This window comes from Marinobacter sp. DUT-1, assembly GCF_050379415.1.
In the GTDB taxonomy this organism is placed as follows: Bacteria; Pseudomonadota; Gammaproteobacteria; order Pseudomonadales; family Oleiphilaceae; genus Marinobacter.
In genome coordinates this window covers 626,100-681,546 of sequence record NZ_JBNRLS010000001.1, presented here as the reverse complement: position 1 = coordinate 681,546, position 55,447 = coordinate 626,100, and the positions used below count along the sequence as shown (strand labels likewise).

Genomic DNA, 55,447 nt, shown 5'->3' with positions numbered 1-55,447 from the left:
CAGGGTCTGGCCAAGATGAAACGGCTGGCCGACCGGGGCTATGTGCAGGGCATCCTGCCGCCCCACGAACGGCCACACCTTCCGACCCTGCGGGCTATCGGGTTTACCGGCTCCGATGCGGAGATCCTGAAGAAAGCAACGGCCGAGGCGCCATCGGTCCTGGCGGCGGTTTCCTCCGCGTCGCCCATGTGGACTGCCAACGCCGCGACGGTTTCACCCAGCGCCGATACCGCCGATCACCGGGTGCACTTCACGCCGGCGAATCTGAGCGCCAAGTTCCACCGGTCCATCGAGCACGAAGTGACCGGTCGCGCCCTGAAAGCCATCTTCACGGACGAGAGCTACTTCGCCCACCACCCGACGTTGCCGTCGGTCAGCCATTTCGGGGATGAAGGCGCCGCCAACCATACCCGGCTGTGTAGCGGTTATGGCGAGCCCGGCGTGGAGCTGTTTGTGTATGGTCAGATTGCCTTCAACGAAGAGGCCCCGGCGCCTGCGAAATACCCGGCCCGGCAGACTCTGGAAGCATCACAGGCGATTGCCCGGCTGCACGGCCTGGGGGACCGGAACCTGGTGTTTGCCCAGCAGAACCCGGCCGCGATTGATGCCGGCGTGTTCCACAATGACGTCATCGCCGTCGGCAATGGCAACACCCTGTTCTACCACGAGCTGGCGTTCCTGGAAGAGGAGCGGGTCTTGGCGGATATCCGTTCCCGGCTTTCCGGAGCGGAGCTGGAGGCGGTCAGAGTCAGTAGCGCTGACGTGCCCCTGGAAGATGCGGTCGCCTCCTATCTGTTCAACAGCCAGCTGCTGAATACGCCCGACGGCATGCTGCTGGCGGTCCCGGGCGAGTGCCGGGAAATTCCCACGGTCAGCCGTTACCTGGACTCCCTGGTGGCCTCTGGCGGCCCGATCACCTCGGTGGAGGTGTTTGATGTCAAGCAGTCCATGAGGAATGGTGGTGGTCCGGCCTGCCTGAGATTGCGGGTGGTACTGACCGACGATGAGCTCAAGGCGATCAACCGGGGGGTGATCCTCACGGACCAGTTGTATGAGCGATTGACCACCTGGGTAGAAGCGCACTACCGGGATGAGCTGTCCCAGGAGGATCTGGGCGATCCCATGTTGCTGGAAGAGGTGCGCAAGGCACTGGATGAGCTTACCGGTATCCTGGGGCTCGGCTCGATCTACGACTTCCAGCTTTGAGTTTCTAGTCTTACGCGCTGATCGATGAGGTCAGCATGTCCATGGTGTGCCGGATGAGGGTGTCTGCGGCAAAATCGCTGGTGCCCTCGGCCATTTCCGCCTGGCACAGCAGGATCACCCCGTGCAGGGCACCGCGCAGGTAGAGCGCGGTCTCGAAGGGATCGCGAATCCGTTCCCGGCTCATGGTGCCATCGGCAAGCCCCTGCTCGATGGCGCCCACCATCAGCTTCATCAGCTCGTTCTTGGAGCACAGCATTTCGTGTGCCTGGATTTCGTCGGCATCGGCCATGGCGGTGGAGGCCTTGGTCAGGGCTGAGAAGTAATCCGGTTCGTCCTGATAGAACCGGTAATAAGCTTCACCCATGGCGCGGATCTGGGCCAGTCCCTTGCTCTGCGTTTTCCGTGCTTCCTCGAATCGGCTTACCAGGCTCTGGCCGGCCCGCAACATGATCCCTCGCTGAATCGCGGCTTTGTCCTTGAAGTACACGTACAGCAGGGCACGGCTCAGGCTGGCGGTGCGGGCGATGTCGTCCATCGAGGTCTTGTCATACCCCTTCTCGGAGAACACCAGTTCCGCGGCGTTCAGAATGGCGTCGTAGCGGGCCTGCTTTTCGCGTTCGCGGCGGGATTTCAGTGGTTCACTCATGGGGCTTTCCGGTTGGTTCAAACAGCCAGATCATAATACCTGAAACCCGATAAAAACCGATTATTGACAATTTGTCAAAGAATGACATGATGTCTTAAAAATGGATGCGGTAATCCACGGATGCGGTTGCCCCTATCTGAAGGCAGGGATGGAAGGATCGGTTATGAAAATGCATCGACTTGTCGCAGCGGCCGTTCCCGTTGCGCTGTTCTCATTGTTGCTGGCCGGCTGCAAGGCAGGTGAAGTTTCATCGGAAGCCAAACCCACGGTGGTTTCCGTCCGCGTAGCGGAGGTATCCGGTGGCGTCGAAGAGGGGGTGCCTCTCCGTTTCTCGGGCATCGTTCAGGCGGCGCAGCGGGCGACCCTGACCTTCCAGGTCAGCGGTACTCTCAGGGAGCGGTCCGTTGAGCTGGGTGAACGCGTGAACGCCGGGGACGTGCTGGCCCGCGTCTATAATCCGGCCCTGGAGCCGGCCACGGATTCGGCCCGTGCCCGGCTCCAGGAACTGGTGACCCAGTACGAACAGGCGGCGCGCGAGTGGGAACGTTCCAGCCGCCTGCATGAGCGGGGTGTGGTCTCGGAACAGGCGCTGGAACAGCTCGCCGCCCGGCGGGATAGTCTGAAAGCCAGTGTTGCCACGGCCGAAGCCTCCCTGGCGGAGGCAATGCAGTTGCTGGACGAGAGCACCCTGAAGGCTCCTTTCGCCGGCCGCATTGAAGCCCTTTTGGTGGAGAAAGACGAGTTTGTGGCTGCAGGTCAGCCGGTTATGCGGTTGTCCTCTCCCAGTGGCCGGGAAGTGGAAGTGCGGGTGCCAGCTTATCTGCTGGACCACGTCAGCCTCGGGCAAACGTTGCCGGTGTGGGCGGTCCATGACCGGAATCTGCCCGCGGTGACGGGATCGGTAGTTGAAATTGCCCAGGGCAGTGCGATCCGGGGTGAACTCCACCCGGTACTGGTCAGCCTGCCGGAAGCATCGCTGGAGCCCGGGCAGCCGGTGGAAATAGGGATTACCCCAACCAGTGTTCCGGCAATGACAGTGCCTTTGCTGGCCGTTCTCCGCGACCCCGAAGGGACCAGCGTATTCCGGGTTCGCGATGACCGGGCCGACCGTGTTCCGGTGCAGGTTCAGCGCATTGTCGGCGAGCAGGTGGCAGTGCGCTCCGAAGCACTGACGCCGGGTGACCAGGTGGTCTACGCTGGCATGACCCGGCTGGCGGACGGCGATACCGTGGAGATCCGCCGATGACTCGCCGGCTGCTGAACGGCCAGCGACTGCTGGGCATGGTCGTGACCATGCTGTGCCTGCTCGGGATTGCCGCCTACAGCACCATGCCCCGGCAGGAGGATCCCTCTTTTCCCTACCGGGCGGGCATGATTACAGTGAACTATCCGGGTGCCAGTGCCGGGGCGGTGGAGCGGTTGGTCCTGCAGCCCCTTGCCGATGAGCTGCGCCAGGTGGAGGAAGTGGAGTTCAGTCAGGGCACGGCGCGCACCGGGGTGGCCTTGATGAAGCTGCGCCTGGAAGATCATATCTATGACACGGATCCGGCCTGGGACCGGGTCCGTCAGGCCATGGACCGGGCGAGGCTGGATTTCCCCGATGACGTGGGGCAGATGGCCCTGGACGACCGCCTGATTGATATACCAGCCATCGTTCTGGCCGTTGGAGGCTCTCCGTCGGTGACGGAGCTCTCGACAGTCGCTGAACGGCTGAAACGCAATCTGGCGGATATCCCCGGTGTGTCCCGGATTGAACTGGAGGGCGACGCCGATGAGCAGATTACCCTGGCCCTCGATGATGCCGCGTTGTTCCGTCTGGGCATCTCACCCTCCCGGGTACTGGATACCCTGGCAAGGCGCAACCAGACCATTCCCGGTGGGTTCGTGGTGGTGGACGGCCGCCGGTTGTCGGTCCTGCCCAACAGTGAATTTGCCGATATTGACGCCATCCGCGCCACACCCATCGAATTGCCTGACGGCTCCCAGGTACCGCTGGCGGCTGCGGCCGACGTCTGGCGAGGCCCGGCCGAACCGCGCCAGCCCGAGACCTGGTACGACGGTGAGCGGGTGGTACTGGTGTCCCTCATCATGGAGGAGGGCACCACCGATGCCATCCGCTTTGGTGAGCAGGTGCGCCAACGGCTCGAACAGCTGCGCCCGGATTTCACCCCCTACGAGATCCGGGAGATGTTCTTCCAGCCCGACAAGGTGGAAGAGCGGCTGGACAATCTGGCCTGGAGCCTGGTGCTGTCCGTCCTGATTATTGTCGGCGTGGTTTTCACCGGCATGGGGTTACGCATGGGATTGCTGGTTGCCTCCATCCTGCCCATGGTGGCCATGATCAGTATCGGCCTGTACGACCTCGGCGGCGGTGTGCTGCACCAGGTGGCGGTTATCGGCATGGTGATCTCGCTGGGAATCCTGATCGACAACGCCATCGTCATCGTGGAGAACATCCAGGGCCACCTGGACCAGGGCATGCGCCGGCTCGATGCCCTGCGCAAGGCAGTGAGTGAGTTGGCCGGGCCACTGGGCGCCTCTACCGGCACCACCCTGGCTGCATTCGCGCCCCTGCTGCTGTCCAAGGGTGGCGCGGCCGACTTTACCCGTGGCGTGCCGGTGATGATCATGCTGACGCTGTCCGTCAGCTACCTGCTGGCGATCTCGGCGGTGCCGTTGTTGGCGGCCCGGTTCCTGAAACCACGGAAAAACCTGCACCGTGACCGGTTGATCGGCCTGGCCCGGTTCCTGGGCGGGTTGGTGGCGAACAACCCGAAAAGGCTGATTGCCGCCGGAGCGCTACTGGTAGCGATCAGCATCGCCCTGACGCCCTTCACGGCCCAGCAGTTCTTCCCAAATGCCGACCGCCCCCGGGTGATTGTTGAGCTTTACATGCCCGAAGGCACTGACCAGGGTCGCACCGCCGAGGCCGCCGCCCGCCTGGAACAGGCCATCCGGACCCAACCCGAAGCCCTGGAGGTTCACCGTTTCGTCGGTTTTACCGGCCCGAGTTTCTATTACAACCTCCAGCGCGCCCCCCAGGCGCCCAACCGGGCCCGCCTGGTCATTCGTACACCGACCCTGGCCGATACCACCAACATGGTGCGCTGGGTACGGGCCCATGCCAGTGAACAGATGCCCGAGCTGGACCTCACCGTGGGTGTGCTGGGGCAGGGGCCACCGCGCGCGGCGCCGGTGGAAATCCGCATCTACCATGCCAACGATGCCAAACGGACCGAAGCGGTTGAGCAGGTATTCGCGACCCTTCGAGGTGTACCGGGAACGGTGGATGTCCGCCACGACCTCGATATCGGTGTGCCCAGCATCGTCATCAACGTTGATGATGCCTCCGCCGCCCGTTATGGCCTGACCCGTGCCGACGTGGCTCAGAGCCTTTACGGGCAGAGCTTTGGCGTCGTGGCTGAACGTTACCGTCAGGAAGACGATCCCATTCCCCTGGTCCTGCGATCCCGCGAAGGCACCTCATTGCCCCTGTCCCGCCTGTTGTCGGTCAACATCTACAACAGCAATGGCGATGCCGTGCCTTTGGCGGCGGTAGCTAACGTGGAGACCCGTTGGGAGCCCGCCGTCCGATACCTCCGGGACGGTGTTCCGGTTAATACCGTCACCGCCAACCTGCTCAAGGACTACAGCTTTAGCCAGGCACTGGCTGGCCTCTATGCCGGGCTTGAAAACCACCCTCTGCCTGAGGGAACCCGGATGGAAATGGGCGGCGACGCCGAAGGCTCCGGCGATGCCAACGGCGCCCTGCTCAAAGCCGCACCCATCGGTGTGCTGTTGCTACTGTTCTTCCTGCTGCTGCAGTTCAACTCCTTCCGCCGGGTGGGCGTCATCCTGCTGACCGTGCCCCTTGCGGCCGTCGGCATCTTTCCGGGGCTGGTGCTGTCCGGCTCGCCGTTCGGTTTCCAGTCCCTGCTGGGTGTCATCGCCCTGGTGGGTATCGTGGTCAACAACGCCATCGTGTTGCTGGACGTCATGGACCGGGAACTGGAAAAGGGCAGGGCAATCCGCGATGCCGTCCGGAGCGCGGTCGAACAGCGTACCCGCCCGATCTTGCTCACCACCGCCACCACCGTCGCCGGCCTGCTGCCGCTGGCCTTCTCCAGCAGCACGCTGTGGCCGCCGATGGCCTGGGCGATTATTTCGGGGTTGCTGGCCTCCACCGTGCTCACGCTGTTGGTGGTGCCATCGGTTTGTGTGCAGGTGATTCGGGAGAAAGTGCCGGAGCCGGAGAATGCGCCGGCGTGAGGGGGGGGGTGAAAATGGGGCCAGAAGAAGGCTTTCTTCAGACCCCGGAGTCTGGGTTTGGCTTCGGGGATTGATTGAACTTGGGGTCAGAAGAAGGTTTTCTTCAGACCCCTGGGGTGGGCAGACCCTTTGGGTGGTGGCTGGCTCCAGGGTCGATCGGGGTCTGATGAAAGCTTTCATCTGACCCCATCTTCACCTTCCCTGGCCGCTAGCCCTGGCTCGGATCATCAAGCCAACCCGCTGGCCCACCGGCACCTCACGGTTAGGAAACACAATCGCCTCCGGCACCGCACCCACCCGATAACAGGTTTCCTCATCTTCCCAAATCACCGTACCGGGATCGTATTCGGTGAAATTGGCCACGTCGTCAGGAATGTGGAACCGGAAATTCTCGCCGGTGTTCAGAATCTCATGGACGACCTCGAAGATGGTGAGGTGTTCAGTATCAGACGATTGCGCAGGCGCAGTCTCCCCCCGAAACCGCCGCCGCAGCGCATCCCGGATACCGGCAAAACGGCCGAGATTATTCTGCCCGAACGGCCGCACCTTCCCGAGCTCCACCGTAAAACTCTCCGCGCCCAGTTCCGAGGAAGTGAACGACGAAAACGTAGTGCCGGCCTTGTGCTGCAGAAGCAGCGTCTCCACCTCCGCCTCCAGCAAGAAGCGACACTGGTCGGCAGGAACCTCGCGCCCCTCAACAAACGGATAGAGCGCAAATTTCTCCCGAAGGGAAGGGCGGATTGCGGTATGCAGATCGTAATGACTGAGCGCCAATCCTGAATGCTTCCGGGCAAACTCCCGACATAGCTGCTCAAGCTCCGAAGCCCGGGCGGCCTCGGGCAGCCCCCGATATTCGTCCCGGCCATGGGCTCCGGCAAACAACCGGTTCATGTTGACGTCAAGAAATCGCTCACCCGCAACCATGGCCAGTGGATTGCCCAGGATCAGCAGCAGCGGACAAGTAAGCGTCCACTCGCCGGCAAGGAGTTCGTTTACAAGCTGATTCAGCACCTCAATCGGCGCCGTCTCGTTACCGTGCACTCCGGCGGAAACAATCAGCGCTTCGTGGTTGGGATTGGAGTGAGTGGCGGCCGGAGTAAGCTCAAGGACTCCAACGGATGGCCGAACAATGTCGGTTCCATCCGGAAGCCGGGTCAGGGCTGGCGTCCGTTCGGAAGAAGCGTTGTTAAGGGTATGTGCGAGCCAATCAGAGGAAGAATCAAAGAGCATACTGAAACCTGACATAGCTGAATCCCCTTGAAGAGTCTGGGGGCAGTCGGTCTGTTTCCTTCCGGGAATGTTGAAGGCCAGGGATGGCCTGAAACAAGCGCACATGGACGTGCTCGTAGCGGTTCCCGGAAGGAAACAGACCGACTGACCTTGCACCAAAAGCCAGGCGGCCTCTCTTTCGTGGGAGGGTCAAGAGCCCACAGGCCTCTGATGCCGCAAAAGATGATTTTCAAGCTTGCGGAAAGCAAACACCAGAATAAACGTCAGCGCCATATAAAGCAGCGCCACAAAAATAAACGCATCAAACGGCGCGTAAAACCGCGAGTAAATATTCCGGGCAGCACCCGTCAGATCCACAATGGTCACCACACTCGCAATCGCACTCGAATGCAGCATGAAAATCACCTCATTCGAATACGCCTGCACCGCCCGCCGGGCCGCACTCGGCAACACAATACGCCGCATCCGCATCCACCAGTTCATGCCATAGGCCTTGGCCGCCTCAATTTCCCCGTGCGGGGTAGACACAATCGCCCCCCGGATAATCTCCGTGGTATAGGCACAGGTGTTCAAAGCGAACGCCAGCAGTGCCGGGTAGAACGGCTCCCGGAAAATCTCCCACCAGAAGGTCTCCTGGATACCGGGAATCTGGGCAATGCCGTAGTAGATGATATACAGCTGGATCAGTAGCGGCGTGCCGCGAAACAGATAGGTATAAAGCCACACCGGCCCGGACACCAGTGGGTTCTTCGAGGTGCGTAGAATCGCCAAAGGAATCGCGAACACCAGGCCGATCACCAATGACAGGAACACCAGCTGTACCGTATTCACCAGGCCATCCCAGTATTCCATGATGGTCATGGCGGTGAAAATATCGTTCTGGTTCAGCCACTGGGCAATAAAATCAGGCATGCCTTAACTCCCCTGAACCACGCCGACATTGGCCCGCTTGTTGAGCCACTTGATGAACAGCTCGGAGCCCGCTGTCAGAATCAGATAAACCGCCGCCACCGGAATGAAGAAATGGAACGGCATGCGCTCCGCCTTGGCGGCTTCCTCGGCGACCCGGACCATATCGGTGAGGCCGATGATGGACACCAGTGCCGTGGTTTTCAGCAGTACTTGCCAGTTATTACCGATGCCCGGCAGGGCGTGGCGCAGCATCTGCGGAAACATGATTCGCCGGAAAGTATGCCAGCGCGTGAATCCATAAGCCCGTGCCGCCTCAATCTGGCCGGTCTCTACCGCCAGGAAGGCGCCGCGGAAGGTCTCCGTCATGTAGGCGCCAAAAATCAACCCGATCGTAACCACTCCGGAGATGAACGGATCGAACTGGAAGAAAAAGTCGATTTCGTAGGCCTCCCAGATCCAGTCCGACAGCATGTTCACCGTCACCTGGCCGCCGTAATAGAACAGCAACATCATCACCAGATCGGGAATGCCCCGGACCACGGTGGTGTAGAAGGTTGCAATGGCTCTGGCAAGGCGATTGCCGGACAGTTTCGAGGATGCGCCAATCAGCCCCAGAGTCAGGGCCAGGGCCAGGGAGAGAAACGCCAGTTCAATGGTGACCACTGCTCCGTCGAGCAGTTCCGGGCCATAGCCTTTCAGGTCGAGCATTGGGAAATCCGGTAGAGCGGGGCGGCCACCGGGCCGCCCCGGACAGTTTAGATCTTGATGTCGTAGTTGAAGTATTTCTTCATGATGGCGTCGTAGGTGCCATCATTCTTGAGTTTCTTCAGAGCTGCGTTCACCTTGTTGGCCAGATCCTTGTCACGCTTGCGCATGGCAACGGCGACGCCCTGGCCCAGTTTGACCGGCTCGCCCACTTCCTTGAAACCTTCCTGGGAGAGAATCGTTTGCTCGCCCACCGGGTAGTCTACAAACACCACGTCCAGGCGCTGGCCTTCCAGGTCCAGAACCATGTCTTCAGCAGTGGTGTAGCGCTTGATGGTGGCAATGCCGCCGAATTCCTCGGTGGCGTAAGTGTCCATGGTGGTGCCACGCTGCACACCAATGGCCTTGCCGTCCATCTCTTCTTTGCTGGTGACGTCAGCAGAGAACCCGTCGCGGGCGAACCAGCCACCCGGAGTGATGTAGTACGGGTCAGAGAACAGAACGCGCTCTGCACGCTCTTCGGTGATGGACATGGACGAGAAAATGGCGTCGTACTTGCGCGCCAGCAGGCCGGGAATCATACCGTCCCAGGCCTGGATGACGAATTCGCATTCGGCCTTGAGTTCCTCGCACATGGCTTCGGCCAACTCGACTTCGAAGCCGGTCAGTTCGCCGTTTTCATCACGATACTCGAACGGCTCGTAAGGCACGTCGAAAGCGAGGCGGATTTCTTTCCAGTCCTTGGCCTGGACGGTGCCGGCGGCCATGGCCAGGGCACAACTTGCTGCAACGATCAGTTTTTTCATGTGTCACTTCTCCAATTTTATGCCTTGTGGGCTATTTTTTAGGTATTTTTATTCCGACACAGGTGAAGATAGCACTCAGTGTCAGAAGTTGGGAGCCAGGAACTGTTTCATGCGCTCCGAGTCAGGGTTATCGAACACTTTTTGAGGCGATCCCTGTTCCTCGATCACGCCCTGATGCAAAAACAGGACCTGAGTTGACACATCCTTTGCAAACGCCATCTCGTGGGTGACCACGATCATGGTGCGGCCTTCCTCGGCCAGGCTTTGCATGACCCTCAGCACCTCGCCCACCAGTTCCGGGTCGAGTGCCGATGTGGGTTCGTCAAACAGCATCACTTCCGGTTCCATGGCGAGTGCCCGGGCGATGGCAGCCCGTTGCTGCTGGCCTCCGGACATCTGGGCCGGGTAGTAATCCTTGCGTTCGTAAATACCGACTTTCTGGAGGTAGGCCTCAGCGCGCTCGATGGCTTCCTTTTTGGGGACCTTGAGCACGTTTACCGGTGCTTCAATGATGTTTTCCAGCACCGTCATGTGAGACCAGAGATTGAAGCTTTGAAAGACCATGGAAAGTTTGGAGCGGACCTGCTCAACCTGTTTGTTATCGGCCGGAATCCGTTCACCCTTGCGGTTCGTGGTGAATCGGATTGGATCACCGTGCACGATAATGTCGCCGGAGGTGGGAGTCTCCAGAAGGTTGATGCAGCGCAGGAAGGTACTCTTGCCGGAGCCGGAGCTGCCAATCAGGGACACCACATCGCCTTTGCGGGTCTCCAGTGACACTCCCTTGAGTACTTCAAGTTTGCCAAAGGTCTTGTGAATGTCCCTGCAGATCAAGGGAGCTTGGTCCGCCATGGGTGACTCCTGAGATTTAGTTCAAAGGCGCATGTTTTACGGACTGTGACGGCCGAAATCAATACCTGATTGGTCAGGATTGCGACCGTTCGGCATCAGTTGGGCGCGGATCACCTTGCTTCCCTGCTGTTCCATATCTTTCAGTGCGTCGCTGACAAAGCGCACGTGGGCGGATGCCACCTTCTGGGCTGCCGCCGGTTTGCAATTCATGATGGCATCATAGAGCTGTCGGTGCTGCCGCACGATGGTCTTGCGCATCTCCTCCCGGGGATTGAGGTTGGCAACCGCCGCATGGACGGTCAACAGCATCATGCTTTTCAAGCCGCTCAAAAGGTGCACCAACACCGGGTTGTGCGAGGCTTCCACGATGGCCTGATGGAAACCGTGGTCCGGCTTGGCGTTACTCAGTGGGTCGGTATCTTCGAGCGCACGGAAGGCCTTGGTGATCCGGTGCCGGTCGAGACTGGTGGCGCGTTGGGCCGCTAGAAATGCCGCCTGTCCCTCAAGCTGTTCCCGAACTTCCAGCAAGTCATAAAGAGTGCGTGGATGCCCCTCGTAAAGTTGCATCAAAGGACTTTGTTCTTCGAATTCGCCGGTCTCCGGAACCAGGCTGGCAACAAAGGATCCTTTGCCGTGCCGGGTTTCGATAACCCCCCGACCCTGAAGTTCGTGCAATGCCTCACGGATGATTGCCCGGGACACGCGGAGGCGCGCCGCAAGCTGCCGCTCGGATGGAATTTTTTGCCCCGGAGCCAGCCCGCCATCGAGGATGAGGCGCTCCAGCCGATATGAGATTTCCTGGGAAATAGCCATTGGATTGCCTGTGTGAATCGTGGTCTGACCAGTTAGTCTTGTAATTGTCCGTGATTGGTCCGTCAACCGATGTGCTCCCAAGCCCCTAAAATATGGCTTATCGAGCGGAATTCGTCCATTTACCATACAGGAAAAACTGGTCTGACCAGTAGCGTCCCCACTGGACTAAATGCGATTTGGCTACGAATATCTTTGTAATGTCGGCCTGCGCGCCGGCGTTAGACCTGACGCTGACTAAAAAAACAATGCTAACGGAGACGTCTCGATGACCTCGAACAAGCACATCCGTAATAACTGTGACACCGGTGAGACTCCACCTCGCCGCAATTTCCTCAAGACCGCCGCTGTCGGTGCCGCCTTTGCCGGTGCGATGATGATGGGTGCCGGACAGGCCCACGCCGCCACCACCTGGAAGATCCAGTCCGTCTGGGATGCCGGTACCGTGGGTTATGACCTGTTCGAAGAGTGGTGCAACAGCATCGAAGAAAAGTCCAATGGTGAACTGATCTTCAAGTGTTTCCCTGCCAAGGCGGTCGCCGCCGACAACAACGCCCTGTTCGACTCTGTTCGTAATGGCGTTCTTCAGGGCATGAACCCGTTCACCCTGTACTGGTCCGGCAAGATTCCCGCTTCGGTTTTCCTGTCATCCTATCCAGGCGGCCCCGATCAGCCGCACCAGTGGGACACCATGTTCTACTCAATGGGCATGCTGGAAAAGACCCGGGAAATCTACAAGAAGTTCGGGTTGTTCTATGTGGGTCCGATCCAGCACGACGCAAATATCATTCACTCCAAGACTCCGGTAAACAGTCTGGAAGACCTCAAGGGCCTGAAGCTCCGGGTTCCCGGTGGTATGGTCTCTGAAGTGTTTCAGGCGTTCGGTGCTTCTACCGTGAGCCTGCCGGGTTCTGACATCTTCCCGGCCCTGGAAAAGGGCACCATCGACGCAGCCGATTACGTGGGCCCGGCGGTGAACTGGGAACTGGGCTTCTCCCAGGTGACCGACTACATCATCTTCGGACCTCCCGGCGTAATGTCTATTTACCAGCCGGTGGATCTGATGGACCTGACCGTCAACATGCGTGCCTGGAATGCCCTGGATCCGAAGCTTCAGCAATTGGTTGAGGATGAAGTGCGCATCTATTCCCAGAAGCACTATCTGACGATCCAGAAGCGCAACGTTGAGGCTATGAAGAAGTTCAAGGAAGCGGGTGACACCGTGACCCGACTGAGCCAGGAGGATATGAAAGAGTGGCGTCGCAGAGCCATCCCGATCTGGTACAAGTGGGCCAACAAGGATGAGGACGCCCGTGCCATCTTCGACATGCAGATCGAGTACATGATGAACGATACCGTTGGGTATATCGATGAGTCTGATCTTGAAGGTGTACCGGGCCGGTAATGCCTTTCTGAACCAATAAAAAAAGAAACAAGGGGAAGGACAGGGACGGCTCCGATGGAGGCGTTCCGCCTTCCCCGTTTTGTGGCTGAGGATGCAATAACATGTCTGATCTTGAAGGTTTCGGATTCGTATTGCCGCACTGGTTCTACTGGGGCTGGCTTGCGGTCATGCCGCTGATCATGATGGCCTGGGACAAATGGAGTAGTGGCCATGGGGGCGAGACTGCCGAACCGGAATTGACACCGGGTGAGCTGCAGGCGGAAGAGGAAGACCCGCTGATCTATCTCCAGTTCGAGGGCAACTGGTTTACCAGGGTGGTTGACTGGATTTGCGACAAATCCGGTCTGTTCGTGTCGTTCTGGACGGTGAATGCCGTCGTGTTCTATTTCTTTGAAGTGGTCATGCGCTACATCTTCAACATGCCGACCATCTGGGTGCACGAATCCAGCTTCCTGTTGCTGGGAATGCAGTACCTGCTGGCCGGAGCGTTCGCCATGCTTCACGGCGCGCACGTACGGGTTGATGTGATGTACAACCTGCTGCCGGTACGGGGCAGGGTGGGCATGGATATCTTTACCTCCATGTTCTTCTTCATGTTTGCCCTGGTCCTGCTGATTACCTCCTGGACCTTCTTCCAGAACTCCTATTCCATGAATGAAACCACGGTTGAGACCTGGGGCATCCAGTACTGGCCGGTGAAAGGCATGATGGTACTGGGTTCATTCCTTCTCTTACTCTCAGGCATATCCAAGCTGATCAAGGATATCGTCCTGTTTGTCCGTCTTGGCCGGGAGCGCACCGCATGAGCACAAATACAACAACCGCGCCGGGCAGCAACCTCTTGGGTAAGCTGAGCACCTGGCTGATGATTGCCGCCACTGTGGCACTGGCGTTGATCATCTGTGTTGAGATGATCAACATTCTTTTCTACGACCCGTTCAGTGATGAGAAATTCCTGTTCAAGCTGTCGGGCAGTCTTTCCGACGTCAAGATAGAGCCTTTGACTTATCTGATGTTCGGTTCCCTGGCTGTGGCCCTGATGATGGGGCTGCCGCTGGCGTTCGTGACCGGTGGCCTCGGGGTCATGTTCATCTATCTGGTGGGCGACTCGCTGATGCTCAACATCGTGCCGAGCCGTATCTTCCCGATGATGACCAACTCCGACCTGGCCGCGATACCGCTGTTCATATTCATGGCCTCCATGCTGGAGCGTGCTGGCCTGATCGAGGAAATGTTCAGCGTGGTCTACAAATGGATGGGCGGCCTCAGTGGTGGTCTGGCGACAGCAACCATTCTGGCTTCGACCATCCTGGCGGCCATGGTGGGCGTTATCGGGGCCGCAGTGGTCACTATGGGCATTATCGCCCTACCGGCGATGCTCAAACGTGGCTACGACCACAAGATCGCCCTCGGCTCGATCATGGCCGGTGGTACTCTCGGGATCCTGATCCCGCCGTCGATCCTGGCCATCCTCTACGCCGTTGTGGCGCAGCAGTCCGTGGGTGAACTGTATCTTGGCTCTGTGGTTCCGGGTCTCCTGCTGTCTTCGCTCTACATTGCCTATGTGCTGATCCGTAGCTGGATCAACCCCAAGCTGGGACCGCCCGTGCCGGTGGAAGAGCGTATTTCCCTGATGGAAAAGCTGGTGCTGCTGAAAAACCTGATCGCACCGCTCATTCTGGTGTTCCTGGTGCTCGGCCTCCTGTTTGGTGGTATCGCAACACCCGTTGAAGCGGCCGGTATCGGTTCCTTCGGCGCGATCATCGTGGCCATGATGCACGGCAAGTTCTCCATCGGCGGGCTGCGTGAGGCCTCCGTGACTACCGCCAAGGCTTCCGCCATGGTGTTGTGGATCATGTTCGGTGCCTCGGTTTTTGTTGGCTTCTACATCCTGCAGGGTGGTCAGGAGTTTGTGACCAACGCCATCCTTGGTACCGGTCTGTCGGCCTACGGCATCCTGTTCCTGCTGATGGTGCTGCTGGTCGTTCTCGGCATGTTCCTTGACTGGGTAGGTATCCTGCTGCTGGCAGTCCCGATTTTCATCCCGATCGTGGAAGCGCTGGAATTTCCGGGACTGCTGGGCTTCCCGCCCGTGGCCGGTGAAGACGTGGTGCTCTGGTTCGGGGTGCTCTACCTGGTCAACATGCAGATGTCCTTCCTCAGTCCGCCGTTTGGCTATGCACTGTTCTACATTCGCGGCGTCTGCCCGCCGGAAATTTCCATGGGTACGATCTTCAAATCGTCCCTGGTGTTCCTGGCGATCCAGGCATTCGGACTGTTCATGTGTATTCTCATCCCCGGCATCGTTACCTGGCTGCCAGGGCTGGTTTACGGTTAATCAATTCAAGGAGTAACACGATATGTTGACGATCAATCGGCTGGATATTGCCGACGCACGGATCCTGATCGAAGGCGCGGCAGAAAAGGCCCGCGAGATCGGTGTCCCCATGTGCATCGCGGTGGTTGACGAGTCTGGTAACCTGGTCGCATTCGAACGCATGGACGGCGGCAAGATCACCAGTGTGACCATTGCCCAGGATAAGGCGTTCACCGCAGCGGCGGCCAAGAAGGCAACCCACGACTACAACAAGGTGAACACGCCGGGCAGTCTGGCTTTCGGTATCCACACCGAAGTCGGCGGGCGCATCAGCTCCGTCGGTGGTGGTCTGCCGGTGATCGTCAACGGTGAGGTGGTCGGCGGTATCGGTCTCAGCTCGGGCACGCCACAGCAGGACATGGACTGCGCCCAGGCCGGGATCGACTATTTCGAAACCAAACGCAAGTAAGCGCTGTCTCACCTGAACGGGCGGGCCAACAACAGGCCCGCCCACGTTATCTGCATTCGTGCGGATTCGACGATACCCAGAATCAGAGAATGTTATGAATACCAAGCCGAAAGCCAGCAAAGCGCAGCTGGCGGAGCAGTTCCGGTCATTCATTGACCCGGAATACGTCATCACCGATGACGAAACCCTGAAACCCTACGAGTGCGACGGTCTTGCGATGTATCGCGAGATGCCCATGCTCGTGGTGCTGCCGGAGACCGTGGAGCAGGTTCAGCGCGTGATGCGCATCTGCCATGAAAACGACGTACCGGTGGTTGCCCGCGGTGCCGGAACCGGCCTGTGCGCCGGTGCCATGCCGCACAAGGAGGGGGTGGTGCTCTCGCTGGCCAAGTTTAACCGGATTATCAAGATTGATCCGCTCGGTCGAACGGCCAGGCTGCAGCCGGGTGTCCGTAACCTTGCCATCAGTGAAGAGGCAGCCCAGTACGGCCTCTATTACGGCCCGGATCCCTCGTCCCAGATCGCCTGCACTATCGGCGGCAACGTGGCGGAGAACTCCGGGGGCGTTCACTGCCTCAAGTACGGCCTGACCGTTCACAACATCCTGAGTGTCGAGATGGTGACCGCCGAGGGTGACCTGATCACCATCGGCAGTGACGGTCTGGATAGCTGCGGTATGGACCTGCTGGCACTGATTACCGGTTCCGAAGGTCTGCTGGGTGTGGTCACGGAAGTGAAGGTCAAGCTGTTGCCCAAGCCGGAGGTGGCCCAGGTGATCATGGCCGGTTTCGACAGCGTGGAAAAGGGTGGCGATGCCGTTGGAGGCATCATCTCCCACGGCATCATCCCGGGTGGCCTGGAGATGATGGACAGCCACGCGATCGTCGCCGCTGACGACTTTGCCCAGGCCGGTTACCCTCGTGACGCCAAGGCGCTGCTGTTATGCGAGGTGGATGGCACCGAAGAAGAGGTGCACGAACACATCGCCGAGGCCGAGGAAGTGTTCCGCAAGCTGGGGGCAACCTCGATCCGGACTTCCCAGAGCGAAGAGGAAAGGGCCTTGTTGTGGAAGGGCCGCAAGTCTGCCTTCCCGGCGGTCGGGCGTATTTCTCCTGACTACTACTGCATGGACGGAACCATTCCGCGCCGGCATCTCGCCCGTGTCCTGCTGGAAATGGAAAAAATGTCCGACGAATACGGCCTGCGGGTAGCGAACGTGTTCCACGCTGGCGATGGCAACCTGCACCCGCTGATCCTGTTTGATGCGAACGTGCCGGGGGAATTCGAGACCACCGAGGAATTCGGTGGCCGGATCCTGAACCTGTGCGTGGAAGTGGGCGGCTGTATTACCGGTGAGCATGGTGTCGGCGTCGAGAAAATCCGACAGATGGCGGTGCAGTTCAACGACGAGGAGCTGCAGCAGTTCCACGACGTCAAAGCCGCTTTTGATCCGACCGGCATCCTGAATCCGGGCAAGGGGGTTCCCACCCTCAAGTTCTGCCAGGAATACCGCTCCATCGAACACAAGCAACACAAGCACGAACAGACGGACGCCGCCCATGGCTGATATGACCCAACAATTACAGGAACAAGTTCTCCAGGCCCGGAATAACGGGCAAAAACTCAACATCGTCGGTGGCGGCACCAAAGCATTCATGGGCCGTGCCACCGACCCCGAGGTCGGCAACCTGAGCCTGGCCGAACATACCGGTATCGTGGAATACCACCCGGTGGAACTGGTTCTGACCGTGCGCGCCGGCACGCCGATAAAGGACATCGAGGCAGCGCTGGCCGAGGAAGGGCAGTGCCTGCACTTCGAGCCGCCCCGGTTCGGTGATGCCTCCACCATCGGCGGCACCCTGGCGTGCAATCTTTCCGGTCCGGCCCGACCCTGGTCCGGTTCGGTCCGGGACCAGGTGCTGGGAATCCGCCTGCTGAACGGCAAGGGTGAACACATGCGCTTTGGCGGCCAGGTCATGAAGAACGTGGCAGGCTACGATGTCTCCCGCCTGCAGGCCGGAGCCATGGGTACCCTCGGCGCCATTACTGAAATCAGCATGAAGGTGATGCCCAAGCCGGCTGCCACCGCCACACTGGTGGAAGAAATGGCCCTGGAAGAGGTCATCGACTACATGAACCGCCGGGCCGGTGAGCCCAAGCCCATAACCGGTGCCTGCTGGGTCGATGGCAAGGTTTACCTGCGCCTCTCTGGTGCCCGGTCCGCTGTCGAGGCAACGGCCGAGAAATGGTCCGGAGAGATCATGGAAGGTGGTGATGACTTCTGGCAGCAAGTGCGCGACATGCAGCACGAATTCTTCGCTGGCAACGATGTTCCGCTCTGGCGTTTCTCCGTCGACTCCACTGCGACCAACCCCACGGTTGAAGGCAACTGGTTCATCGATTGGGCCGGCTCCCAGCGCTGGTTCCGTGGCGAGGCGACGCCGGGAGACCTGGAGCCGCTGGCCAGGGCCGCCGGCGGTCAGGTGAGCCTGTTCCGCGGTGGTGATCGCTCCGGCGAAGTCATGCACAGCCAACCCGAGGCGCTGAAAGCCATCCAGCGCCGTGTGAAGAACTCGTTCGACCCCGACGGCATCTTCAATCCCGGCCGTCTCTATAGCTGGTTGTAATTATGCAAACGAATCTGGTTCAACAATTTGCCAATACTCCCGAAGGGCAGGAGGCAGAGTCCATTCTCAGGGCCTGTGTACATTGTGGTTTCTGCACTGCCACCTGCCCGACCTACCAGGAACTGAACGACGAGCGTGACGGTCCCCGTGGCCGGATCTATCTGATGAAGATGTTCCTGGAAGGTGAGGAAATTACGGAGAAAACCCGGGATCACCTCGATCGGTGCCTGACCTGTCGCAGTTGCGAGACCACCTGTCCATCCGGCGTTCAGTATGGCCGACTGGTGGATATCAGCCGTGGTCTGATCGAAAAGGAAGTGCCCCGCGAGCCGAAGGACAAGTGGATGCGCTGGGGGCTGGCGCGGGTACTACCGAACCGGCAGCTGTTCGGCCTGCTGCTGCGCATGGGGCAGGTGTTCCGCCCGGTGCTTCCGGAGAAACTGCGCACCAAAGTGCCGCCGCGCAAGAGCGCAAGCCCGTGGCCCGCAGCCAGTCATAACCGGGTTGTACTGGCCCTGGCCGGCTGTGTTCAGCCGTCGGCAACGCCGAACACCAACGCCGCTGCCGCCCGTGTGCTGGACAAGCTGGGTATCACCATGGTCGAAGCGCCGGAAGCCGGCTGCTGCGGCGCGGTGAACTACCACCTGTCCGAGCATGAGAAAGGCCTGGAGCGGATGCGCCAGAACATCGACGCCTGGTGGCCTGCCATCGAGGCTGGCGCGGAGGCGATCATCATGACTGCCTCCGGTTGTGGGGCCATGGTGCAGGACTACGGTCACCTGCTGAAGGATGATCCCGTCTATGCCGCCAAGGCCAAGAAAGTCAGCGAATTGTGCACTGATCTGGGCGCGTTTCTGCTCAAGCAGGACCTGGAAAAGCTCAAGCTCAACCAGAGCCCGGGCAAGGTGGCGTTCCATTGCCCCTGCACCCTGCAGCACGCCATGAAGCAGAGTGGGGTGGTGGAGCAGGTGCTGGCCAAGGCCGGTGTCGAACTGGCGCAAACCAGGGACAAGCACCTGTGCTGCGGCTCCGCGGGCACCTACTCGGTGCTGCAGCCCGAGCTGAGCCAGAAGCTGCTGGACAACAAACTCAAGGCCCTGACCGTGGACAATCCGGACCGCATCGTCACCGCCAACATCGGCTGCCAGATGCACCTGGAGACCAAGTCCCCGGTGCAGGTGAATCACTGGATCGAATTGCTCGATCAGTGACTCTGAAGACGGGGTCAGATGAACAAGTTCATCAGACCCCAGGGCTCAAGCCCAAACTCCGGGGTCAGAAGAACGCTTTCTTCTGACCCCTTCTTCAAAAAACCAACTTCACAGGACGTGAACCCATGCCAAGGATCAAGGCCGCAGCCCTGCTTTGCCTGTTAGCCACCACCCCGGCCAATGCCGAAGTCTACCGCTGGACGGACGCTAACGGCGCCATCCATTTCTCCGACAAACCACCCAAACGCCTGCCACACAATGAGCTCCAGCTCAGGAATCCGGTAACGGTTCCCATGGCCGAGAACCTACGGCAATCCCGCAAAATCTCGGCCACCCGCGACCAGGTCCAGACCATGCTGTCTTCCTCGGATACACCACGGCAGTCTCGCAGCACCCGCCAGAGCGAGGATGAACAGGCGAAGACATGCGACGGCTATCGGAAAAAACTGGACCGCATCCAGTCCCAACTAAGGGCAGGTTATAAGAATGACCGCGGCAACAGCCTGCGGGAGAAACGGCGGCGTCTGAGCAAGGCCTACAGCCGCGAGTGCATCCTGCGTTAGGCCGCGCGCTTGAAACTGGCCAAGGCCATGGCGGCGGTCACGAACAGGCCGCCGAACACCCGGTTCATCTGCCGCTGCCGTTGCGGCGTGGTCATGAACCGGAACAACTGGCTGGCCAGGAGCGCATAGCCGAGCATCACCAGGCAATCCACCAGGATCAGCGTGGTGCCCATAGTGATCAGTTGGGGGCCGTGGGGCGCATCGGCGATCAGGAACTGGGGAAACAGGGCCACCAGGAATACTGTGGCCTTCGGATTGGTCAGGTTCACCAGCGCGGCATTCCAGAACTGCCGACGGTGACTGACGGCGGCTTCATCTTCGTGAACCGCTTCCACCACCGGCTCCCGCCACTTCTGGATACCCAGCCAGACCAGGTAGGCCACGCCCACCCACTTGATAACGGTCAGTGCGGTAGCGGAAGAGGCGACAATGGCGCCAAGGCCAGCGCCCACCAGGACAATCTGCGCGCCGTAGCCCAACTGGAGGCCCAGAATGGCCGGCAGTGACCGTTTCACGCCGTAGCGCAGGCCGTTGCTCATGGTGTTCACCGCGCCCGCACCGGGGGAGACGCTGATCAGGGTTGCCGCCACCAGAAAGGTCAGCCAAAGAGTGAGTGTCATTCCTTACGCTCTTGAAATATGAGGTAGTGTTATACTTTGACTTGTGTTGATTCAGTCACTGATAAGGAGTAGCGGATATGGCCAGAAAACGAGCCAAATCAACCCGCCACAGCGCTGTGCAGCGCGAACTAAGAACGCCAAAGTACCAGATGCGTGTTGTCGAGGACAAAACCAAGTACAAGCGCAGCCGGGACAAGACCGTACGAGTGGAGGGTTTTCGCAAGGCCGCGTGATCGTAGTTTTACGAAAACCTTCCACCTCTTATTCCTTGAAATACACCACCTGATGGCTGGTGGCCAGAAGCCGGCCATCGGCACTCCAGATTTCGGCGCTCTGGTCGAAGAAACCCTTGCCGAAATGCAGGCCCCGGGCATGGCCCAGCACATGGGCGGTGCCCAGCTGACGCAGCTGCTCTGCATCCGCGTGGAAGTAGGTGGTTAGCGCCACGGTGCCGATCGGTACCAGTTTGGGGCGGCGAATATAGATCCTCGGAAAGAACACGTCGCACAGGGCCGCCAGTGACAGATAGTCCATGGGCCGGGGCGGTTCATCCCTCATCCAAAGCAGGCTTTCCGAGGGATGGTTTTCGCTCGGTTGGCCGCCCAGGGCGCCTTCGATAAACCGCATGTCATAGCATCGGGTCCATATCGGAGCACCCTGGCGCATGGGTGTTTGCTCGACCTCCTCGGCGGGCGGTACCGTCGGGAAGCTGGCATCGGTAGTGCTCCAGGTGTCACGCCCCTTGGCGGTCACCGCAGTGGCAAAGGCAACCACATCTTCTCCCTGAACCAGCTCGGCGAACCAGTGCTGGCTGCTGCGGTTGGTACGGATCGGTCGGGCCCGGGCCTCGAATCCACTTTCGCCAATGGGAGCCGCAAAGTGCACGGTGAGGGATACCGGCTCTCCCAGCAGCTCGTCATGGCTGAGCACGGCATTGAGCAGGGTGGCACCAGTCACGCCGCCAAATGGGCCCACCATGTTCTGATAGGCAGGGCTGGTCTGCCCCGAGAAAACTCCAGTGCTGACGGGCCGGAGCGACACCGCTTGATCAAACACATGCGACGGCGAATTCATGGTTACCTCGTTGTTTCAGGTGTTACGTAGCTTGCGAAGCGTTCAGTGTAACAAAAGCTTCACAAAGGGCCATGGTGTGGCTGCTACCCTGTACGCTCTGGTTACACAAGGAAAGTTCGGGAGTCGGGCCTCAATGAGGATCATTGCTTTTTACAGCCCCAAGGGTGGTGTTGGCAAGACAGCGGCGGCCGTCAATATTGCCTACCTGGCGAGTCAGGACAACTGCCGCACACTGTTATGGGATCTGGATCCGCAGGGCGCCTCCAGTTTTTACCTGGCAGGCGCGGAAACGGTGAAGGGGCGCAAGTTATCCAAGCTGCTTGAGGGCAAGGCGCCCATCGCCAGGTTCATCCATGACGACGTCTATCCCGGGCTGGATTTCATCCCCGCTCATTCCAGTTTCCGCAACTTCGACATCAAGCTCGAGAAGGAATCCGGCGGCAATGTGCTGCGGGATATGCTTGCACCTCTCTCGGAAGAAACCAGCCTGGTGATCCTGGATTGTCCGCCCACGCTTTCGCGACTCACCGAGCAGGTGCTGGAAGTGGCGGACCGGGTGTATGTGCCGGTGGTGCCGACCTGGCTGGCAGTGAACAGCTGGAACCAGTTGCAGCAGTTCGTGAAGGACAAGAAGCTCGGCGCCCGCAAGCTGCGCCCCTTTTTCTCCATGGTGGATCGCCGGAAAAACCTGCACAAGGAAATCGTGGAACAGGGCAGTGAAATTCTGGCGAACAATATGGGGGTGGCCGTGCCCTATGCCAGCGTGGTGGAGCGCATGGGCGAGGAGGGGTTGCCGCTGGAACGGTTGGCTCCGCATAGCCCGGCGGCTGAGGTTTACCGGCAGATATGGGCTGGAATCCGGCAGGATCTGTGGAAGCGGAGACCCGGCTAAAGCCTGAAACATGCTCCGAAAGCGCCGTCCCTGGCGCACCCATTGGTTATGGCTGTAACGATCAGGATTCCGGGAAGGCGGTCCAGCCATCAAGCCAGCTGCCTGACGCTACCGGGCTGATAGCGCCCACGAAATCGGCGGATTCATCAAAGAACTCGCTTTGTGGCGGGCGCGTCGCTTTCATTTGCTTGAGTGGTACCCTCGGAGTGAAGTCTGGGTTGACCGATGCCTTGGCATTCGGGAACAGGGCCGATTCGACCCGGGCCACGTTGCGATTGGCCGGTTCGGCCATCCAGGCCTGCTCGTCAAAGGCGAAATCATCGTCATTCTGCTCCGGTTCAACCTGTCCCAGGTGCCCCAGATTGGCCAGGATGTTGTTGCTGAAACTCAGGTGGTCGCGGTTGGTAAGGGACAGGGCGTCATCACGGGTATCCAGGGCCTCAATGCCGTAGCTGTCAATCAACATGTTATGGAAATGGCCGCCGGAACCCTCCCGCAGCAGCATGGCGCGATGCTTCTTCTGGGTGTTGCCAGCGCCGACCATGGTGACGTTGTAGAACGACGGTTCGGAACGCGGCGTGGCCTCGTGATTGCTGCCATTGTTATCGCCCTCAAAACCGTTGTCGCCGGCATCCGGGTACTGCTGGATGACCGCGAACTGCACGTTGCCACGCCAGCCCCAGTCCCAGTCGACGCTGTCATCTCCAGCACCGGTGATCACGATGTTCTTGAGATCCACGGTACCGCCAAACATCTCGATGCCATCATCCAGTGCCCGGTGGACCTGCACATTGCGGACAATTGTATTATTGCCGCAGCCACCCAGGGTGAGGCCGTTCAGTTCGTTGTCCTTGTAGACTTCATACCCGGCGAATTCGATCCGGGTGTACTCGACGACACCACAGGAGTGACTGGCATTGGTTCCACCGAAAGAGCCGCGAGTCTCGTTCTCGGGCAGCCCCTCAATGGACGCTTGCGGTTCGTTGACGGGCGCATTGCCCAACAGAACCACGCCGCCCCAGTCGCCCCGGGCGCGCTCTCCTTCCGGTCTGGCACTGGTGAAGACCACCGGGCTGTCGGCCTTGCCCCGGGCGAAAAGCTTGGCGCTGGGTGTTACCACCAGTGCAGAGCCATCCTCCCCTTCGATGACCGCTCCCGGCTCGATCGTGAGGTGGGCGTTTTCGACATAGACAGTCTTTTCCAGGATATAGCGTTTGCCGGTTTTCCAAGTGGTGTCGAGAACGATGTCCGAATCGATACGCTCGGCACGGTTCTCAAAGGCGGTAAAACCGGCCGCAACCAAGGCCACCGCAAGCACCGGCAGGGCAAACAGAGCGTTGCGCCTGAACCATCCCTTCCCCTGTTTTTCTTCTTCCTGAGCCGAAGCCTGGCGATTGGTGTGGTCCTTCACCATCAGGGGCTGGCCATCATCATTGAGAGTGATCTCCCTGGCCAGGGCTTTGAGATCCGCGTTCCCGAACTGCTCGACCCGCCTGAGCACATCGGCGCGATAGGCTGGCTCGCGCAGCAACGTGTTCAGGTGGACGAACTCGACACCGGGACAGGCGCCTTTATCGATGCGCCGCTTCAGGCGCCAGAGTTTTTCGACCAACAGGGAGGAATCTCCGGACATGAGTACAGCTCTCCTTCGAAATGAGAGCATGAGAGTAGGAGATGTCCGTGACAGGAATGTGAAACCTGTAGTATCAGAGCGTGTCGATCAAGCTGGTGGTGCGATGCCCGGCTGTCACAAATCTGAAACGCAGTGCTGGCAGAGTAACAGTCAGAAAAGCTCTGATCTGCATCGTTGAGTTTTCTCTTATCGTGTCATTTCGTGTAACCGGGGAGTTCGGCTTCCCGGTTTTTTTATGCCTGTTTCAATCCGGGGAAGCGGTGCCCGGGCCTTCAGAAAGAAACTGTCTTGAAACCATACGGTTTATCCCGGATTGGTCTTAGAAAACTGATCGGGAGCAGTTTTTCTGTAATGCACCTGGGTTATATTAGAGCACGATTTAAATGTAACCGTTCGTAATCAGGGAGTGCCCCATATGAACGCGCGTCACCTTGAACTCTTCCCGCTCAACGATCCCCAACTAACGATCCAGCCCCACGAAACGGAAGCCGAAGCTTCCTCTGATGACAGCAAGTCCACGTTCGATCTTTGCAAGGGTGATGGCGAGGTCGTCGGTTACGTAAAGACCTGGGTCCACGATGACGGATTCGCCGGCTTTGTTCACTTCGATCCGGACGGCAATGTGGTGGACTGGCAGGTGTGCAGCAAACCGGGGCCGGACGCGTCGCTCAACTAGAGTTCAGCCTTGTCCGCCCGGCCAGGCGAATGAAGACCGATCAGAAATTGGTTATCAGAAGGTACGTGGTGTAACCCGCGAAGACCGTCACCAGGGCAGCACCCTCCAGGCGATTGATTCTGCCCGGGCCACGGAAACCATATCCGAGTACGAACAGGGCCAGGGTCAGAGCGGCCATCACTGGCAGGTCACGTACCAGCACTTCGTCGGCCACCCCGATGGGCGTGATCAGGCCAGCAATGCCAACCACCGCCAGGGTATTGAACAGGTTTGAGCCGAGAATGTTACCCAGGGCCAGATCGTGCTCACCCTTGCGGGCAGCGATGATCGAAGAAGCCAGTTCCGGCAGGGAGGTGCCCACCGCCACGATAGTCAGGCCGATGATGAGGTCACTGACGCCAAAGGCGGTGGCGAGATCCACCGCACCCCAGACCAGAATGCGGGAGCTGATGACCAGCAGCACCAGGCCAACCACAAGCCAGAACAGCGCCTTGCGAATCGGCATGGCGTGAGTTTCCAGTTCTGCGCTTACTTCTGTCGCCATCGGGTCATCCGACGTGCGCATGCCGGACCAGATACTCCAGCCGAGCACAGCGAAGAACACTACGAGCAGGGCCACGGCATCCAGCCTGCTCAGCGTGCCGTCAAACAGTTGCCAGATCGCAAACAGGGTAACCACGGTCAGAATCGGCAGTTCTTTCCGCATCACCTGGGAGTGAACAGCAATCGGGGCAATCAGTGCAGTGATGCCGAGGATCAGGGCAATGTTTGTGATGTTCGAGCCGTAGGCATTTCCCAAAGCCAGTCCGGGGTTCCCCTGGGACGCGGCGAGAGCGGAGACCACCATCTCCGGAGCGGACGTGCCAAACCCCACCACGACCATCCCGATCAACAGCGGCGGCATACCGAAATAGCCAGCTGTGGCGGCAGAGCCTTCCACAAAACGTTCCGCACTCCAGACCAGCAGGAGGAGGCCGAAAGTAATGGCGAGCAGGGCAATGAGCATGGGTACAGACTCCGGGTTTCAATCGCGCGAATTTAAAGGCATTCGCGAGTAAGCAGCAATCAGATACTTCTACCTATTATCCGATGAGCATAGACCCCCACGACCCCAAGACCAGCCAGCCCGGCCGTGATCATCAGCACCGCGTAACCCGCCAGATCGGCAATCAGGCCGCCCAGTACTCCAAACAAGCCGGCGGCGACAACCTGGATAGAAGCCTGCACGGTGAAGTCGGTACCCGCCCATTGGCTTCGGCAGACATTCATCATCATGGCGAACAGCACTACGGTGGATGCTCCATCGGCGAGTTGTTCGGCCAGGCCGACGGCGTAGACCGTTGAAACTGCCGTTGCTGGTCCCGTGGCCAGAACCCATGCCATGATCGCCAATGCCTGGGCAATGCCCGTCAGAATCAGGGCGCGATGACCTCCTATCAGGGTGTATAGCCATCCCCCCAGAGCCGCTCCGATAAGCCCCACAAGCGTAGTGATGAGGGTGAAGGTGCCGATGGCCTGCGAACTCCAGCCGGCGTCCGACAGCATCGGACGAATCATGCCCGAGCCCATGGCATCCGCCACCTTGTAGCCGATGACCATCAGCAGCCAGAAGGCCATGCCGGGCTGGCGCCATAACCCGACGAAGGCAGCCCCGAAGCTACCATTACCTGAGTCTGTTGCGACATCCAGCAAAAGAGGTTTGCGCACGCCCCTGGATCGGCCCACCACAAACAGCAGTGCCACCAGCAACAGGGCCGGCAAGAGCAGAGCGGTTTCAGGTTCCAGATAGCCGGCAACAATCAACAGCAGGCTGCCGCCAGCCAGCATGCCCACCTTGTAGCCGGCCACCTGGATGGTGTTGGCCAGCCCGCGCCAGTGTGGGGCTATCCAGCGCACCGCGAGGCCGTCGGTGACGATGTCCTGGGTGGCTATCAGCAGGTTGATGGTCATCACCAGTAACGCGGCAGCCACCAGAGCGGAAGCACTGCCGGGTACGAGGCCAAGCCATGCCAGGATGATCAGGAGCAATGCAGCGGTTAACTGCAGCCGCAGTATCCAGGAGAACGGTGTTTTGCCATTCATCAGGCTGCGGTCAATGAAAGGCGCCCAGAACGCCTTCAGTACCCACGGCAATGCGAGCAGTTTCAACGCGCCAATCCAGGTGAGGGAGACGCCGGCTTCCCGCCAGAATACGGGTAGGGCGTGGGCGAACAGGCCGGATGGCAGGCCCTGGGCCAGGTACAGGGCCAGGAGGGTTGTCAGAATTCCCTTGGGCATCTCGGTCTGGCGGACATTTGACTGGGTCATGGAGTGTGTGTGGTCCAAAGGCTCCTGAAATGGCTGGCCACAATGATACGGTCAGTTGAGTTCCGGCTGAATCACTGAAAAGGCCATCAATTGGGAAAGCATCGGCAGAATTGGCAAAAGCACAAGCGCAGAGGGGACAGCGGAAGGGTGAAAAAGGGATGGGGCCCAGAAACAACAAAGCCCGCACAAGGGCGGGCTTCGTCAGAATTCTTAATGGTGCCCGGAGGCGGAATCGAACCACCGACACGGGGATTTTCAATCCCCTGCTCTACCAACTGAGCTATCCGGGCGTGTTGCGGTACTGCTCTGCAACGGGGCGCTATTAAACCGGTTTAGGGATTATGAGTCAAGGCCGGCAGGCAAAAATTTCTGAATCTTTTCAGGGTTGCTCAGGCCTTGACCAACTGCCATTATTTCTCTGGCGGAACGTAGCCTTCGGCCTGGTCGAACGGCTCGTTGTTGAAGAAGTGCTCCATCTGCGCCTGCAGGTATTTCCGGGTGTTTGGATCCATCAGGCTCAGGTGTTTTTCGTTGATGAGCATGGTCTGCTGGGCCTGCCATTCTTCCCAGGCCTGTTTGGATACGTTATCGAAGATGTCCTGGCCCTTGGCGCCGGGCATGGGCGGGAAGTCGAGGCCTTCCATTTCTTTCTGGTACTTGCGACAGAATACGGTGCGGCTCATGTCGGCTCCTGTGTCGATGTGAAATCTGGCTGAATGATAACAGATCGTGCGGGGTGGCCGCCGCCTCAGAGCAGGGCGGCCTGTTCCGGTTCGGTTAGCAGCGAGCGGATGGGGGCGGGAAGGCCCAGGGCCAGGGCCTCGTCCCGGTGTAGCCAGCGCTGTTGCCCGGTGTCGGCAACCTTCGTGCTGCCGGAGACGGGCAGTCGGGCGGGCTGGATGTGCAGGTGGTAGTGGCTGAACGTGTGGCGGAAGCCGCTGATCAGTTCCGGGTCGCCACAGTTCATGCCCAGCTGCTGTTCGCAGGCTTCCGGAAGCTCTTCCGGGCCGTAGGCCGGGTCGAGTTCCGGCAGGCTCCAGAGGCCGCCCCAGATACCACTGGGCGGTCGCCGCTCCAGGAGGATGCGGCCGTCACGGTCTTCCAGGATGACCATCCAGGTGGTTTTTTCCGGCTTGGCTTTCTTGGGCTTCGAGCCGGGGTAAAGCGTTGTCTCGCCAAGCGCATAGGCCCGGCAGCCTGCGCTGACCGGGCAGGTTTCGCAGTCGGGCCGGGTGCGGGTGCATACTGTCGCACCCAGATCCATGATGGCCTGGGTGTAGTCTCTGACGCGTTCGTCAGGCGTATGCTCCTCGGCGCGTTCCCAGAGCCGGTTCAGCACGGCGGTCTGGCCGGGCCAGCCGGGGACGGCGTGGTAACGGGCCAGTACCCGTTTGACGTTGCCGTCAAGGATGGCGGCGCGCTTGCCGAAGGCCTGGGCGGCAATGGCGGCGGCCGTGGAGCGGCCGATGCCGGTGAGCGATTCCAGTGCTTCCGGATCCTGTGGAAACTCGCCGTCAAACTCCTCGACCACCTGCTGTGCTGCCTTGTGCAGATTGCGGGCGCGGGCGTAATAACCAAGCCCGGACCAATGGCTGAGCACATCATCCACCGGAGCATTAGCGAGGTCATGCACGGTCGGGAACCGGGCCATGAAGGCCTCGAAGTAGGGGATGACGGTAGTCACCTGGGTCTGTTGGAGCATGATCTCGGAAACCCAGACCCGGTAGGCATTGCGATCATGGTGCCACGGCAGGTCGTGCCTGCCGTGTTGGTCGTACCAGGTGAGGAGCTTGTCGGCGAAACGGTCGGTCATTACTGGAACAGGCCTTTGAGCTTGTCGCCCAGTTTCTCCTCGATCTTTTCCTTCACCTTTTCTTCGGCTTCTTCCTTGGCCTTGTCCACTTCTTTTTTCACCTTCGCCTTGGCGGCGTTCTCCGCGATGGTCTTGAGGGTGTCCCGGAAGCGGGAGCCGTCAAAAGAGCACAGGCCCGCGGGGTCTTCGGAGAAGTTGCCACGGCATTCCACCGGGATCACTACATTTTCCACGTATTCGGTCACCCGGCAGGCCGGGTCCCGGTGCACTTCGCCCACGATGCGCAGGCCCGCCTCGTAATCCATGGTGGTCTGCTTCATGTCCACGGTGCCCTGGCCTTCCAGCTTCATGCCAGCAAGCGAGGCCACCAGGTTCTTGTTGGCCAGAGTGTTGCCGTTGATGTCCAGGGTGCCGCTCATGTCGTTGAACGGTGTGGTAGTGCCCCAGTCGGTGGTGGTCAACTGTTCCTGGTTGACCAGGGCGATCCCCTGGCAGGCCATGCGGGTCATGTTCATGCGCCGGAATTCACCCTTGGCCAGGTTGAAGCTGATCTGGCCATCGGCATTCTCGCGCAGCACGGAAATGCGGTTGCCGGTGGTGGTGGCATTCAACTTCATGTTGGCGCCGCCGCCGAGCATGTCCACTTCCGCCAGGTCGGTCAGCAGGGGCAGGGTCTGGACGTTGGTCACGTTGGAAGCGATGGTCCATTTGGGGTTGTCGTTACGGGCATCGATGGTAGCGTTGGCGCCGAAGCTGCCCTCGTACATCTTGCCGCTGAACTCGTCGACCTTGAGCACGCCGTTCTTGGCGGTGGTGCTGGCCTTGATTTCATTGATGGTCAGGTTGCTGACGATCAGCTGGCCGAGACCGAAGTCCACATCCAGCAGCAGGGTGCGCAGGGTTTCCAGCGGCAGAAGGTCGGATTCCGGGGCGGAACCTGAGCCTCCCGCGGAGCCGGCCTCTGCCGTTTGCTGCTCCTCGCTGGCGGCAGCTTCCTCACCTTCGGCCTTGGGCGGCAGGTAACGGTCGGCATTGAGTTCATCACCCTGCAGATTGAAGACTATGCCGCCATCGGCCAGGGTGTAACTGCCGGAGCCGTTGAAGGTGGTGTCGTCGAGCTTGAAGGTGAGGTTCTCCAGGGCCGCCGTGCCCGGTGAGCCGCCGATGTCGGTGGAGAAGGCGACCGCTTTGAGTACGTCGGGATCGCTGGTTTCGATGGCGGACTGGCCGAGGTTGCTGAGCAGCTCTTTCAGGGAGAATTCCTGGATGGCCAGGTTGCCCTTCAGTGCCGGTTTGTCGCCGAAGCCCTGAACCTCGAGATCAGTAGTGAGGTTAAGGTTGGCCAGGCTGGCGGAGAATCCGGAGAGCGTCGCGGTCTCGTTTTCGAGGTTGGCCCTGGCTGAACCGGCCAGCTCGGCAGTAACGGATTTGCCACCGAACGGCTCGCCGCTCATGTCGAACACGGCCTTGAGTCCGGAGACGGCGAAGTCATTGAGAGCCTCGTTGGCGGTCAGCCGGGCATTGATGCTGCCATCAACCTTGAGCTGTGGTTTGGCGGTATCCACCTGGAAGCTGACTTCCAGCGGAAACTCGGAACCCAGGGTGATGTCACTGGCGTTGACGGCAAAGTTTTCGAGGGTGACCGCCTGGCCGGTGCTGTTGTCGGTGTAATTCACCTGGGCATTGCTGATCTGGACGTTTTCCACGTTGAAGTTCAGCGGCTCTCCGCCCGAAGCGGTCTGCGCTTCTTCTTGCGGCTGTTCGGCCGGCTGCTCTGCCGGTGCCTGTGTTCCATCGGCAGCCTGCGCAGGTTCACGCATGATCCGGGTCCAGTTGCCTTCGCCCTGCTCGTTGACTTCCAGGTTGGCTTCCAGGCCGTCCAGTACAAACGTGTTCACCCGGGGCGACATGGCAATCAGGGACCAGAAATCCACCTGTGCTACCAACTGGTCGAGGGCCACGAAACGCTCTTCCTCAAGGTTGGCGCTCACATTGTTGAGCTCCAGGCCGAGGGGGATGAAGGACCAGCCGATATCACCTTCCAGCTGCAGATCCAGGTTGGTCTGCTGCTCCACGGCCTTTTCGATCTGAGGCTTGTAGTCGTTCGGATCGATGACCGCCATGGCGATCGCGATGGCCACTACTGCCAGGATGATAATGGCAACAATGGCGATCAGGAGGTAACGAACAGCTTTCATGATCAGGGCTTCCTTGTTCCGGTGAGCATCGGGAGCTTGAGGGCGAATCCCCTGGCTAATAAAGTTAAGGATAACGCAGGGTTAACAAATTAACAGCGCAGGAGTATGACAATGGTGTAGTGATAGGCCAAAATACTCCCCCTGATTTTCCCCGTGAGGGGCCATTCGGCCTCCGCAGACAGTTTATAAAGACAAGAAGGAGTGGGCTGTGGCAATTACTGTGTCGATCGAGTTGAACCGCGATCTGGAGATCCCCGCCGGTTACGACGAAGTCTTTGAGTTGCTGGCCGACGTACCGCGTTCCGCCAGTCATTTCCCGAAAGTCGACAAGCTGACCGACCTGGGCGACAACAGCTATCGCTGGGAAATGGAGAAAGTCGGCGTGGACAAGCACGCCATCCAGTCCGTCTATGCCTGTAAATACTACTCGGACAAGGACGCCGGCAAGATTACCTGGGAGCCGATCAAGGGCGAGGGTAACGGCGTGGTGAGCGGTTCCTGGACCCTGACGGCCAACGGCGACGATGCCACCAAGGTGAAATTCCGCACCCGTGCGGAGCTGACCGTGCCCCTGCCCAGTCTGCTCAAACTGGCCATCAGCCCGGTGATCAAGCACGAGTTCAACAGCCTTGTGGATACCTACATGAACAACCTCAAGAAGGCGTTCTGAGCTATCAGGGTCATTGATGCGGTTGCGGGACTCCGGCGGGCATAAAAGGTATAATCCGCAAACAAATTGTTTTCGGCACCAAGCCGGTTTATGACGACGGAGTCTCCATGGCCGAACGTAAGGCTCGCGTAGAACGCAATACCCTCGAAACACAGATTACTGTCGAGATCGATCTCGACGGCACCGGCAAGTCCAGCTTTGACACCGGTGTTCCGTTCCTGGAGCACATGATGGATCAGATCGCCCGCCACGGGCTGGTCGATCTCAACATTGTCTCCAAGGGCGACCTGCACATTGACGATCACCACACAGTGGAAGACATCGGCATTACCCTGGGCCAGGCTTTCAAGCAGGCGGTGGGTGACAAGAAAGGCATTCGTCGCTACGGCCACGCCTATGTGCCGCTCGATGAAGCCTTGTCCCGTGTCGTGATCGACCTGTCCGGCCGCCCGGGCCTGTCCATGGATGTGCCCTATACCCGCTCCTCTGTAGGCGGTTTTGACGTGGACCTGTTCGAGGAATTCTTCCACGGTTTCGTCAATCACTCCATGGTGACCCTGCACATCGACAATCTGAAGGGCAAGAACACCCACCACCAGATTGAAACAGTGTTCAAGGCCTTCGGCCGTGCCCTGCGCATGGCGATTGAGATGGACGAGCGCATGGCGGGAATTACCCCGTCCACCAAGGGCTCGCTGTAACCGGTCACCAACAGGACATCGCATTTGACCATGAAAACCGTTGCCATCATCGACTACGGTATGGGGAACCTTCATTCCGCCCGCAAGGCGGTGGAGCATGTTGCCCCGGATGTCACCGTCCTGGTGACCGATAACGCCGACCAGATCCGGGAGGCGGACCATGTCATCCTGCCCGGCGTCGGAGCCATCCGTGACTGTATGGCGGAGATTCGCCGGCTGGAGGTGGATACCCTGGTCCGGGAAGTGTCCCGGGATCGTCCCTTCCTCGGTATCTGTGTCGGCATGCAGGCGCTGATGTCCCGCAGTGAAGAGAATAACGGCGTCGACTGTATTGACCTGTTCCCGTCGGAGGTTCGCTATTTCGGCGATAACCTGGTGGAAAATGGCCAGCGCCTGAAGGTACCGCACATGGGCTGGAACGAAGTCTTCCAGACCATCGATCATCCGCTCTGGCACAACATTCCCGACGGCGACCGCTTCTACTTCGTGCACAGCTATTACGCGGAGGCCGAGGGCAATGCCGACATGGCCGGCCGAACCCATTACGGTGTCGACCTGGCGGCAGCGGTTGCCCGCGATAACATCTTTGCGGTGCAGTTCCACCCGGAGAAAAGTGCCCGGGCGGGCCTGCAGCTGCTGAAAAATTTTGTGGACTGGTCCGGCAAGTAACGCCGGCCATCAGAACGAACTACACGGACATTGCTCTATGCTGATTATCCCCGCCATTGATCTCAAAGACGGCAAATGTGTACGCCTGCGCCAGGGCCGGATGGACGATTCCACCGTCTTCGGTGATGACCCGGTCGAGATGGCCACCCGCTGGGTGGACGCCGGCGCCCGTCGTTTGCACCTGGTGGACCTGAACGGTGCCTTTGCCGGTGAGCCGGTCAACGGCGAGATTGTGCAGGCCATTGCCAGGAAGTATCCGGATCTGCCGATCCAGATCGGGGGTGGCATCCGCTCTGCTGAAACCATTGAGGCCTATCTGAAGGCTGGCGTTCAGTGGGTGATCATCGGCACCAAGGCGGTGAAAGAGCCGGAGTTCGTAACCGAGATGTGCAAGCGCTTCCCTGGCCATATCATTGTCGGCCTGGATGCCAAAGACGGTCGGGTGGCCACCGATGGCTGGGCGGAAGTCTCCGAAGTCATGGCCGTGGATCTGGCCAAGCGTTTCGCCAACGACGGCGTTGAGGCCATCGTCTACACCGACATCAGCCGCGACGGCATGATGCAGGGCGTGAACGTGGAGGCCACCGCGAAGCTGGCGGAAGAGGGTGGCATTCCGGTCATCGCCTCCGGCGGCGTAACTAATATGGATGATCTCAAACGCCTGGCGGAAGTGGCGGACAAGGGCATCCTCGGCGCCATCACTGGCCGTGCCATCTACGAGGGCACCCTGGATGTGGCCGAGGCCCAGGCCTTTTGCGACAGCCTGAACGGCTGAGGGAGTTAGCATGGGACTGGCAAAACGCATCATTCCCTGCCTGGACGTGGACAAGGGCCGCGTAGTCAAGGGTGTGAACTTCGTGGATATCCGGGATGCCGGGGATCCGGTCGAGGTGGCCCGCCGATACAACGAGCAGGGTGCCGACGAAATCACCTTCCTTGATATCACGGCCAGCCATGAGAGCCGTGACACCACCTACGAGACGGTGGAGCGCATGGCTGCGGAAGTTTTTATCCCGCTGACCGTGGGTGGTGGCGTGCGTACCGTCGAGGATATCCGCAAGTTGCTCAATGCCGGCGCCGACAAGGTGTCCATCAACACTGCCGCAGTGTTCAATCCTGAGTTCGTGCGCGAAGCCGCTGAGCGGTTTGGCAGCCAGTGCATCGTCGTGGCCATCGATGCCAAGCGGGTCAGTGCCGAAGGCGAGGAACCGCGCTGGGAAATTTTCACCCACGGCGGCCGCAAGCCCACGGGCCTGGATGCGGTGGAATGGGCCAGAAAGATGGTCGAGATGGGCGCCGGTGAACTGCTACTGACCAGCATGGACCGGGACGGCACCAAGATCGGCTTCGACCTGGGCCTGACCCGCGCCATCAGCGATGCGGTGGCGGTGCCGGTGATCGCTTCAGGCGGTGTCGGAGAGCTTCAGCACCTGGCAGATGGTGTGACCAAAGGGGGCGCGGATGCGGTGTTGGCCGCCTCCATTTTCCACTTCGGGCAGCATACGATTCCCGAGGCGAAGGCGTTTATGAAGGCGCAGGGGATCGAAGTTCGGGATTAGGTAAGCCTGAAAATGGGGTCAGAAGAAGGCTTTCTTCAGACCCCAAGTTCGTCTACCCCAGGGGTCTGATGAAAGCTTTCATCTGACCCCATATTCACTGTCCTCCGGGGTCACATCCCCAAGGGTCTGATGAAAGCCTTCATCTGACCCCAGCTTAACCCTACCCGCATAAGCCGGCCGAATCGCCTGCTTCTCCCCCTCTGCAAACATCTCCCGGTTCCCGTTGCGCATGGCCCATAGCCCGCTCACGGTGGCGATAGCAATACCCTGCTCGTCCAGCAGCGGCAGATGCTTCTCCAGGTAATCCACGGTGACCTTGTGCGGATGGCCGATACCAACGGCGCTGCCATTCTCTTTGGCGCGCTTGATCAGCAGCTTGAATTGGCGATCGACAAACGCTTCGGTCTGCTCGTGGTCCAGGAACACATCCCGGGTCACGTTAGGTATCTGGTACGCGGTGGCAACATCACCGGCGACGGATGAGGCGATGGTGCGGCTGTCCACGAAGTACACCGGGTACTTGTCCAGCTCTTTCATCACCCAGTCCATTGCTTCCAGCTTTTGGGTCAACAGGCTGCCCATGTGGTTGTTGACGCCACTGACAAAGGGGATGGACTGCAGCGAGCGACGCAGGGTCTGGCTCAGGGTGTGTTCATCCATGTCTGGGGTGAGCCCGCCGGCGCCGAGGCTGAAATTCTGGGTGTTGGCCATGGGGGCATGCAGCATGATTTCCTTGTTCTGCCGGTGCGCCATTGTGGCCAGCTGTTCGGTGAAGCGCCGGTAGGGCAGGAAGGCGAGGGTCAGGGGCTGGTCCATGTTGACCAGCCGCCGACCTTCCTGAAGGTTGTGCCCCATATCATCAATAATGATGGCGATGGTGGGTGGCAGCTCCCGGGGAATCTCCTGCGCAGTTGCGCTTGTCGCGGCAAGGCTTGCAACTGCGAGGAACAGGTAACGAATCAGGCTCACTCGCCGCTTCCTTCCCCGGAGGTTTTACCCCTGCGGTTCAGAATGTTCATACCCTTCAGAAGGTTCAGCGCGGAGCGTAGCTGATAATCACGCTCGACCATGGAGACCGTGTCCGGCTCCTGCTCGCCTGAACGGTCCTGTTCCCTGGCCTTGCCTTTGTCCTCGTTCTGGCCTTCCAGGTGGCCGCTGAGGTCCGCTTCGGTAAAGAATGGCTGGCCGTCGAGTTCAGTCAGCTCCGCCGGCCGCACCACGATGTCCGGCTTGATGCCGGTGGCCTGGATGGAGCGGCCGTCCGGGGTGTAGTAGCGGGCAGTGGTCATCTTGATGGCGTGGGTTTCATCCAGGGGGATGACGGTCTGGACACTACCCTTGCCGAAGGATTGGGTGCCCATGATCACGGCCCGCTCGTGATCCTGAAGGGCGCCGGCCAGGATTTCGGACGCCGATGCGGAGCCGCCGTTGATCAGAACCACAATCGGCGTATTGGCCATGACGTCTCCGGACTTGGCGCTGAAGCGCAGCCGTGAACTCTGGATCCGGCCCTCGGTGTAGACGATAAGGCCGCCGTCGAGCAGGGCGTCGGCCGTTTCCACTGCGGCTTGCAGCACACCGCCCGGATTGTTGCGCAAGTCGATGACCAGGCCGTCGAGGTCGGCGCCGTGCTCGGTCTCGAGTTTCTTCAGGGCATCCTGGAACTGGCCGCCGGTGTCGGCCTGGAACTGGGTGATGCGAAGGTAACCGTAACCGTTATCCAGCATACGGGACTTCACGCTGGTGACCTTGATGATATCCCGGGTGACATCAATCTCGATCGGGGCGCTCTCGCCCTCGCGCATGATGGTAAGTGTCAGCACGGTGCCGGGCTTGCCACGCATCAGCTGCACCGCCTCTTCCAGGGACATGCCCTTGACCGGTTTCTCGTCCAGTTTGATGATCAGGTCACCGGCCTGAACGCCGGCTTTCTGGGCGGGGGTATCGTCGATGGGAGCGATGACTTTTACGAAGCCGTTTTCCATACCCACTTCAATGCCGAGGCCGCCGAATTCACCGGAGGTGCTTTCCTCCAGTTCTTCGTAATCCTTGGGGGCAAGGTAGGTGGAGTGCGGGTCGAGGTCGGACAGCATACCCTTGATGGCGCTTTCAAGCAGTTGCTGGTCGGAGACCTCCTCGACGTAGGCATCCTTGATGCGGCTGAACACTTCGGTGAATTTACGCAGGTCGTCCAGCGGGAGCTGTTTTTCCGGATCGGGCAGGGTGATTTCTACCTTTTCTCCATTCTGGATCCCTTCCAGCAACTCCTCGGACTGTGGATCCTGGGCAAAGGCCAGGCTCGATGCGGTCATGAAACAGGTAGCGAGCGTGAGTTTGCGTAAAACCCTTGGCGGAAGTGTACTTCTGACCCGTTTCATCAATATATCCCGTTTTGTTTCCACTAGTTGGACGTATTTCCCTGATTCACGACAGTATGGCGTCAGCTGCGCCGTTTGTCAGCCCTTGAGTGGGCGCACCGGAGCCTCAGTTTGCCAACCAGCGTTGCGGGTTATCCGGTTTGCCATTATGTCGGACTTCAAAGTACAGCGCGGGCGCGTCGGTACCGCCGGTCTGGCCCGCCACAGCAATGGTCTCGCCGGCCGCTACCCAGTCGCCCGGGCTGGTGAACAGGCTGCTGCTATGGCCGTAGAGTGTCATGTAGCCATCGCCATGATCAATGATGGTGATCAGGCCAAATCCCCGGAGCCAGTTGGCAAAAACCACCCGGCCGTAATGGATGGCCTTGACCTGCGCCTCTTCGCTGGTGCTGATGAGGAGGCCGTTGCGGCGAAGCTTGCCGTCGGCATAGCGGTCGCCATAGTTACTGATCACCTTGCCTTTGACCGGCCAGGGCAGCTTGTTCTTCAGTGACCGGAAGGGCTGGGATTCGTTGGGTGCGGGAATGCTGGCAATAGCCTGCTGGACCTCCTCGAGCAGCTTTTCCAGGCGTTTCCGGTCGGCTTCCAGTTCATCCCGTTCGCTGCGGCGGCTCTGGATTTCGGTTTTCAGTGCTGCCAGGGTCCGTTCCCGTTCCTTGCGGGAGGCCGACAGCTCTTGCTGACGCTTGCTGAGGGTGGCTTCGGTGTCGGTCAGTTCGGCCCGTGTCACGGCAACCCTGGCCTGGGTCTGCCTCAGCTCCCGGAGGCTTCTCTGGAAGGCTTCGAGCCGCTCAACCGTATTTCGGCTGAGATACTCGTAGTAGGTCATGGTCCGGGCCATCTGGTCCGGGTCGATCTCGTTGAGCAATACCTTTACGGCGGGAGCGTCCCCTTCCATCCAGGCGGAACGGATCTGTTGCTTCAGGCTTTCGCGCTGGCGCCCGAGGGTCTCCTTGAGGGAGGCTTCCTGCTGTTCCAGTTCCTGCAGCTGCCGTTGTTGCTGCTCGGCCTTCTCGCGCAGGCTCCGGCGTTCGCGGGTCAGTTCGCCGATGCGGCGCTCGGTGGCTGCCAGTTGTTGTTCCAGCTCGGAACGGTCTTCTTCGGCATCAGCCAGCCACTCGTCGATGTCCTCAATGCGTTCCTTGAGGTCCTCGATCTGTGCAGGGGTAACCTCCTGCTGTTGGGCCTGAACCGGCACTGCCCCCAGACCAAGACTGAGGGCGAGTGCCAGGGCGAGTAGCGGTTTCAAGGCCAAGGCGAGCCGGGTCAGTCCAGCTCGACCAGGCTGTGCCCGGTCATTTCCTCGGGCTTCTCCAGACCCATCAGGGTCAGCAGGGACGGAGCCACATCGCTGAGGCTGCCGTCGTCGTTGAGGTGGACTTTTCGGTGGCCGGTGTAGACCAGCGGCACCGGGCCGATGGTATGAGCCGTGTGGACCTGGCCGGAGTTCGGGTCGGTCATCTGCTCGCAATTGCCGTGGTCGGCGGTGATCAGTGCTTCGCCACCGACTTCGTCGAGCGCCTCAACGACCCGTTTGACGCACTGGTCCAGGCACTCGGCGGCCTTGATAGCGGCGTCGAGTTTGCCGGTATGGCCGACCATATCGCCATTGGCGTAGTTGCACACCACCAGGTCGTACTTGCCGCTTTTGATGGCTTCAACCAGCTTGTCGGTAACCTCAGGAGCGCTCATTTCCGGCTGGAGGTCGTAGGTGGCCACTTTCGGGGAGGGCACCAGGATGCGGTCCTCGCCCTCAAACGGAGTTTCCACGCCGCCGTTGAAGAAGAAGGTCACATGAGCGTACTTCTCGGTTTCGGCGATGCGCAGCTGGGTCTTGCCCTGCTTGGCCATGTATTCGCCCAGGCCGTTGGTCAGCTGCTCGGGGGGGTAGGCGCAGGAAGTCTTGATGTCTGCGGCGTACTCCGTAAGCATCACGAAATCAGCCAGCTCCGGGTGTTTGCGGCGCTCGAAGCCCTCGAACTCTTTGTCCACGAAGGTGCGGGTCATTTCCCGGGCGCGGTCGGCGCGGAAGTTCATGAAAAGAACCGTGTCGCCATCGTTGATGGTGCCGTCCGGTTCACCGGGAGCCTGGATATGGGTTGGCTTGACGAACTCATCATTCTCGCCCCGCTCGTAGGCCTGCGCCAGTGCTGTAACCGGATCGGTTGCGGTGAAATCGGCCTCACCCAGGGTCATGGCGTTGTAGGCCGCCTCGACACGATCCCAGCGGTTGTCCCGGTCCATGGCGAAATAACGCCCCACGATGGTTGCCACCCGGCCGACTCCCAGCTCCCTGAGCTTGGCGGCGGCCTTTTCCAGGGAAGGTTTGGCGCTCTGGGGCGGCATATCGCGGCCGTCCAGGAAAGCATGGATATAGACTTCTTTGGCGCCACGGCTGGCGGCGAGTTCAGCTGCCGCCAGGATGTGTTCCTCATGGCTGTGCACACCACCCGGAGACATCAGGCCCATCAGATGCACGGCGCGGCCATTACCTACTGCCTTGTCGATGGCGGCGCACAGGACTTCATTTTCCTGGAAGGTGCCGTCCTCGAGATCCTTGTCGATCCGGGTGAGGCTTTGGTAGACCACGCGACCGGCCCCGAGGTTCATGTGCCCGACCTCGGAATTACCCATCTGCCCCTTCGGCAGCCCCACGAACATGCCCGACGTGTTGATCAGCGTTTTGGGCTGGTTGGCCCACAACTGATCCCAGAAGGGGGTGTTGGCATTGCTGATGGCATTGTCTTCGGCGGGGTCACGGTAACCCCAGCCGTCCAGGATAATCAGTGCAGTCGGCTTGCGCGTCGCGGTCATCACATCATCCGGTTGGTTGGAAAACTTGATAAAAGAGAAGGTCAGATTGTAACCGTTTTCATTCGCGCAAGCCATGGAGAGGGGGCTGCCTTCTTTGCAGCAGGCTGGGTGTGTATAATCCCGCCAAACAAATTTTCAGGGTATTTTCATGGACCGCTTGTTCGAATTCGTTGTCAATCACTACATTCTGGTGTCGCTGTTTGTCGCCTTCCTGGTGGCGATCCTGATCCTGGAGGCTCGCCGTGGTGGTGCCAAGGTATCTGCCCAGGCGGCAGTCAACCTGATTAACAAGGACGAGGCCGTTGTGGTGGACATCCGTGACCGCAAGGAATTCGGCGAAGGCCGCATCACCGGCTCCGTCAATATTCCCCTGAACAGCCTGAAGAGCCGTGCCTCCGAGCTCAACAAGTTCAAAGACAAGCAGATCATTGTTGCCGACAAGATGGGCCAGCACTCCGCCATGGCGGTCAAGCAGCTCAACGCCGAGGGCTTCACCAACGTGGTGCGCCTCAACGGCGGTATCAGTGACTGGAAGGCCAGCAACCTCCCACTGGTGAAAAAGTAACAGCGCCCCGGGCCTTGATCTCGGGCCCGATCTGCCGCACTGTTTGACCTTCGCCGGAGCCGGCATGAGTTTAACAAGGGGTCAGAAGAAAGCCTTCTTCTGACCCCATTTTCAAAACAGACAATAACCGGGCCCAACGCCCACCAAGAGCACAAAGGACCGAACATGGCTGAGAATCAGCAAGCCGCAGGCAATGAAAACCAGAACCAACCCCAGTTTGCCCTTCAGCGTATCTATGTGAAGGATCTGTCGTTCGAGTCGCCGAACGCACCGCTGGTCTTCCAGGAACAGTGGAAGCCCCAGGTGAACCTGGACCTGAACACGTCCCATAACAAGGTGAGCGACAACCAGTACGAAGTGGTCCTGTCCCTGACCGTCACCACCAAGATCGGTGAGAAAGTCGCCTACATCGTGGAAATCCAGCAGGCCGGTGTGTTCCTGGTTCAGGGCATCGAAGGTGCTCAACTGGGCCAGATGCTCGGTGCCTACTGTCCGACCATCCTGTTCCCCTATGCCCGCGAGTCTATCGATAACGTGGTTGCCAAGGGTTCTTTCCCGGCTCTGATGCTGGCTCCGGTCAACTTCGACGCCATCTATGCCCAGGCGCTGAAGCGCAAGCAGGAAGAGGGTGCTGGCGAAGGGGCTGGGGAGCAGCAGGCTCACTAAGCGGGTTCATTGAAGATGGGGTCAGATGAACGTGTTCATCAGACCCCCGAGTTACCATCGAACCCCTGAGCCAAAGGTCAGCGCCGAACTCCGGGGTCAGATGAAAGCCTTCATCTGACCCCATCTTCATTTCCGTCAAACCCCGCCGCTAAACTCCAGCTGCCTCCAGGCTTCGTAAACCACCAGCGCCGCCGTATTCGACAGATTCAAACTCCGGCTCTCGGGCCGCATGGGCACCCTGATCCGGTGGGCTTCCGGCAGGCTTTCACGCACTTCCACTGGCAGGCCCCGGGTTTCCGGGCCGAACATCAGGTAGTCACCATCCTGGTAGCTCACTTCGTGATAGAACCGGCTGCCCTTGGTGGTCAGTCCGAACAGTCGTGAGGGTTGTTCGGTTTCCAGAAATGCCTGGTAGCTGGCATGCACCTTGACGGTGGCGTACTCGCTGTAATCCAGCCCGGCCCGCCGCATCTGTTTGTCTTCCAGGGTGAACCCCAGGGGCTCGATCAGATGCAGCTGGCAGCCGGTGTTGGCGCAGAGCCGGATGATGTTGCCGGTGTTGGGTGGAATCTCCGGCTCATACAGCACCACATGGAGCATCGGGCTTAGCGTTCCACCGCGAGGGCCACGCCCATGCCGCCGCCGATGCACAGGGTCGCCAGGCCCTTGTGGACATCACGGCGCACCATTTCATGCAGCAGGGAAACCAGGATGCGGCAGCCGGAGGCGCCAATGGGGTGGCCGATGGCAATGGCGCCGCCATTCACGTTTACCTTGTCAGTATCCCAACCCAGGTCCCGGTTGACAGAAATGGCCTGGGCGGCGAAGGCCTCGTTGGCCTCGACCAGGTCCAGGTCATCCACGCTCCAGCCGGCCAGTTTCAGGCAGCGCTGACTCGCTGGAATCGGGCCTGTACCCATGATGGTCGGTTCCACGCCGGCATTGGCGTGGGCTTTGATGGTGGCAATCGGGGTCAGGCCCAGCTCCTTCGCTTTCTCTGCGCTGCACACCATGACAGCCGCGGCGCCATCGTTCAGGGAGGAGGCGTTGCCGGCGCTGACTGTACCATCCTTCTTGAATGCCGGGCGGAGCTTGGACAGGCTTTCAGCGGTCACGCCATCCCGGGGGCCTTCGTCCTTGTCCACCACCAGAGGGTCCCCCTTCCTCTGGGGGATGGTGATCGGAACGATCTGACCGTCGAAGTAGCCGGCCTTCTGGGCGGCCACGGCTTTCTGCTGGGAAGCCGCTGCAAAGGCGTCCTGTTCCTCGCGGCTGATGCCGTATTTCTCGACGACATTCTCGGCGGTGATGCCCATGTGGTAATCGTTGAAGGCGTCCCACAGGCCATCCTTGATCATGGTGTCGATCATGGTCCAGTTGCCCATGCGTTGACCGTTACGGCTGTTGGGCAGTACATGGGGTGCCTGGCTCATGCTTTCCTGGCCGCCGGCAATCATCAGCTCGGCATCCCCGCAGCGGATGGCCTGGACGGCCATATGCACGGCCTTGAGTCCGGAGCCGCAGACCTTGTTGATGGTCATGGCTGGCACGGAAGCCGGGATGCCTGCATGGATTGCCGCCTGGCGCGCCGGATTCTGGCCACAGCCAGCGGTCAGTACCTGGCCAAGTACCACCTCGTTGACCTGGTCGCCGGCGACACCGGTTTCCTCGAGCAGGGCCTTGAGCACGGCAGTACCGAGCTGGTCAGCGCTCAGGGTGGACAGGCCTCTGCCAAAACTTCCGACGGCAGTCCGTTTGGCGGCAACAATGACGACATCACGCATGGAATCTCTCCGGTATCTACTGGCGCGGGACACCAGCCCCGCGCTCTGGGATGGAAAACTGCCGGCATTGTATCCGGAAAGCTATGACGGGCCAAAGTCCGGGCACCTCCAGGCGCTCGAACGGAGATTACATGTTCAGGCTGCGGCCGCCATCGACAGAGATGATCTGCCCGGTCACAAACGGGGCGTCACACATGAGGAAAATCACCATGCTGGCGATGTCGTCGGGATTGCCGGTGGTGGCCAGCGGGGTCTTCTCGACAATGGCCTTCTGGTAGCTCCGGTCGATAGCGCCGTCGTTTTCCGGCCAGAGAATCGCACCCGGCGACACCCCGTTGACCCGGACATTCGGGGCCAGGTCCTTGGCCCAGGATCGGGTCAGGGCCGCCAGACCGGCCTTGCTGGCGCAGTACAACGGGTGGTTGCTCAGGGGCTTCTCGCTGTAAATGTCGATCAGGTTGACGACGCTGCCGCGGGCGTTTTTCAGTGCGGTCAGGCAGGTCTGCAGCAGGAAAAAGGGCGCGCGCAGGTTGGTGTTCATGATCCGGTCCCAGTCTTCGTACATGGCCTCGCCATTGGGGGTGGGGTAGAACACCGACGCATTGTTGACCAGCCCATCCAGGCGCCCCCAGTGGGCGAGCGCCTCTTTGCCGAGACGGTGGACGTCGTCCATCCGGGTCAGGTCGGCTTGCAGGCAGATGGCCGAGCCGGGGCGTGCCTCGTTGAGATTCTCGGTCAGCGCCGTCGCCTGGGTTTGCCGGGTCCGGTAGTGAACTACCAGGTTCCAGCCTCGGTCATGCAGCATTTCGGCAGTGCGGGCCCCCAGGCGGTGGGCGGAACCGGTAACCAGTGCAACGGGCGCGTTGTCAGTCATGTCTGTCCTCAGCTGTTGAATGCGGGCAATGCCTGTTCTATACGCTTGAGCCGCTCTGCCCGGATTGCCTCACCCAGGGCCTTGCCCTTGAATCCCTGTGCCAGGAATTCCCTGGGATTGACGCCGGCGGCTGCCCGGGCGGCGATCTGCAGGGCCTGTACCCGGGCCCTGAGATCTTCGGGCAGGGCATAGTCCAGTACTTGCAACAGCGCCTCGAAACGCGCTCCCCGGCGCCAGAGGTCGGCATAGTCCAGCAGTTCGAGCAGCGCCGAAGCGGTTGGGTCTTCGTTTGAGGATAAATCAGCCAGCGCGGTTTTGAAATGGCAGGCCAGCCTGGCCAGATCCCGACAATCGTTGGGAGCTTTCATGGCTTCCGCGCGAGTGAGTGCCTGCTCCGAAGAGAGTGGCAAAAGGACGGCGGCAAAGCGTTGTTCGGTGCTGGTGTCTTGCCGGGCCACACTTCGAAGTGCGGACAGTGCTGTGGCCAGAGTTTCATCGTCAGCCAGTTCCGGGATCAGTATGGATAGGGCACGGCAGTCCCGGAGTACTTCGAAAAAGGTTCCGGGTTCCTGTTCGTGCAGGGCCCGCCGGACCTCCTGCCATACCCGCTCCGGTACCAGGTGGTCCACCTCGCCCTCGGCCACCATCTGGCGCATCAGTGCCATGGTCTCCGGATGCACCTCGAATCCCATGGGCTGGAAGCGGGCGGCAAAACGGGCGGTGCGTAGTATGCGCAACGGGTCTTCCGAAAATGCCAGTGAAACATGGCGCAGTTGCCGCGCTTGCAGATCTTCAAGGCCATGGAAGGGATCCACCAGTTCACCCCGCTCATCCCTCGCCATGGCGTTGATGGTCAGATCCCGGCGTTTGAGATCTTCCTCGAGGGTGACGTCGGGAGCGCTGTAGACACTGAAACCATGGTAGCCCCGGCCCTGCTTGCGCTCGGTGCGGGCCAGGGCATATTCCTCACGGGTTCGCGGATGCAGGAAAACCGGAAAGTCCGCACCCACCTGCTTGAAGCCCTTGGCCAGCATTTCGTCCGGGGTGGCGCCGACCACCACCCAGTCACGATCCTTGACGTCAATGCCCAGCAGTTCGTCACGGACAGCGCCGCCAACCAGGTAGGTTTGCATGGAAAAGCCCTTGGTTTTGGTTCGGGTGTTGGGGGATTATCCGGCGTGGGAGGATGGTAAGCAAATGGGGGGGGAGTGGACGTGAAAAAGGGGGTCAGATGAACGCCTTCATCAGACCCCGATCCGACTCAGGGGGTGGCGTCTGGCTCAGGGGTCTGAAGAACACCTTCTTCTGACCCCAGCTTTAGTCATGCACGGAGGTTGGCGTCCAAAACGGGATCAGATGAAGGCTTTCATCAGACCCCATGTCCAGGTCAGAACGCGCTGCCAATCTCGATAGCCGCACCCACATCCGCATCGCTGTAAAGCGCACCCAGATCCAGGCGTGCACCCAGAATGTTCAGGCCGAGGCCGGCGGTGAACTGGGTGGCTTCTTCGATGCCGTCATTGTTGTCGTTGCTGGCCAGATTGTGGCGCACGCCGACGCGCAGCTGGGCATAGCGCAAGGCATCAAACTCGGCGCCAAGGGCGAGCCACCGGGTGTCATCTTCAAAGCCAAAGGCTTCCTTTTTGGTAAGGTCCAGCTCTGCGGTCACCAGATGGTGCTCACTCTTGTGGGCAATGCCGGCGGTGACCCTGGGGTTGAGCTTCAGGGTGCGAACCTGTTCGCCCAACTCGGGCCGGCTGGCCGCGGAATCCAGCTCCATTGGGATCAGGTTCTTAATGGCCAGGCCTGCATTCCACTGGTGCTCGTCACCGAAGGCATAGGCGGTGCCGAGGTCCACATTGAAACCGCTCTTGTCAGTCTGGTACTGGTCGCCGTCGAACTCATCGTCTTCAAAGCCGGAGACGGTCTCGGTGTACTGGAACGTTCTCAGCTCCACATACTTGGGCGAGACGCCCAGCTGGAAACGATCACCGCTTTGCAGCTCGAAGGCACGGGCAAAGGCAATACCGACTTCACCCACTGCCGAGGCCAGGATCCGCCCCCGGGAGTCAAAGCGGATATCACCCTGGTCGTCGATCGCGGCACCATCGATGATGGCCTGCACGTTGGAGGGCGAGCCGGATTCTGCTGCGGTTGCGATATTGTCCAGCAGGCTGCGGTCACTGTCGGAAAGCTCGCCGCGCACGGTGGCAGTCAGGTTGGCGTTGGTGAATACGCCCACCGAAAGGCTTTGCCCGGGTACTGCGAGACCGAGCCCAAGGCCGGCATTGACCCTGACGGTGTCCTCGTCGAAGGCAACCAGACGGTCCCGGAGGTCCGCGGCGCTGCCGGCCAGATTATCGGCATTCTGGCCGCTCGGGTTGTTCTCGAACTCAGTGATGAGGCGGTTGAATTCGCTGATCACATCCTGAATATCATCGATCTGATCCACCGTCTCTTCTTCATCCGCTGCACGGGCGTTGACTGATGGCAACATCAGCCCGAAATCGTCTGACCAGTCGTGGTGATCCGCCGCCATCATCGCCGGGTTGGTCATGGCGGCATCGGCCGGGTGTGCGCTGGCGACACCGGTGCCGGCCATGCCAAACGAACGGGCGGACATGAACTGCTGGGGGCTTGCCAGGGCGGAGCTGGTGGCAATGGAGAGGCCAATGGCCACAGAGAGTCTGGTCAGACGGTTACTGCTCATTCGGATACCTGTCTAGCGTTATTTTGGAATGCAAATATTACGGAGCAGACAGGTTAGAGCAGGCGCCTTTCGGGAACATGACAGAAGTGGTAACAGATTGTTTTCGAAGTGTAAGTTGGGGGTGGAGGGGTGGTTGGCTCAGGGGTCTGAAGAAAACCTTCTTCTGACCCCGAGTTCGATCATGCCCCGGGGTGGTCATCCAGGACGGGGTCAGAAGAAGGTTTTCTTCAGACCCCAGCGGGGCAAGCGTTCATCAGACCCCCGGTTCCCTCATCAGGACTCGGCGGCTTCGGTCGCCGCCAGATCACGGATCTTGCCCACCATGGCCCGGAGGCCATTGCCGCGGGTGGGGGAGATGTGGCGGAACAGGTCCAGTTGTTCGAACAGTTCGTCGATATCGGTGGTCAGCAGCTCACGGGGGCTTTTGCCGTTCAGGGCCACCAGGATGATCGCCGCGAGACCGCGCACGATCATGGCGTCGGAATCGATCAGCAGGTAAAGCTTGCCGCTGGTTTCATCGTAGTGGTGGATCAGCCATACCTGGCTCTGGCAGCCGTGCACGTAGTTTTCCTCGGTACGGGCGTCATCCGGGAATGATGGCAGCTGCTTGCCCAGGTCAATGATATAGGCGTAGCGCTCTTCCCAGTCATCCAGGAATTCGAAGGCGTCCAGGACATCTTCAAGGGTGGTCCTGGTTCCGAGGGGGTTGTTCAGGAAGTCTTCTTTGGTGGCGGTCATGTGATTGCTGCTGTTTTCGGCGCTGGGTTTTAAGAAAATGGGGTCAGAAGAAGGCTTTCTTCAGACCCCGGTGGGGCTTCAGACCCCAGGGTCGGGTTCTAAAACGGGGTCAAATGAAAGCGTTCATCTGACCCCATGTTAGCGGTTTAAGCCCGGGCTTCACAGCATCCCCAGTTCCAGCTTGGCCTCGTCGGTCAGCATGTCGTTGTTCCAGGGCGGATCGAAGGTGAGTTCGACGGTCACCTTGTCCACGTTGGGAACATGCTCGACCTTGCGTTTGACGTCGTCACAGATCACCGGGCCCATGCCGCAGCCGGCAGCAGTGAGAGTCATCTTGATGTAGACGTGGTTGCCTTCCTCGGTGTCGTTCTCGATCTTGCACTCGTAGATCAGCCCGAGATCCACCACGTTTACGGGGATCTCCGGATCGTAGCAGTTGCGCAGGGCTTCCCAGACCTGATTCTCGTTGACGGTGCCGTCTTCCGGGGTCTCGAAGCTGCTTTCCAGCGGTTGCTTGCCCAGGGCATCGGCGTCGTGGCCCTCAATCCGGGCCAGGTTGCCGTTGACCGCCACCGTGAAGGTGCCGCCAAGGGACTGAGTGATGGTCACAAAGGTGTCCGCCGGAATCATGATTTCGGTTCCGGCAGGAACGAGGCGTGCTTCCACCTCGCGTTTGGTCAGGACCACTTCCCGTTCTTGCATGCCTGGTCTCGTAATGTGCTTTGGTTTGTTTAGGTTGGGGTCAGATGAAAGCGTTCATCTGACCCCGTCTTCACGTCTGCCCCGTTTTCACCGATCAGGCGACAGTAAAACTCTCTCCGCACCCACACTCCGCCGTGGCATTCGGGTTGCGGAACTTGAAGAGTGAATTCACGCCTTCGGTGACAAAATCGATCTCGATGCCGTTCACCATCGGCAGGTGTTCTTCTTTCACGAACACGTCCACGCCGTCGATGTGGAACACGCGGTCATCGGTTGCGGCTTCGTCCACCCACTGGGTCTCGTACTTGAAGCCGGAGCAGCCACTCTTCTTGATGGCCAGGCGAATACCCTTGGCATCCGGCTTCTTGTCGAGTTGCTTGCGTACGTGCCTGACCGCACTCGGGGTCATGGTCACGGTTACGTCACTCGGGGTGAAGACTTCGGCTGTCATGATTCCACCTCCATCAGGCAAACAGGCGCTGGATCTTCTGTAGGCCGGTGAACAGTTTGTCCACCTCGTCCAGCGTATTGTAGAACGCAAAGGAGGCCCGGGCTGTACCGGGTACTCCGTAGAAATCCATCAGCGGCATGGCACAGTGATGGCCGGTGCGGATGGCGATGCCCTGCTGATCCAGCAGCGTACCGATATCACTGGGGTGCAGGCCGGCGATTTTAAAGGACATGACCGGAACCTTGCTGGCGGCGGTACCGATGATCTCCATGCCCGGTACTGTCTCGACCAGCTGGTTTGCGCGCTCAAGCAGTGCCTTCTCGGCCGCTTCCATGGCGCCACGGCCGAGGCTCTCGAGGTAATCGATGGCTGCGCCAAGGCCAACTGCCTCGGCAATCGCCGGCGTGCCTGCCTCGAATTTGTAGGGCAACACGTTCCAGGTGGTGCGCTCGAACGACACCCGCTCGATCATTTCGCCGCCACCCTGGTACGGAGGCATTTCCTCCAGCAACTGCGCCTTGCCGTAAAGCACGCCGATACCGGTGGGGCCAAACAGCTTGTGGGACGAAAACACGTAGAAATCGCAGCCCAGCGCCTGCACATCCGGTTTGAAGTGCGGGACCGCCTGGGCGCCGTCAATCAGGGTCAGGATGCCGCGCTTCTTGGCCTGCTCGATCAGCGGTGCCACCGGGTTAACAGTACCCAGTACGTTGGAAACATGGGTGATGGCCAGGATCCGGGTGCGGTCGTTCAGCAGGCTGTTGAAGGAGTCCAGGTCCAGTTCGCCCTCGGGCGTGACCTGGATCGGCACCACTTTCGCGCCGGTACGTTCGGCGATCATCTGCCAGGGCACGATGTTGGCGTGGTGCTCCATGTGGCTGACCAGGATCTCGTCACCTGCTTTCAGGCGGGGAGCCAGGCCGTTGGCCACCAGGTTGATCGCTTCAGTGGTTCCGCGGGTCCAGATGATTTCCCGGGTGCTGGCGGCATTCACGAAATTGCGCACGGTCTCCCGCGCGCCTTCGAACGCCGCGGTGGCACGGTCACCCAGGGTGTGGGCGCCGCGGTGCACGTTGGAGTGCATTTCCCGGTAATAGCGGTCCATGGCATCGAGCACGGCGATCGGCTTCTGGGCCGAGGCGCCGTTGTCCAGGTACACGAGGGGCTTGCCGTTCACCTGCTGGGACAGGATCGGGAAATCACGTCGCACCGCTTCCACGTCGAACGCGGCGGCGCTGGCGCTGTTTGCCACGGACAGGTCAGTCATTACCGGTCACACCTCCTGGAAGGTCTGGTCAAAGAACTGGTTCAGCCGGGTGTGGGCGGTTTCACGCACTGTCTCCAGCGGAATCTGCTCAACCAGCTCGTTGATGAAAGCCATGGTCAGCAGCACATTGGCCTGGCGCCGACCGATGCCGCGGGACACCAGGTAGAACAGGGAGATCTCGTCCAGCTGGCCGATGGTGGCACCGTGGGCACACTTCACATCGTCGGCGTAGATTTCCAGCTCCGGCTTGGTGTCGATCTCTGCACCGTTGGACAGGAGCAGGTTCTTGTTGTTCATATCCGCATTGGACTTCTGGGCGTCCTGGTGGATATGAATCCGGCCGTTGAAAACTGCGTGGGACTGATCCGCTGCAATGTTGCGGTAGGTCTCCTCGCTGTTGCAGTGGGCGGCCACGTGCTCAATGGTGGTGTGGTTGTCAAAGTGCTGTTTGCCCTGGGTGACCACCACGCCGTTGAGCTTGCACTCGCCGCCTTCACCTTCCAGGCGAACCTGCAGGTCATGGCGGCGCAGCGGGCCACCGAAGCCGACTGTGTGGCTCTCGAAACGGGCGTTGCGCTGCTGTCGGACACCGGTAGCGCCAATGTGCTGCACGTTCTCGCCTTCCATGGTCAGGCGAACGTTGGTGATGTTGGCGCCGTCGCCCAGCTTGAACTCGGTGACGGTGTTGACCATGACCGGTTCGGAGCCGCTGGAGCGGTACTCCTCCACCAGGGTCGCCTGGCTGTGGCGGCCCGCGTCGACGAAAATGCGCGGGAAGGCGGAGCCACTGGCGTCAGCCGTGACTTCGTGGATCACAAACAGGGGCTGGTCGAGCACGGCGTCCGGCTTCAGGCGGATCAGCAGGCCGTCCTCAAAACGCGCGGCATTCAGGCGGGCCAGCTGCACGGCCTTGTCGTCCAGGGTGTTGTCCAGTTGCTCTGCCAGTTCAGCGGCTTCCTGGTCATCCAGGTCGCGGAAGCTGGCTACCCGAATGCCATCAACCTGGGGGAACTCGCTGGCTTCCGGCTGGATCACGCCGTTCAGGAACACGATCCGGTAGCCCGGTACCTCATGGCCACTAAGTTCTTTGCCCTGCGAGGACAGGCTGCTGGCCATGTCCTCGGTCAGCTTGAGATACTTGCTGGAGTATTTCCAGTTCTCGGTTTTCCGCGTCGGCAGCGGCATGTCCACCAGGGCGGTACCGCGCTGCTTGCGCAGCTCCAGTAGCGCCTCGGGCAGGGACTGGCCGGCCGATTCGAGGAACGCGGAGGAAAGGGTCGGTGCTGGTTTCATTCCGCGGCCTCCTTAGTTGGCAGCACTGTCGGCGGTTTCTTCATCCTTGATGCCGAGCCAGCCATAGCCTTTCTCTTCCAGTTCCAGGGCCAGTTCGCGGCCACCGGACTTGATGATCTTGCCACCGGCCAGGACATGGACATAGTCCGGCACGATGTGGTTCAGCAGGCGCTGGTAGTGGGTGACCATCAGGATGGCGCGGTCTGCGGAGCGCAGGGCGTTGACGCCATCGGACACCACCTTCAGGGCGTCGATGTCGAGGCCGGAGTCGGTCTCATCCAGGATGGCCAGCTTCGGCTGCAGCAGCAGGGCCTGCATGATCTCGTTGCGTTTCTTCTCACCACCCGAGAAACCTTCGTTGACACCACGCTTGAGGAAGGCTGGATCCAGGTCCACCTGTTTGGAGACTTCCTTCGCGAGTTTCATGAACTCGGCGGCGTTCATCTCTTCCTCGCCATGATGCGTGCGCATGGCGTTGACGGCCGTGCGCAGGAACTGCAGGTTGCTGACGCCGGGGATCTCCACCGGGTACTGGAACGCCAGGAAGATGCCTTCCCGGGCCCGTTCTTCGGTCTCCAGGTCCAGCAGGTTCTCGCCGTTGAGGGTGACTTCGCCCTCGGTGACTTCAAATGCTTCGTTGCCTGCCAGCACCTGGGACAGGGTACTCTTGCCCGAACCGTTCGGACCCATGATGGCGTGAACTTCCCCGGCCTTGATCTCCAGGTTGATGCCCTTGAGGATCTCTTTGCCCTCAACGGATGCGTGCAGGTTCTTGATGCTAAGCATTTGTTCGCTTCTCTCTATCTCTGAATCTGTATGAATGCGTTTCCAGTGAAGCTCGGCCGGATCAGCCCACGGAGCCTTCGAGGCTCACTTCCAGCAGCTTGCCGGCTTCCACGGCGAATTCCATCGGCAGCTCCTTGAATACTTCCTTGCAGAAGCCGTTCACAATCATGGAGACGGCCTGCTCCGGGTCGATACCACGCTGGCGGCAGAGGAACATCTGTTCGTCACTGACCTTGGAGGTGGTGGCCTCGTGCTCGACGATGGCGGATTTGTTCTTGCTCTCGATGTACGGGAAGGTGTGGGCGCCACAGCGGTCGCCGATCAGCAGCGAGTCACACTGGGTAAAGTTGCGCGCACCCTCCGCGCCCGGGCCGAATTTCACCAGGCCCCGATACGCGTTGGAGCTCTTGCCAGCAGAAATACCCTTGGAGATGATGGTGCTCCGGGTGTTCTTGCCCAGGTGGATCATCTTGGTACCGGTATCGGCCTGCTGGTAATTGTGGGTCAGCGCTACGGAGTAGAACTCGCCGACGCTGTTCTCGCCCCGCAGCACACAGCTCGGATACTTCCAGGTGACGGCGGAGCCGGTCTCCACCTGGGTCCAGGAGATCTTGGAATTCTTGCCGATACAGGCGCCGCGCTTGGTAACGAAGTTGTAGATGCCGCCCTTGCCGTTCTCGTCGCCCGGATACCAGTTCTGGACGGTGGAGTACTTGATCTGGGCGTCGTCCAGGGCTACCAGCTCAACCACGGCGGCGTGCAGCTGATTTTCATCCCGCATTGGTGCGGTGCAGCCTTCCAGGTAGCTTACATAGCTGCCTTCGTCGGCGATAATCAGGGTGCGCTCGAACTGGCCGGTATTGGCGGCGTTGATGCGGAAGTAGGTGGACAACTCCATCGGGCAGCGTACACCCTTCGGCACATACACGAAGGTGCCGTCGGAGAAGACCGCGGAGTTCAAGCCGGCAAAGAAGTTGTCGCCGTGGGGTACGACGGTGCCCAGGTATTTCTGCACCAGTTCAGGATAGTCCCGGACAGCCTCGGAAATGGAGCAGAAGATGACGCCGGCTTTGGCCAGCGGCTCTTTGAAGGTGGTGGCAACGGAGACGGAGTCAAATACCGCGTCGACCGCGACGCCAGCCAGCTTTTCGCGCTCGTGCAGGGGGATGCCCAGTTTTTCATAGGTTTTCAGAAGCTCCGGATCGACTTCGTCCAGGCTCTGGGGCATGTCTTCCTTGCGTTTGGGCGCGGAATAATAAGAAATCGAATTGTAGTCGATTTTCGGGTAACCGACGTGAGCCCAGTCCGGCTCGTCCATCTCGAGCCAGCGACGATAGGCTTTCAGGCGCCATTCGAGCATCCACTCCGGCTCTTTCTTGATGGCGGAAAGCCGGGCAATGACGTCTTCGTTCAGTCCGGGCTCGAACGTGTCGGCTTCGATTTCGGTCACAAAGCCGTGTTCGTATTCCCGTTTGATCAGCTCGTTCACCTCTTTGTCGGTGGTCGCCATGATCGTCGCTCCGTAATTCTCTCATCGCGGGCTCTTGGCCCTTGGTGTCACCGGCAGCCGTTTGGTTGGGCTGGCGGGCGGATATATTCAGTCTAGTTGGGTGTTGCAGTGGTCGCTCACTCCGTGAGTACGCCCTGCAATCGGTTTTTGGATGACGGATTTCTGGTGCCCGGGTCGTTGAATTGGGCGGAATCCGTTCTTTCTGGCGAGCGATTATACAATACCAGAGTAAAATAGTCAGGTATTAAATCGAGCGTGTAGGGATTATACCTTAATCGGCCTTTGGGGCACTAAGGTAGCGGCAATCGGGGGGATAGGTTTTACCCGCAGGACTGCAAGGATAGGGGGTGGCCTCCGGGCGAGCCTGCCTCCCAAAACACGCCGTGAACCCCCTACGGGTCCGGCCTGCAATCGCAGATTGCAGTCGTTCGCCGGCGCATGAAGCTCCGCTTCATAAACGCTTGTCTCACCCATGGGGGCTCGGCATTGCCATCCATGGCAATGCACGGTTTTGGGAGGCAGGCTCGCCCGGAGGCTTCGGCTAATTGCTATTCGCCGGCGGGCAGGATTCGCGTGAGGTAGCTGTAATCCAGAGATTCCGGGAGCTGGCTCGGCTTGGGAATTCTGACCACATGTCCGCTGCCCGGGGCATATCCCATGGCCTCGCCGTTCCGGTTTTCCATGCTTTCCACACTGAACCGCAGGTTACCCGCCGGTGTGATCAGTTCCAGCGGGTCGCCGGGGGCGAACTTGTTTTTGACGTCGATGGTCAGCCATCGGTCATCCGCATCAGCAACAGTCCCTACTACCTGCTGGGTGCCCAGGAAGGAAGAGCCCTGTTCGTAGGTCTGGTATTCCTGGGGCAGGTGGCGGCGGAGGAAGCCTTCGGTGTAGCCGCGATTGGACAGGGCTTCTAGTTCGTCCATCAGGCCCATGTCGAAGCCTTTGCCGGCGACGGCGTCGTCGATGGCTTGGCGGTAGACCTGGGTGGTGCGGGCGACGTAGTAGGTGCTCTTGGTGCGGCCTTCGATTTTCAGGGAGTGGACGCCCATTTTGACCAGTTCCGCCACGTGCTGGACGGCACGGAGGTCTTTGGAGTTCATGATGTAGGTGCCGTGTTCATCCTCGTAGGCGGGAATGAAGCCGCCGGGGCGGTTGGGCTCTTCCAGGAGGATTTCCCGGGGTTCCACTTCCTGCACGTCGTCCCCGGAGGAGGTGGCGATCAGGTCGCCGGTCTGGTCGTGGCTGTGTTGGACTTCTTTGTAATTCCAGCGACATGCGTTGGTGCAGGCGCCCTGGTTGGCGTCCCGGTGGTTCATGTAGCCGGACAGCAGGCAGCGGCCGGAGTAGGCCATGCACAGGGCGCCGTGGACGAAGACTTCCAGTTCCATGTCGGGAACCCGCTCGCGGATCTCGCGGATTTCGTTCAGGGCCAGTTCCCGGGACAGGATGACGCGGCTAATGCCCTGGCGGCGCCAGAATTCGACGGTGGCCCAGTTGACGGCGTTGGCCTGCACGGAGAGGTGGATCGGCTGATCCGGCCATTTTTCCCGGACCAGCATAATCAGGCCGGGGTCGGACATGATCAGGGCGTCCGGGCCCAGTTCGATCACCGGAGCCAGGTCCTTGAGGTAGCTGCGCACCTTGTTGTTGTGGGGCGCAATGTTGGAGACCAGGTAGAACTGTTTTCCCAGTTCGTGGGCACGGTTGATGCCGGCGCCCAGGGCTGCAACGTCCTTGAAACTGTTATTCCTTACTCTCAGGGAGTAGCGTGGCTGGCCCGCGTAGACCGCGTCGGCGCCATAGGCAAAGGCGGTTTCGAGGTGTTCGGGGGTGCCCGCCGGGGCAAGCAGTTCCGGGGTGGTCATGGCAAAACTCCGGGTATTCTCGGTGCGGGGCGGGGGTACAGTCCCGCCATGGTGACATTACAAGGGCGTGCAGTTTGCCGGAAAGCGTGAGGGCGGGCTTTGATCTCGCTCAAAGGTCTTATTGATTGTTTTCGGCTAACATGTGTACGCTAACCTGCTTGGCAGATAAGGCCAGATAGAATACAGGAGGAATCGTTCATG

General features: G+C 60.0%; 54 protein-coding genes and 1 tRNA gene (2 of these 55 only partly in view). 22 read left to right on the top strand and 33 right to left on the bottom strand.

The window, feature by feature from the left end:
- On the top strand, window positions 1–1,206 hold the 3' portion of the coding sequence (gene astB / locus ACQUTG_RS03165; RefSeq protein WP_428917998.1) for an N-succinylarginine dihydrolase. 135 nt of this gene lie to the left of the window's left edge; the window shows 1,206 of its 1,341 coding nt (coding positions 136–1,341); its start codon lies beyond the left edge, outside the window; its stop codon occupies window positions 1,204–1,206.
- Between the two features lie 10 nt (window positions 1,207–1,216).
- On the opposite strand, the gene ACQUTG_RS03160 is transcribed toward astB, so the two are convergent.
- Window positions 1,217–1,852, bottom strand: a complete 636-nt coding sequence (locus ACQUTG_RS03160) for a TetR/AcrR family transcriptional regulator (protein WP_428917997.1) — start codon at window positions 1,850–1,852, stop codon at window positions 1,217–1,219.
- Window positions 1,853–2,015: 163 nt separating this feature from the next.
- On the opposite strand from ACQUTG_RS03160, the gene ACQUTG_RS03155 reads away from it, so the two are divergent.
- Together ACQUTG_RS03155 and ACQUTG_RS03150 are read left to right on the top strand one after the other, a co-directional pair.
- Window positions 2,016–3,098: an efflux RND transporter periplasmic adaptor subunit gene (locus ACQUTG_RS03155; RefSeq protein ID WP_428917996.1), complete on the top strand. Its 1,083-nt coding sequence runs from the start codon at window positions 2,016–2,018 to the stop codon at window positions 3,096–3,098.
- A complete protein-coding gene (locus ACQUTG_RS03150; protein ID WP_428917995.1) occupies window positions 3,095–6,121 on the top strand; it encodes an efflux RND transporter permease subunit in 3,027 nt (1,008 codons plus the stop codon). The genes ACQUTG_RS03155 and ACQUTG_RS03150 overlap by 4 nt, the downstream gene beginning before the upstream one ends.
- A gap of 192 nt (window positions 6,122–6,313) precedes the next feature.
- On the opposite strand, the gene astE is transcribed toward ACQUTG_RS03150, so the two are convergent.
- From astE to ACQUTG_RS03120, 6 genes are all read right to left on the bottom strand, one after another.
- Entirely contained in the window at window positions 6,314–7,366 is a 1,053-nt protein-coding gene (gene astE / locus ACQUTG_RS03145) for a succinylglutamate desuccinylase (protein ID WP_428917994.1), read from the bottom strand.
- A gap of 174 nt (window positions 7,367–7,540) precedes the next feature.
- Window positions 7,541–8,263, bottom strand: coding sequence for an ABC transporter permease (locus ACQUTG_RS03140; RefSeq protein ID WP_428917993.1), 723 nt, complete (start codon window positions 8,261–8,263; stop codon window positions 7,541–7,543).
- A gap of 3 nt (window positions 8,264–8,266) precedes the next feature.
- The gene (locus tag ACQUTG_RS03135; RefSeq protein WP_428917992.1) at window positions 8,267–8,971 is read right to left on the bottom strand and encodes an ABC transporter permease; all 705 of its coding nucleotides are present in this window, start codon (window positions 8,969–8,971) and stop codon (window positions 8,267–8,269) included.
- A 47-nt stretch (window positions 8,972–9,018) separates the two neighbouring features.
- Window positions 9,019–9,774: a transporter substrate-binding domain-containing protein gene (locus tag ACQUTG_RS03130; protein ID WP_428917991.1), complete on the bottom strand. Its 756-nt coding sequence runs from the start codon at window positions 9,772–9,774 to the stop codon at window positions 9,019–9,021.
- Between the two features lie 81 nt (window positions 9,775–9,855).
- The gene (locus ACQUTG_RS03125; protein WP_428917990.1) at window positions 9,856–10,626 is read right to left on the bottom strand and encodes an ABC transporter ATP-binding protein; all 771 of its coding nucleotides are present in this window, start codon (window positions 10,624–10,626) and stop codon (window positions 9,856–9,858) included.
- A gap of 36 nt (window positions 10,627–10,662) precedes the next feature.
- Window positions 10,663–11,439: an FCD domain-containing protein gene (locus ACQUTG_RS03120; RefSeq protein WP_428917989.1), complete on the bottom strand. Its 777-nt coding sequence runs from the start codon at window positions 11,437–11,439 to the stop codon at window positions 10,663–10,665.
- Between the two features lie 265 nt (window positions 11,440–11,704).
- On the opposite strand from ACQUTG_RS03120, the gene dctP reads away from it, so the two are divergent.
- The 8 genes from dctP to ACQUTG_RS03080 all read left to right on the top strand — a co-directional run bounded on the left by dctP (window position 11,705) and on the right by ACQUTG_RS03080 (window position 20,028).
- Window positions 11,705–12,841, top strand: coding sequence for a TRAP transporter substrate-binding protein DctP (gene dctP, locus ACQUTG_RS03115; RefSeq protein ID WP_372987441.1), 1,137 nt, complete (start codon window positions 11,705–11,707; stop codon window positions 12,839–12,841).
- A gap of 101 nt (window positions 12,842–12,942) precedes the next feature.
- Window positions 12,943–13,647, top strand: a complete 705-nt coding sequence (locus ACQUTG_RS03110; protein ID WP_428917988.1) for a TRAP transporter small permease subunit — start codon at window positions 12,943–12,945, stop codon at window positions 13,645–13,647.
- Window positions 13,644–15,179, top strand: a complete 1,536-nt coding sequence (locus ACQUTG_RS03105; protein ID WP_428917987.1) for a TRAP transporter large permease — start codon at window positions 13,644–13,646, stop codon at window positions 15,177–15,179. Before ACQUTG_RS03110 ends, ACQUTG_RS03105 begins: the two co-directional genes overlap by 4 nt.
- A gap of 22 nt (window positions 15,180–15,201) precedes the next feature.
- Window positions 15,202–15,627, top strand: a complete 426-nt coding sequence (locus ACQUTG_RS03100) for a GlcG/HbpS family heme-binding protein (protein ID WP_428917986.1) — start codon at window positions 15,202–15,204, stop codon at window positions 15,625–15,627.
- Between the two features lie 94 nt (window positions 15,628–15,721).
- Entirely contained in the window at window positions 15,722–17,194 is a 1,473-nt protein-coding gene (locus tag ACQUTG_RS03095; RefSeq protein ID WP_428917985.1) for an FAD-linked oxidase C-terminal domain-containing protein, read from the top strand.
- Window positions 17,187–18,254 carry a glycolate oxidase subunit GlcE gene (gene glcE, locus ACQUTG_RS03090; protein ID WP_428917984.1) on the top strand — a complete coding sequence of 356 codons (1,068 nt, stop codon included), beginning with the start codon at window positions 17,187–17,189 and terminating at the stop codon, window positions 18,252–18,254. Before ACQUTG_RS03095 ends, glcE begins: the two co-directional genes overlap by 8 nt.
- A 2-nt stretch (window positions 18,255–18,256) precedes the next feature.
- The gene (gene glcF / locus ACQUTG_RS03085) at window positions 18,257–19,465 is read left to right on the top strand and encodes a glycolate oxidase subunit GlcF (protein WP_428917983.1); all 1,209 of its coding nucleotides are present in this window, start codon (window positions 18,257–18,259) and stop codon (window positions 19,463–19,465) included.
- 125 nt (window positions 19,466–19,590) lie between these two features.
- A complete protein-coding gene (locus ACQUTG_RS03080) occupies window positions 19,591–20,028 on the top strand; it encodes a DUF4124 domain-containing protein (protein WP_428917982.1) in 438 nt (145 codons plus the stop codon).
- Here ACQUTG_RS03080 and rhtB read toward each other — a convergent pair.
- Entirely contained in the window at window positions 20,025–20,648 is a 624-nt protein-coding gene (rhtB, locus tag ACQUTG_RS03075) for a homoserine/homoserine lactone efflux protein (protein WP_428917981.1), read from the bottom strand. The genes ACQUTG_RS03080 and rhtB overlap by 4 nt on opposite strands.
- Window positions 20,649–20,725: 77 nt before the next feature.
- On the opposite strand from rhtB, the gene ACQUTG_RS03070 reads away from it, so the two are divergent.
- Window positions 20,726–20,881, top strand: coding sequence for a hypothetical protein (locus ACQUTG_RS03070; RefSeq protein WP_428917980.1), 156 nt, complete (start codon window positions 20,726–20,728; stop codon window positions 20,879–20,881).
- Window positions 20,882–20,909: 28 nt separating this feature from the next.
- Here ACQUTG_RS03070 and ACQUTG_RS03065 read toward each other — a convergent pair whose 3' ends face one another.
- Window positions 20,910–21,722, bottom strand: coding sequence for an acyl-CoA thioesterase (locus ACQUTG_RS03065; protein WP_428917979.1), 813 nt, complete (start codon window positions 21,720–21,722; stop codon window positions 20,910–20,912).
- A 133-nt stretch (window positions 21,723–21,855) separates the two neighbouring features.
- Between ACQUTG_RS03065 and ACQUTG_RS03060 the strand changes: the two genes are divergently transcribed.
- On the top strand, window positions 21,856–22,614 hold the full coding sequence (locus ACQUTG_RS03060; protein WP_428917978.1) for a ParA family protein: 759 nt from the start codon (window positions 21,856–21,858) through the stop codon (window positions 22,612–22,614).
- A 61-nt stretch (window positions 22,615–22,675) separates the two neighbouring features.
- On the opposite strand, the gene ACQUTG_RS03055 is transcribed toward ACQUTG_RS03060, so the two are convergent.
- Window positions 22,676–24,247: a hypothetical protein gene (locus tag ACQUTG_RS03055; RefSeq protein ID WP_428917977.1), complete on the bottom strand. Its 1,572-nt coding sequence runs from the start codon at window positions 24,245–24,247 to the stop codon at window positions 22,676–22,678.
- 415 nt (window positions 24,248–24,662) lie between these two features.
- Here ACQUTG_RS03055 and ACQUTG_RS03050 point away from each other — a divergent pair, with 415 nt between their 5' ends.
- Entirely contained in the window at window positions 24,663–24,923 is a 261-nt protein-coding gene (locus ACQUTG_RS03050; RefSeq protein WP_428917976.1) for a hypothetical protein, read from the top strand.
- A gap of 40 nt (window positions 24,924–24,963) precedes the next feature.
- Here the strand turns inward: ACQUTG_RS03050 and ACQUTG_RS03045 are convergent, their stop codons facing one another.
- The 6 genes from ACQUTG_RS03045 to ACQUTG_RS03020 all read right to left on the bottom strand — a co-directional run bounded on the left by ACQUTG_RS03045 (window position 24,964) and on the right by ACQUTG_RS03020 (window position 31,241).
- A complete protein-coding gene (locus ACQUTG_RS03045) occupies window positions 24,964–25,929 on the bottom strand; it encodes a calcium/sodium antiporter (protein ID WP_428917975.1) in 966 nt (321 codons plus the stop codon).
- 59 nt (window positions 25,930–25,988) lie between these two features.
- Window positions 25,989–27,230 carry an MFS transporter gene (locus ACQUTG_RS03040; protein ID WP_428917974.1) on the bottom strand — a complete coding sequence of 414 codons (1,242 nt, stop codon included), beginning with the start codon at window positions 27,228–27,230 and terminating at the stop codon, window positions 25,989–25,991.
- A gap of 214 nt (window positions 27,231–27,444) precedes the next feature.
- Window positions 27,445–27,520, bottom strand: a tRNA-Phe gene (locus ACQUTG_RS03035).
- 120 nt (window positions 27,521–27,640) lie between these two features.
- Window positions 27,641–27,913, bottom strand: a complete 273-nt coding sequence (locus tag ACQUTG_RS03030) for an oxidative damage protection protein (RefSeq protein ID WP_428917973.1) — start codon at window positions 27,911–27,913, stop codon at window positions 27,641–27,643.
- Window positions 27,914–27,978: 65 nt separating this feature from the next.
- On the bottom strand, window positions 27,979–29,043 hold the full coding sequence (mutY, locus tag ACQUTG_RS03025; RefSeq protein ID WP_428917972.1) for an A/G-specific adenine glycosylase: 1,065 nt from the start codon (window positions 29,041–29,043) through the stop codon (window positions 27,979–27,981).
- Complete coding sequence (locus ACQUTG_RS03020) at window positions 29,043–31,241, bottom strand: AsmA family protein (protein WP_428917971.1); 2,199 nt, start codon at window positions 31,239–31,241, stop codon at window positions 29,043–29,045. Before ACQUTG_RS03020 ends, mutY begins: the two co-directional genes overlap by 1 nt.
- Window positions 31,242–31,449: 208 nt before the next feature.
- Between ACQUTG_RS03020 and ACQUTG_RS03015 the strand changes: the two genes are divergently transcribed.
- The 5 genes from ACQUTG_RS03015 (at window position 31,450) to hisF (ending at window position 34,840) form a co-directional block, all read left to right on the top strand.
- Complete coding sequence (locus ACQUTG_RS03015) at window positions 31,450–31,911, top strand: SRPBCC family protein (RefSeq protein ID WP_428917970.1); 462 nt, start codon at window positions 31,450–31,452, stop codon at window positions 31,909–31,911.
- Between the two features lie 107 nt (window positions 31,912–32,018).
- Window positions 32,019–32,612: an imidazoleglycerol-phosphate dehydratase HisB gene (hisB, locus tag ACQUTG_RS03010; protein WP_428917969.1), complete on the top strand. Its 594-nt coding sequence runs from the start codon at window positions 32,019–32,021 to the stop codon at window positions 32,610–32,612.
- 30 nt (window positions 32,613–32,642) lie between these two features.
- On the top strand, window positions 32,643–33,281 hold the full coding sequence (gene hisH / locus ACQUTG_RS03005; RefSeq protein WP_428918451.1) for an imidazole glycerol phosphate synthase subunit HisH: 639 nt from the start codon (window positions 32,643–32,645) through the stop codon (window positions 33,279–33,281).
- 37 nt (window positions 33,282–33,318) lie between these two features.
- A complete protein-coding gene (hisA, locus tag ACQUTG_RS03000) occupies window positions 33,319–34,056 on the top strand; it encodes a 1-(5-phosphoribosyl)-5-[(5-phosphoribosylamino)methylideneamino]imidazole-4-carboxamide isomerase (protein ID WP_428917968.1) in 738 nt (245 codons plus the stop codon).
- Between the two features lie 10 nt (window positions 34,057–34,066).
- Window positions 34,067–34,840 (top strand): imidazole glycerol phosphate synthase subunit HisF, encoded by a 774-nt coding sequence (gene hisF / locus ACQUTG_RS02995; RefSeq protein ID WP_428917967.1) that lies wholly within the window; start codon window positions 34,067–34,069, stop codon window positions 34,838–34,840.
- Window positions 34,841–34,918: 78 nt separating this feature from the next.
- Here the strand turns inward: hisF and ACQUTG_RS02990 are convergent, their stop codons facing one another.
- The 4 genes from ACQUTG_RS02990 to gpmM all read right to left on the bottom strand — a co-directional run bounded on the left by ACQUTG_RS02990 (window position 34,919) and on the right by gpmM (window position 40,032).
- Window positions 34,919–35,791, bottom strand: a complete 873-nt coding sequence (locus ACQUTG_RS02990; protein ID WP_428918450.1) for a divergent polysaccharide deacetylase family protein — start codon at window positions 35,789–35,791, stop codon at window positions 34,919–34,921.
- Window positions 35,792–35,805: 14 nt separating this feature from the next.
- Entirely contained in the window at window positions 35,806–37,218 is a 1,413-nt protein-coding gene (locus ACQUTG_RS02985; protein WP_428917966.1) for a S41 family peptidase, read from the bottom strand.
- A 106-nt stretch (window positions 37,219–37,324) separates the two neighbouring features.
- On the bottom strand, window positions 37,325–38,467 hold the full coding sequence (locus ACQUTG_RS02980; protein WP_428917965.1) for a murein hydrolase activator EnvC family protein: 1,143 nt from the start codon (window positions 38,465–38,467) through the stop codon (window positions 37,325–37,327).
- Window positions 38,468–38,484: 17 nt separating this feature from the next.
- Window positions 38,485–40,032: a 2,3-bisphosphoglycerate-independent phosphoglycerate mutase gene (gene gpmM / locus ACQUTG_RS02975; protein WP_428917964.1), complete on the bottom strand. Its 1,548-nt coding sequence runs from the start codon at window positions 40,030–40,032 to the stop codon at window positions 38,485–38,487.
- 148 nt (window positions 40,033–40,180) lie between these two features.
- Here gpmM and ACQUTG_RS02970 point away from each other — a divergent pair, with 148 nt between their 5' ends.
- The gene (locus ACQUTG_RS02970; RefSeq protein ID WP_428917963.1) at window positions 40,181–40,597 is read left to right on the top strand and encodes a rhodanese-like domain-containing protein; all 417 of its coding nucleotides are present in this window, start codon (window positions 40,181–40,183) and stop codon (window positions 40,595–40,597) included.
- A 165-nt stretch (window positions 40,598–40,762) separates the two neighbouring features.
- Window positions 40,763–41,263 (top strand): protein-export chaperone SecB, encoded by a 501-nt coding sequence (gene secB, locus ACQUTG_RS02965; RefSeq protein ID WP_343811889.1) that lies wholly within the window; start codon window positions 40,763–40,765, stop codon window positions 41,261–41,263.
- A 135-nt stretch (window positions 41,264–41,398) separates the two neighbouring features.
- Here the strand turns inward: secB and trmL are convergent, their stop codons facing one another.
- The 13 genes from trmL to yegQ all read right to left on the bottom strand — a co-directional run bounded on the left by trmL (window position 41,399) and on the right by yegQ (window position 55,246).
- Complete coding sequence (trmL, locus tag ACQUTG_RS02960; RefSeq protein ID WP_428917962.1) at window positions 41,399–41,863, bottom strand: tRNA (uridine(34)/cytosine(34)/5-carboxymethylaminomethyluridine(34)-2'-O)-methyltransferase TrmL; 465 nt, start codon at window positions 41,861–41,863, stop codon at window positions 41,399–41,401.
- A 5-nt stretch (window positions 41,864–41,868) separates the two neighbouring features.
- Window positions 41,869–43,047 (bottom strand): acetyl-CoA C-acetyltransferase, encoded by a 1,179-nt coding sequence (locus ACQUTG_RS02955; RefSeq protein ID WP_428917961.1) that lies wholly within the window; start codon window positions 43,045–43,047, stop codon window positions 41,869–41,871.
- Window positions 43,048–43,174: 127 nt separating this feature from the next.
- Window positions 43,175–43,921, bottom strand: coding sequence for a pteridine reductase (locus ACQUTG_RS02950; RefSeq protein WP_428917960.1), 747 nt, complete (start codon window positions 43,919–43,921; stop codon window positions 43,175–43,177).
- Between the two features lie 8 nt (window positions 43,922–43,929).
- On the bottom strand, window positions 43,930–45,054 hold the full coding sequence (locus ACQUTG_RS02945) for a multifunctional CCA tRNA nucleotidyl transferase/2'3'-cyclic phosphodiesterase/2'nucleotidase/phosphatase (RefSeq protein WP_428917959.1): 1,125 nt from the start codon (window positions 45,052–45,054) through the stop codon (window positions 43,930–43,932).
- Window positions 45,055–45,308: 254 nt separating this feature from the next.
- Window positions 45,309–46,631 carry a conjugal transfer protein TraF gene (gene traF, locus ACQUTG_RS02940; RefSeq protein ID WP_428917958.1) on the bottom strand — a complete coding sequence of 441 codons (1,323 nt, stop codon included), beginning with the start codon at window positions 46,629–46,631 and terminating at the stop codon, window positions 45,309–45,311.
- A 273-nt stretch (window positions 46,632–46,904) separates the two neighbouring features.
- Window positions 46,905–47,369, bottom strand: a complete 465-nt coding sequence (locus tag ACQUTG_RS02935; protein WP_428917957.1) for a SufE family protein — start codon at window positions 47,367–47,369, stop codon at window positions 46,905–46,907.
- A 159-nt stretch (window positions 47,370–47,528) separates the two neighbouring features.
- Window positions 47,529–48,071 (bottom strand): putative Fe-S cluster assembly protein SufT, encoded by a 543-nt coding sequence (gene sufT / locus ACQUTG_RS02930; RefSeq protein WP_239036125.1) that lies wholly within the window; start codon window positions 48,069–48,071, stop codon window positions 47,529–47,531.
- A 94-nt stretch (window positions 48,072–48,165) separates the two neighbouring features.
- The gene (locus tag ACQUTG_RS02925; protein ID WP_343811875.1) at window positions 48,166–48,522 is read right to left on the bottom strand and encodes an iron-sulfur cluster assembly accessory protein; all 357 of its coding nucleotides are present in this window, start codon (window positions 48,520–48,522) and stop codon (window positions 48,166–48,168) included.
- A gap of 13 nt (window positions 48,523–48,535) precedes the next feature.
- The gene (locus tag ACQUTG_RS02920) at window positions 48,536–49,789 is read right to left on the bottom strand and encodes an aminotransferase class V-fold PLP-dependent enzyme (RefSeq protein ID WP_428917956.1); all 1,254 of its coding nucleotides are present in this window, start codon (window positions 49,787–49,789) and stop codon (window positions 48,536–48,538) included.
- Window positions 49,790–49,795: 6 nt separating this feature from the next.
- Complete coding sequence (gene sufD / locus ACQUTG_RS02915; protein WP_428917955.1) at window positions 49,796–51,082, bottom strand: Fe-S cluster assembly protein SufD; 1,287 nt, start codon at window positions 51,080–51,082, stop codon at window positions 49,796–49,798.
- A 12-nt stretch (window positions 51,083–51,094) separates the two neighbouring features.
- Complete coding sequence (gene sufC / locus ACQUTG_RS02910; RefSeq protein WP_428917954.1) at window positions 51,095–51,868, bottom strand: Fe-S cluster assembly ATPase SufC; 774 nt, start codon at window positions 51,866–51,868, stop codon at window positions 51,095–51,097.
- A 61-nt stretch (window positions 51,869–51,929) separates the two neighbouring features.
- Window positions 51,930–53,378: a Fe-S cluster assembly protein SufB gene (sufB, locus tag ACQUTG_RS02905; RefSeq protein WP_428917953.1), complete on the bottom strand. Its 1,449-nt coding sequence runs from the start codon at window positions 53,376–53,378 to the stop codon at window positions 51,930–51,932.
- A gap of 548 nt (window positions 53,379–53,926) precedes the next feature.
- The gene (yegQ, locus tag ACQUTG_RS02900; protein WP_428917952.1) at window positions 53,927–55,246 is read right to left on the bottom strand and encodes a tRNA 5-hydroxyuridine modification protein YegQ; all 1,320 of its coding nucleotides are present in this window, start codon (window positions 55,244–55,246) and stop codon (window positions 53,927–53,929) included.
- Between the two features lie 198 nt (window positions 55,247–55,444).
- Between yegQ and ACQUTG_RS02895 the strand changes: the two genes are divergently transcribed.
- A protein-coding gene (locus ACQUTG_RS02895) for a helix-turn-helix transcriptional regulator (protein ID WP_428917951.1) crosses the window boundary here: on the top strand, window positions 55,445–55,447 show its 5' end (the start). Its footprint extends 354 nt past the window's final position; 3 of the gene's 357 nt are visible here — the first part of the coding sequence; it begins with the start codon at window positions 55,445–55,447; its stop codon lies beyond the right edge, outside the window.

Bases quoted from the DNA above. Each gene is read 5' to 3' on its own strand.
- ACQUTG_RS03160 (WP_428917997.1), bottom strand. From the start codon at position 1,852: ATGAGTGAACCACTGAAATCCCGCCGCGAACGCGAAAAGCAGGCCCGC.
- ACQUTG_RS03155 (WP_428917996.1), top strand. From the start codon at position 2,016: ATGAAAATGCATCGACTTGTCGCAGCGGCCGTTCCCGTTGCGCTGTTC.
- ACQUTG_RS03150 (WP_428917995.1), top strand. From the start codon at position 3,095: ATGACTCGCCGGCTGCTGAACGGCCAGCGACTGCTGGGCATGGTCGTG.
- astE (WP_428917994.1), bottom strand. From the start codon at position 7,366: ATGTCAGGTTTCAGTATGCTCTTTGATTCTTCCTCTGATTGGCTCGCA.
- ACQUTG_RS03140 (WP_428917993.1), bottom strand. From the start codon at position 8,263: ATGCCTGATTTTATTGCCCAGTGGCTGAACCAGAACGATATTTTCACC.
- ACQUTG_RS03135 (WP_428917992.1), bottom strand. From the start codon at position 8,971: ATGCTCGACCTGAAAGGCTATGGCCCGGAACTGCTCGACGGAGCAGTG.
- ACQUTG_RS03130 (WP_428917991.1), bottom strand. From the start codon at position 9,774: ATGAAAAAACTGATCGTTGCAGCAAGTTGTGCCCTGGCCATGGCCGCC.
- ACQUTG_RS03125 (WP_428917990.1), bottom strand. From the start codon at position 10,626: ATGGCGGACCAAGCTCCCTTGATCTGCAGGGACATTCACAAGACCTTT.
- ACQUTG_RS03120 (WP_428917989.1), bottom strand. From the start codon at position 11,439: ATGGCTATTTCCCAGGAAATCTCATATCGGCTGGAGCGCCTCATCCTC.
- dctP (WP_372987441.1), top strand. From the start codon at position 11,705: ATGACCTCGAACAAGCACATCCGTAATAACTGTGACACCGGTGAGACT.
- ACQUTG_RS03110 (WP_428917988.1), top strand. From the start codon at position 12,943: ATGTCTGATCTTGAAGGTTTCGGATTCGTATTGCCGCACTGGTTCTAC.
- ACQUTG_RS03105 (WP_428917987.1), top strand. From the start codon at position 13,644: ATGAGCACAAATACAACAACCGCGCCGGGCAGCAACCTCTTGGGTAAG.
- ACQUTG_RS03100 (WP_428917986.1), top strand. From the start codon at position 15,202: ATGTTGACGATCAATCGGCTGGATATTGCCGACGCACGGATCCTGATC.
- ACQUTG_RS03095 (WP_428917985.1), top strand. From the start codon at position 15,722: ATGAATACCAAGCCGAAAGCCAGCAAAGCGCAGCTGGCGGAGCAGTTC.
- glcE (WP_428917984.1), top strand. From the start codon at position 17,187: ATGGCTGATATGACCCAACAATTACAGGAACAAGTTCTCCAGGCCCGG.
- glcF (WP_428917983.1), top strand. From the start codon at position 18,257: ATGCAAACGAATCTGGTTCAACAATTTGCCAATACTCCCGAAGGGCAG.
- ACQUTG_RS03080 (WP_428917982.1), top strand. From the start codon at position 19,591: ATGCCAAGGATCAAGGCCGCAGCCCTGCTTTGCCTGTTAGCCACCACC.
- rhtB (WP_428917981.1), bottom strand. From the start codon at position 20,648: ATGACACTCACTCTTTGGCTGACCTTTCTGGTGGCGGCAACCCTGATC.
- ACQUTG_RS03070 (WP_428917980.1), top strand. From the start codon at position 20,726: ATGGCCAGAAAACGAGCCAAATCAACCCGCCACAGCGCTGTGCAGCGC.
- ACQUTG_RS03065 (WP_428917979.1), bottom strand. From the start codon at position 21,722: ATGAATTCGCCGTCGCATGTGTTTGATCAAGCGGTGTCGCTCCGGCCC.
- ACQUTG_RS03060 (WP_428917978.1), top strand. From the start codon at position 21,856: ATGAGGATCATTGCTTTTTACAGCCCCAAGGGTGGTGTTGGCAAGACA.
- ACQUTG_RS03055 (WP_428917977.1), bottom strand. From the start codon at position 24,247: ATGTCCGGAGATTCCTCCCTGTTGGTCGAAAAACTCTGGCGCCTGAAG.
- ACQUTG_RS03050 (WP_428917976.1), top strand. From the start codon at position 24,663: ATGAACGCGCGTCACCTTGAACTCTTCCCGCTCAACGATCCCCAACTA.
- ACQUTG_RS03045 (WP_428917975.1), bottom strand. From the start codon at position 25,929: ATGCTCATTGCCCTGCTCGCCATTACTTTCGGCCTCCTCCTGCTGGTC.
- ACQUTG_RS03040 (WP_428917974.1), bottom strand. From the start codon at position 27,230: ATGACCCAGTCAAATGTCCGCCAGACCGAGATGCCCAAGGGAATTCTG.
- ACQUTG_RS03030 (WP_428917973.1), bottom strand. From the start codon at position 27,913: ATGAGCCGCACCGTATTCTGTCGCAAGTACCAGAAAGAAATGGAAGGC.
- mutY (WP_428917972.1), bottom strand. From the start codon at position 29,043: ATGACCGACCGTTTCGCCGACAAGCTCCTCACCTGGTACGACCAACAC.
- ACQUTG_RS03020 (WP_428917971.1), bottom strand. From the start codon at position 31,241: ATGAAAGCTGTTCGTTACCTCCTGATCGCCATTGTTGCCATTATCATC.
- hisB (WP_428917969.1), top strand. From the start codon at position 32,019: ATGGCCGAACGTAAGGCTCGCGTAGAACGCAATACCCTCGAAACACAG.
- hisH (WP_428918451.1), top strand. From the start codon at position 32,643: ATGAAAACCGTTGCCATCATCGACTACGGTATGGGGAACCTTCATTCC.
- hisA (WP_428917968.1), top strand. From the start codon at position 33,319: ATGCTGATTATCCCCGCCATTGATCTCAAAGACGGCAAATGTGTACGC.
- hisF (WP_428917967.1), top strand. From the start codon at position 34,067: ATGGGACTGGCAAAACGCATCATTCCCTGCCTGGACGTGGACAAGGGC.
- ACQUTG_RS02985 (WP_428917966.1), bottom strand. From the start codon at position 37,218: ATGAAACGGGTCAGAAGTACACTTCCGCCAAGGGTTTTACGCAAACTC.
- gpmM (WP_428917964.1), bottom strand. From the start codon at position 40,032: ATGACCGCGACGCGCAAGCCGACTGCACTGATTATCCTGGACGGCTGG.
- ACQUTG_RS02970 (WP_428917963.1), top strand. From the start codon at position 40,181: ATGGACCGCTTGTTCGAATTCGTTGTCAATCACTACATTCTGGTGTCG.
- secB (WP_343811889.1), top strand. From the start codon at position 40,763: ATGGCTGAGAATCAGCAAGCCGCAGGCAATGAAAACCAGAACCAACCC.
- trmL (WP_428917962.1), bottom strand. From the start codon at position 41,863: ATGCTCCATGTGGTGCTGTATGAGCCGGAGATTCCACCCAACACCGGC.
- ACQUTG_RS02955 (WP_428917961.1), bottom strand. From the start codon at position 43,047: ATGCGTGATGTCGTCATTGTTGCCGCCAAACGGACTGCCGTCGGAAGT.
- ACQUTG_RS02950 (WP_428917960.1), bottom strand. From the start codon at position 43,921: ATGACTGACAACGCGCCCGTTGCACTGGTTACCGGTTCCGCCCACCGC.
- ACQUTG_RS02945 (WP_428917959.1), bottom strand. From the start codon at position 45,054: ATGCAAACCTACCTGGTTGGCGGCGCTGTCCGTGACGAACTGCTGGGC.
- traF (WP_428917958.1), bottom strand. From the start codon at position 46,631: ATGAGCAGTAACCGTCTGACCAGACTCTCTGTGGCCATTGGCCTCTCC.
- ACQUTG_RS02935 (WP_428917957.1), bottom strand. From the start codon at position 47,369: ATGACCGCCACCAAAGAAGACTTCCTGAACAACCCCCTCGGAACCAGG.
- sufT (WP_239036125.1), bottom strand. From the start codon at position 48,071: ATGCAAGAACGGGAAGTGGTCCTGACCAAACGCGAGGTGGAAGCACGC.
- ACQUTG_RS02925 (WP_343811875.1), bottom strand. From the start codon at position 48,522: ATGACAGCCGAAGTCTTCACCCCGAGTGACGTAACCGTGACCATGACC.
- ACQUTG_RS02920 (WP_428917956.1), bottom strand. From the start codon at position 49,789: ATGACTGACCTGTCCGTGGCAAACAGCGCCAGCGCCGCCGCGTTCGAC.
- sufD (WP_428917955.1), bottom strand. From the start codon at position 51,082: ATGAAACCAGCACCGACCCTTTCCTCCGCGTTCCTCGAATCGGCCGGC.
- sufC (WP_428917954.1), bottom strand. From the start codon at position 51,868: ATGCTTAGCATCAAGAACCTGCACGCATCCGTTGAGGGCAAAGAGATC.
- sufB (WP_428917953.1), bottom strand. From the start codon at position 53,378: ATGGCGACCACCGACAAAGAGGTGAACGAGCTGATCAAACGGGAATAC.
- yegQ (WP_428917952.1), bottom strand. From the start codon at position 55,246: ATGACCACCCCGGAACTGCTTGCCCCGGCGGGCACCCCCGAACACCTC.